This is a genomic window from Bradyrhizobium jicamae, from assembly GCF_001440395.1.
Classification (GTDB): Bacteria; Pseudomonadota; Alphaproteobacteria; order Rhizobiales; family Xanthobacteraceae; genus Bradyrhizobium; species Bradyrhizobium jicamae.
Genome location: NZ_LLXZ01000003.1, coordinates 1 through 57,242, shown reverse-complemented (window position 1 = coordinate 57,242; position 57,242 = coordinate 1). Strand labels below are relative to the sequence as shown.

Below are 57,242 nucleotides of genomic sequence, written 5' to 3'. Positions count from 1 at the left end.
GTTCGCGCAGGCGGCTGCGCACCTCGCCCTCGATCAGGGTCGTGCAGGTCAGCAGGCGAAGCCACAGCCGGAGTTCGTCACCGTGATGCTCGGGGAGTTCGACGGCCTTGGTCTCTGAATCGAGGATCATGATGCAAATCTTGTCCGGCTTGGTCGTTCGGAGGTCCCGAACAGAACGCTGCTCTGCGATCATTGCCCAGATTTCTTTAGGTTTCAAGCAATTGGCGCATGGCTTGCATGGAAGCGTTCTGCTTGCAGGTGCCGTCGCCGTCAGAATAAGCTGCGCTTCAAGCATTTGGGTGTGGCGTGAGTTTCGGCCGCCAAGGCCGGACGGAGGAATAATCATGAAGCAGTCGTTGAAGCTGACCGGACTTGCCGTTGTGCTGGGTGTTGCCGCGGCTCCCGCCGCAGCGCAGGAGAAAATCAAGATCGGCGTGATCACGACCTTGTCCGGCCCGGCGGCCGTGCTCGGCCAGCAATCCCGCGACGGCCTCCAACTCGCCATCAAGGATCTCGGCGGCAAGATGGCCGGCAAGGACGTCGAGGTCGTCGTTGTCGACGACGAGCTCAAGCCCGATGGCGCCGTGACCAAGGTCAAGGGCCTGCTCGAGCGCGAGAAGGTCGATTTCGTGGTGGGGCCGATCTTCTCCAACATCCTGCAGGCGATCCACCGGCCGGTGACCGAAAACAAGACGTTCCTGATCAGCCCGAACGCGGGGCCGTCGAGCTATGCCGGCAAGGAGTGCAACCCGTTCTTCTACGTGACCTCCTACCAGAACGACCAGGTGCATGAGATCCTCGGCAAGGTCGCGCAGGACCGCGGCTACAAGCGCATGTATGTGCTGGTGCCGAACTATCAGGCCGGCAAGGACTCGGCGGCCGGATTCAAACTCGACTACAAGGGCGAGATCGCCGAGGAAAGCTACACGCCGCTCGGCACGCTGGATTTCCAGGTCGAACTGACCAAGATCTCGTCCTCCAAGGTCGATGCGCTCTTCACCTTCATGCCGGGCGGCATGGGCGTCGGCCTCGTCAAGCAATACCGGCAGGCCGGCCTTGCCGACAAGATTCCCGTGCTGTCAGCATTCACCGTCGACGAATCCACCCTGCCCGCGCAGCAGGACGCCGCGGTCGGCATGTTCGGCGGCGCCAACTGGGCGCCCGACATGGACAATCCGCAGAGCAAGAAGTTCGTCGCCGCCTATGAAGCTGCCTACAACAGCGTACCCGGCACCTACGCCATGCAGGGTTACGACACGGCGATGCTGATCGACAGCGCGGTGAAGGCGGTGAAGGGTGACCTCAAGAACAAGGACGCCGTCACAGCGGCGCTGAAAAAGGCCGAATTCACGTCGCTGCGCGGCGACTTCAAGTTCAATGTCAACGGCTATCCGATCCAGAATTTCTATCTGACCAAGGTCGCGAAGCGGCCCGACGGCAAGTTCCAGACCGAGATCGTCGAGAAGGTGTTTTCCAACTACGGCGACCGTTACGCCAAGGACTGCGCGGCCAAATAACAGAAGGGAACGAGACGATGAAAACCGAAATCGCCGGCATCACCCGCGCCAATGAGGGCATTCAGGGAATTTCCTGGAGCATCCTCGGCCAGACCTATGTGCCGAAGAGCGTCACCGAGCATTCCTTCTCATGGCATGCGACGTTCCCGCCCGAGACCTTCGTGCCGCCGCATATCCATCCCGACCAGGACGAATATCTCTACATCCTGGAAGGCCAGCTCGACTTCTTCCTCGACGGTGCCGACACGCAAGGCTCGCCGGGCGATCTGGTGCGGCTGCCGTTGGGCAAGCCGCACGGCATCTTCAACAAGTCCGGCCGCACGGCGAAGACGCTGTTCTGGGTGTCGCCGACGCGGCGGCTCTATGACCTGTTCTGGGCGATCCACAACATGAAGGAGCAGAAGCCGGATGCGGTGGTGGCACTGGCCGCCGAGCACAACATCCACTTCCTGCCGCCGCCTCCGGGGACGTGAGGGAATACTTGTAGCCCGGATGAGCGAAGCGACATCCGGGATGCCCGCGTCGGCAGTGTCCCGGGTATCGCTGCGCTCACCCAGGCTACGGGGCTGCAACGTCGTCAAGACGTGGATGCCCGGGACAAGCCCGGGCATGACGGCGATTTCTGGTCCTACCCTCTCACCGCCGCAAGCCCCAGCGGCGGTGCCGCAAAACCGGCCTTGGAGGCATAGCCGCGCACGATCGCCTCGCGCTGGGCGTGGCTCAACACCTTCTCGATATCGGTGAACCCATCCGGCGCCAGTTGTTCGACCGCGTCGATCACGCCTTCGGGACCGCCGCGGCGGTTGGCGCGCACGATATCCGCCGTCATCGGCAGGCGCTTCTTCTCATAGGCTACCAGCGCCTGACGCGGATGTTCCGATCGCGCCAGCTCGTCGGCCAGCGCGCGGGCATCGAGGATCGCCTGCGAGGCACCGTTCGATCCGACCGGATACATCGGATGCGCGGCATCGCCGAGCAGCGTCACCCGGCCCGACGTCCAGTACGGCAGCGGATCGCGGTCGCAGCACGGATATTCATAAAATTCCGAGGTCGCCGAGATCAGGCTGCGCACATCGACATGCGGCACCTTGAACCGCTCGACATGCGGCATCAGTTCCTCGCGCTTGCCGGGCCGCGACCAGTCCTCGCGGCGCGGCGGCGACACATTACCGTCGCCGATCCTCACCATGACGGCCCAGTTGGTCAGCCGGCTCGACGGGCTCGATCCTTCCGCGATCGGATAGATCACGACCTTGGCGTTGAGCCCGCCGGCAACGATCATCGAGCGTCCCGTCAGGAACGCCGGCCAGTCGCGCGCGCCGCGCCACAGCATGTGTCCGTTCCAGCACGGCGGTCCCTCATCCGGAAACAGCATCTCGCGCACGCGCGAATGAATGCCGTCGGCGCCAACAAGAATATCGCCGCGCGCAGTTTTGACATGGGCGCCGCTGCGGTCGAAGAAGTGCGCGACCACGCCGCCCTCGTGCTGTGCGAAGGAGCCGAGACGGCAGCCGGTGTGGATGGCTTCGTTGCCGAGCCGTTCCTCGACAGCGCGGTGAATCACGCTTTGCAGGCGGCCGCGATGAACCGAGAATTGCGGCACGTCGTGGCCGGCATCGAGGCCACGCGGCTCGCGCCAGACTTCCTGGCCATGACGGTTGAGGTAGTACAATTGATCGGTACGAACGGCGGCGGCATCGAGCCGATCCAGCAGTCCGAGGCCTGTCAATTCCCTGATCGCATGCGGCAGCGTGTTGATACCGACGCCGAGTTCGCGGATGCTGTCGGACTGTTCGAACAATTCGCAGTCGATGCCGCGGGCGCGCAACATCAGCGCGGTGGTGAGGCCTCCGATGCCGCCTCCGACGATGATCGCTTTCATGCGCTACTCCACTCTCTTCCCTCAACCTCGCCCCGCTTGCGGGGAGAGGGAGGTGACGGAGAGAGCCTGCCATTCGGCCTATTCGGCTGCAAGCGGCTTTGTCGCCTCGGCTTTCAACTCGGCGCGGGTTTTCGGCTTACCCTTAATTTTGAGGTCTTCAAAATCCTGCCGGTCGCGCACGCTGTTGCGGAAGATTTGTTCCTTGCCGGGCAGATATTGTGGCGGACAGGCGACATCGGCGCCATACCAGGCCGCGGCCCGCATCGTGAAGGACGGATCGACCAGATGCGGCCGGCCGAGCGCCACCAGGTCGGCGCGGCCGGCAGCCAGAATTGTGTTCACCTGGTCCGCGGTCGTGATGTTCCCGACGCACATGGTCGCGACCCGGGCCTCGTTCCGGACCTGATCGGAGAACGGCGTCTGGAACATGCGGCCATAGATCGGCTGCGCGTCGCGGACGGTCTGGCCGGTGGAGACATCGACCAGATCGACGCCGGCCTCGCCGAAAGCGCGTGCCACCGCGACCGCGTCGTCGCCGGTGGTGCCGCCGGCGGCCCAGTCGGTCGCGGAGATACGAACCGACATCGGCTTGTGCGCCGGCCACGCCGCGCGCATCGCCTCGAACACCTCCAGCGGATAGCGCAACCGGTTGGCGAGCGTGCCGCCATATTCGTCTGTCCGCTGGTTGGTCAGCGGCGAAATGAAACTCGCCAGCAGATAGCCATGGGCGCTGTGCAGTTCCAGCATGTCGAAGCCGCAGGCCACGCCGCGCAAGGTGGCCGCCACGAACTCCTGCTTGACGTGGTCCATCGCCGCGCGATCCATCTCACGCGGCACCTGGCTGTCCGGGAAATAGGGCAATGGCGACGCCGAGATCGTGTCCCAGCCGCCCTGCTCCAGTGGCCGGTCCATACCCTCCCACATCAATTTGGTCGCGCCCTTGCGGCCGGCATGGCCAAGCTGCAGGCAGATTTTTGCGGCCGAGTTGGCGTGGACGAAATCGACGATCCGCGTCCAGGCGGCCTGCTGCTCGTCGTTCCACAAACCCGTACAGCCAGGCGTGATGCGGGCGTCGCGGCCGACGCAGGTCATCTCCGTGAAGATCAGGCCGGCGCCGCCGATCGCGCGCGAGCCGTAGTGCACCAGGTGGAAATCAGTGGGCACGCCCTCTCTTGCCGAGTACATGCACATCGGCGAAACCACCGCGCGGTTCGCCACTTCCATCTCGCGCAGTTTCAGTGGCTGGAACATCGGCGCTCGGGGATTGTCGAGATCGACGTCAAAGCCCTTGCTGCGCACCTGCTTCGCAAACGCCTTGTCGACCTCGCGGACGAACTCCGGCGCGCGCAGCGTGAGGTTATCGTAGGTGATCGCCTTGGCGCGGGTCATGACGCCGAAGGCGAACTGCACGGGGTCGAAATCCCAGAAACGGTCGACATGCTCGAACCAGACCAGCGACACGTCGGCAGCGTGCTGGGTCTTCTCGACTTCCTCGCGCCGGCCATGCTCGTAGGTCTGCAACGCGGCGTCGACATTCGGCGCCTGCGCCATCGCGTCGGCCAGCGCAATCGCATCTTCCATCGCAAGCTTGGTGCCGGAGCCGATCGAGAAATGTGCGGTCGCCTTGGCATCGCCCAGCAGCACCATGTTGCCCTTGACCCAGCGCTGGCTGCGGATCATCGGGAAATTGCGCCACATCGAGCGGTTGATCAGCAGCGGGTGGCCGTCGAGGAACCAGTCGAAAATGTCAGCCATCCGGTCGGCGGATTGCTGTTCATCCAGGCCTTCGAGCCCCGCACGCTTGAACGTTTCCGCATCGGTCTCGAAAATCCAGGTCGAGCGTCCCGCCTCGTACTGATAGGCGTGCGCGATGAACGGGCCCCACTCGGTCTCCTGGAAGATGAAGGTGAAGGCGTCGAGCGGCCGGGTCGAGCCCATCCAGGCGAACTTGTTGGAGCGCAGGTCGATCTGCGGCTGGAAATGCTCGATGTGCTTGTCGCGGAAGCGGCTGTTGATGCCGTCGGCGAGCACGATCAGATCGGTATCGGCAAAGCGGGCTTCGTCATCGATGTCGGTTTCGAACAACAGCGTCACGCCGAGTTCGCGGGCGCGCTCCTGCAGGATCAGCAGCAGCGTGCGGCGCGAGCAGCCGCAAAAGCCGTTGCCGCCGACGCGATGGACGGTACCGCGGAAATGCACCGCGATGTCGTCCCAATAGGCGAACTCCTCGGTGATGCGGCGATAGCTCGGCGGATCGTATTTCTCGAAATTGTCGAGCGTTGCATCGGAGAACACCACGCCGAAGCCGAACGTGTCGTCGGCGCGGTTGCGCTCATAGACCGTGATCTCGGCCTGGGGCCGCTGCTTCTTCAAGAGGATCGCGGCGTAGAGACCGGCCGGTCCGCCGCCGATAATCGCGATCTTCATCTGCCGCCTCCGAAACAGGCTGTCGGGCTCGTCCGGAAATTACTTTAAGCCTAAAATAATTTTTGGCAAGGGGCTGTTCGTGGCCCGGGTGGAGTTCGTAGCCCGCATGAGCGGAGCGATATGCGGGAACAGCGGTCCCCGGGTATCGCTGCGCTCACCCGGGCTACAGTCCTACGGCCTCAATTCCCCTCGAACACGGGGGTCCGCTTGTTCGAAAACGCCTCGAACGCACGATTGAAATCTTCCGTGGTCATGCAGAGCGCCTGGGCCACCGCTTCAGCCTCGATCGCCTCTTCCACCGACATCGCCCATTCCATCGCCAGCATACGCTTGGTCATGGTGTTGGCGAAAGTCGGTCCTTCCGCGATCTGCTTGCCCAGCAACTGCGCCTGCGGCAGCACCTGTTCCGCCGTGACGATCCTGGAGAAGAAGCCCCACTTCTCGCCCTCCTCCGCGGTCATGAAGCGGCCTGTATAGAGCAGTTCCGATGCGCGCGATTGCCCGATGATGCGCGGCAGGATCGCGCAGGCGCCCATGTCGCAGCCGGCGAGCCCGACCTTGTTGAACAGGAACGCGACCTTGGCGCCGGTGGCAGCCAGCCGCAGGTCGGACGCCATCGCGATGATCGCGCCCGCACCGGCGCAGATGCCTTCTACCGCAGCCACGATCGGCTGCGGACAGGCCCGCATTGCCTTCACGAGGTCGCCGGTCATGCGCGTAAAGGCGGTGAGGCCCTTGGTATCCATCTGGATCAAGGGGCCGATGATTTCGAACACATCGCCGCCGGACGAGAAATTGCCACCCGCGCCCGTGACGACCACGGTCTTGACCTCGTCATCCATCGCGCAGGCGCGGAAGAAATCGGTGAGCTCGCGATAGCTTTCGAAGGTCAGCGGATTCTTGCGCTCGGGACGATTGAGCGTCACGGTGGCGACGCGATCGACGACGGCGAGCAGAAAATGTTTTGGCGAATAATCCGCCAGCGGCAGCGTGACGGGGTTTGCGGGCTTGCTCATGGGATCTCCCTGAAGTGCATTGTTGTTGGATCAGACCTCGCCGCCGGCAACGGCGATCGATTGTCCTGTGATGGCGCCGGCGCCCTCGCCGCACAGCCAGAGCACGGCGTCCGCGACTTCCGACGGCGCGACGAGGCGTCCTTGCGGATTGTGCTTTGCCAATTCGGCGACCGCCTGCTCCCGGCTGCGGCCGGTCTTCTTGATGATGTTGTCGATCGAGCCTTCCAGCAGGTCGGTTTCGGTGAAGCCGGGGCAAACCGCGTTGACGGTCACACCGCTCTTCGCCGTCTCCAGAGCCAGCGAACGGACAAGACCGATCACGGCATGTTTCGCCGCGCTGTAGGCCGAGACATAGGCGTAGCCCTTGAGACCGGCGGTAGACGCGACGGCGATGATCCGCCCGTGGCGGCGTTCCACCATCCCGGGCAATACCGCTTGCGTGGCGTGGACCACGCCCATGAAATTAACGTCCATCATCCGCTGGAACAACGCCGCATCGGAACGGCCGAAGGGCGCGGACTCCGCCGTGCCCGCATTGGCAATCAGGATATCGATCGGCTGCCGCGCGGCGGCTTCCGCAACGGCCGATTTGACCGACGCCTGATCAGCGACGTCGGCTACGGCCGCGAACTGCGCCGCGCCGGATGCGACGGCTTCATCGAGCGTCGCGCTGTTGCGGCCGAGCACCGTTACCGTAGCACCGGCCTTCGACAGCGCCGCCGATATCGCAAGGCCAATGCCCCGCCCGCCACCGGTGACGAGCGCATGGGAGGAACGCGACAATTGAGACATCGGTCAGGCCTCCAGGATGATGGTCCAGCATATATTTTAAACTTCAAGCTTTTGCAAGGAAGGCCTCGGGCCGTCATACCCCGTGCAGCCGTAGGGTGGGCAAAGCGAAGCGTGCCCACCGTCAAGCAGCCCGATCGATGATAGATGGTGGGCACGTCGGTTACGCGCCTTTGCCCACCCTACGGAGCTACGGAGCAACCCTCTCGGTCCACCGCGCAGCGACATCGCTACCGATATCCGTATCCTCATCCCTGAACAGATGGACGATCGCGTTCGCATAGTAGTGCAGCAGCACCATCTCCTTCGGGTTGACGCGGTAGGTGTCATCGGTCTCGATCACGAGATGGCGCAGCGTCAGCATCCGCAAGCCGACGGAGATCGCGTAATCGCGGTCGGCGCGCGGGATGTGAACGTAGGTTCCGAGGCGCTCGAGCTCGCCGATCAGCGCCGATACGCGGCCCTTGATTTCGAGCAGCGTCAGCGGCTGATCGCCGGCCGCAAGGATGGCGGTCGAGACCAGCGAGACGGGCAGCGCCGGCACCACGCGGCCAACGGCCTCCATCAACTCGTTGCCGAGCCGTTCGACCTCGATACGGCGCGGCTCGGCCGCGAGAACGCGAAAGTCGATCTTCCTGGCCTCGACATAATTTCGCAGCGACACCGGCTCGCCGAAACTGACGCAGGTATAGCCGAAGCGATACCACTCGCCGCGCATGGCCAGCCAGAGATGGCGGAAGAAATGGCGTGCAAAGACCGCCGCGTTGAAGCCGAACACCGGCTTCTTCCCTGGCTCGGTATTGGCCGCCGAGGTCAGCATGCGGTCTTCCAGCACGCGGTCGTAGTTGACGGCAACCGGGATGAACACCACATCGCGCGGTCCGTGCGGATCGAAGTCCGCTACCATGTAGCTCAGCAGCCCGAATTTCGGCGGACGCAGCTTGCCGTCGCGACTGAGCCCGCCCTCCGGGAAAACCGCCTGCGTGACACCGGCGGCGGTCGCCATGTGTACATAGCGCGACAGCACCTTGCGATAGAGCGCCTCGCCGGAATCGCGCGCGATGAAATAGGCGCCCATCGAGCGGATCAGATTGCTGAGGCCCCACACCTTGGCCCATTCGCCGACGGCGTAGCTCAGCGCCGACGAGGTCGAGGCGACATAGGTCACCAGCACGTAATCCATGTTGGAGCGATGGTTGATGACGAAGATCACGGACGAAGCGGGATCGACGGCCGCCAGCGCCTCGTCGTTACGGACGCCGATCCGCACCCGGTACAGCATATGGGACACGGCGCGCGCGATCCGCGTCCCGACGCGAAAATAGGCATAGGCGCTGAACGCCGGAACGATCTCGCGGGCGTAGCGCCTCACCTTCTCCATCGCGACTTCGTTCGGCACGCCGGTCTGGAGCGAATATTCCTCGGCCGCCCGCAACACTTCCGGGTCGAACACCAGGCGATCGATCAGCACCTGGCGCTCGGTCAGCTTGAACGGCTGAATGCGAAGCTTCAGTTTGGTGTTGAGCTCCTCAATGGCGCGATTGGCGCGGCGGCGCAGCGCCCAACGCACGCTGGGAATCAGGATACGATCCAGCGTCGCCAGGATCGCGAAGACCGCCATCAGCACGACGACCCAGAGCGGCAAGCTTACCTGCGACCCCATGCAAAACCCCGATCCCGCCTCGGCCGTGACGCCGCGCGCCGCCGCTCCGCGATGTCACGATACGGTCTGGAACTCCACCGTGACAAGCGTTCCGAGCGTCGAGACCGGACGATTTCCGTTCGCTACCGCGATAACGACGACGTTCGTTCGAGCCAGGGTGCGTACCCACAAATCGAGCTTGATCGGCTTTGCTTGATCGATGTCCGCCACCGTCCGGACAGCGACCAAATTCCGCATCGCAACCAAATAACGCGACGTGCCACAAACGGACTCATCGAGTTCGCCGGGATGGATCGTTCATCGCTGCAGTGCTCTTCGGCCTTGCGCTTTACGGTCCCGGTCATTTCGACGGCCTCCGCTTGATGTCGATGGTGCTATGGCCGCGCAAATCTCGCTGCCATCGCGGATCAGCCGCAGACCCGCACCCGGCGGACCCGCCAGCTATTGCCGTTCCAGAAACGCTGCGTCACCCATTCGCAACTGCCAAAATCATCGTATGGCCCGGGACCTGCTCCGTAGGGGGCGGGCCAATAGCGGTCCGGAGCTGCGACGCCTGGGGCGACGCCACGCTGTGCGCTTGCGGGCGTTGTGGCGAGCGAACCGGCAATCGTTGTGACGGCGACAAATGCAGAAAATGTCTTCCTCATTCCAGGCCCTCCTGTGCTCGCTTGGCGTGCGGCCACGCGACCGACGCAACACCCAAGACACAAAGAAATTCCCGCCGCTGCACGTCAATCCCTCAGCGACCATCGGATCAGGTCAACTGAGTGCATTTGATAGGGGCTGGCTCCGAGTTGCCTGTTTGCAAAGTCCGTTGTGGGTCATTCGCGACGGATCGAGCCAGCAGCAAGTCCGATCATGTACGCTGTGCGCGGAAAGCGGAAGTAAATTCGTGGCGCTTCAGTCCGAATTTGGCTGCGCGCTAACGAGTGCACGACCTAGCCCGGCATGAACGCATCGAACGCGGCCCATAGCTGGTCGCGATAGCGGTCGTCTTCCTGCAGGATTTCGTGCTTCGCGCCCGCGATCAGGCGATGCGATCCCGCCGACAGACGGCGCGCAAACGCCGCGATGGCAGGGCTGGATACGACGGCGTCGTCGCCTGCCGCGAGCATCAGGACGGGCTGACGAATCCCGCGAGCAAACTCCGGCGAGCGAAACTCGGCCATCGCCGCAAAGGCCGCGTCGAGCCACGCCACGGTCGGCGATGCAATCCCGAGCGTCGGATCGGCCTGCAGGATGGCCGCGTTGCGGGCATAGCGGCGGGGATCCGAGGTCAGGGGATTGCCGGGAAAATGCGACGGCTTGGTCAGCTCGCTGTTCCCGCCCGGAATAAACCGCTCGCCCATTCCGGCCGCGCGCAGCATGCGCATCAGGCCGCGCATCGGCAGCGACGTGCGCGGAGCCGGCAGGTCGACCATCGGCGAGCAGAGCACGAAGCGTTCGAACACTTCGATGCCGGCATGCGCGACGTGCAGCATCACCGCGCCGCCCATCGAATGCGCCAGTGCAAAATAGGGGGGCGGACAATCCGGCAGCACCACCTGCTTGACGAAGGCCGCCACGTCGGTCTGGTACTCCGAAAAACTCTGCACATGGCCCTTGAACGGGTTACTCAACCGGCGCGCGGAATGCCCCTGCCCGCGCCAGTCGATCATCGCTACCGCATAACCGCGGCTGCGCAGATCCTGCACCGTCTCGAAATACTTCTCGATGCACTCGCTGCGCCCGGTGAAGACACAGACGGTTCCCCGGCCGGTGGCCGGCGCCGCCCAGCGCGCAAAGCGCAACGCAGTGCCATCCGACGCCCCGATCGTTCCGGCATGCGCGCCCTCCGGAACGGGATTGGACGGTATGGAGAGGAGTGTCATGGCGCGGACGACCGGGCGCCGGTCAGGCGAAGAACCGCCTGGCGGCAACCAGCAAGGCGCCGGGTCGTCGGCCGCTGCATCTAGATGATCCCGTTGCTGCGAAGCGCGGCGATGGCATCCGCGTCGTAGCCGATATCGGCCAGCACGCGGTCGGTATGCTCACCGAGCGTCGGTGGCCGCGTGACGATTTCGCCCGGCGTTTCCGACAGCCGCACTGCGGCGCGCATCGTCGGCGCGGGGTTCGGCAAACCGGGATAGTCGACGTCCTGCATGAAGCCGGTCGCGCGGATATGCGGATGCTCCAGCGCCTGCTGCGGGCTCAGCACCGGACCGGCCGGAATCATTGATTTGCCGAGCGTGTCGACGGCTTCCTGCGTGGTGCGCTCGGCGCACCAGCGCGCCATCCGTTCGCTGATGACGGGGCCGTTATCGCCGCGCTTGATGTCGTCAGCAAAACGCGGATCGTTCAGCCATTGATCCTCCTCACCCATCAATCGGGCCCAGCGGATAAACAGCGGGTGACCGGTGACCTGGCACAGCACCCAGCCATCCCTGGTGCGGTAGATGTCAGCGGGCGCCGCGGTCTGGCCGAGATTGCCTGATGGCACGCGGTTGGCCGATATCACCGCCTGCTCGATCAGCGTCGCGTTGGTGAAGGACAGCGCGGTCGCGAGCAGCGCGCCCTCGACGATCTGGCCGCGCCCGGATTTGCCGCGCTCGATCAAAGCGGCGAGCGTGCCGAAGGCGCAATGCAGCGCGGTTCCGAAATCGACCCAGTTCACGGCGGCCCGGTACGGCGGATCGCCCTTGCCCGTCATGTACACCGCGCCCGACATCACCTGGCCGACGCCATCGAAGCCGACGCGGTCGGACCACGGCCCGGGGTTACCGAACGCGGTTGCCGTCGTCAGGATGATGTCCGGCTTGATCGCCTTCAGCGATTCATAATCGAGCTTCATCGCCCGCAGCGTCTGCGGCGGCAGGTTGGCGACGACGACATCTGATGTAGCGACCAGCCGGCGCATCACCTCCTGCCCCTCCGGCTTCATCGGATCGAGCGTGATGCATTTCTTGTTGCGGTTGACCTGCAGGAACAGCGCGCCCTCGCCGCCTTCGCCGACCGGCGCGACAAAACGATCCTCGCTGCCGTCGCGCTTTTCGACGCGAATGACCTCCGCGCCGAATTCCGCCAGCAGCGTCGCGCAATACGGCCCCGCGATATAGCGCCCGAAATCGAGGACGCGAACGCCGTCCAGAACTCCCCCCATCGATCTTTCCTTATGTCTGGCCTGCCGGTTGTTCCGGGCCTTCTAGCATGTTGATGAATGAATTGGAGGACCATACAATCACTGATCTTCTCCGAACGGAACATCCCCAGATGACCTCGACTGCAAAACGGCCCTATCGCGGCGTCTTCCCCGTCGCTCCGACCATTTTCGACGAGCGGGGGGAGCTCGATCTTGAGGGGCAACGGCGCTGCATCGATTTCATGATCGACGCCGGCTCCAACGGGCTGTGCATCCTGGCCAATTTCTCCGAGCAGTTCGTGCTGACCGATGCCGAGCGCGAACAGGTGATGGTCGCGGTGCTCAAGCACGTCGCCGGCCGCGTGCCTGTCATCGTGACGACGACGCATTTCGGCTCGCGCATCTGCGCCGAGCGCAGCCGCCAGGCGCAGGAGGCGGGCGCGGCGATGGTGATGATCATGCCGCCCTATCACGGCGCCACTTTCCGCGTGCCGGAAAAGGCGATCTTCGACTTCTATCGCACCGTGTCCGACGCGATCAATATCCCGATCATGATCCAGGATGCGCCGGTTGCCGGGACGCCACTGTCGGTCGATCTGCTCTCGCGGATGGCGCGGGAAATTCCGAACGTCAGCTATTTCAAGATCGAGGTGCCGATGGCGGCGGCAAAGCTGCGCGATCTCATTGCAGCCGGCAGCGACAGCATCGAAGGGCCCTGGGACGGCGAGGAAGCCATCACGCTGATGGCCGATCTCGACGCCGGGGCGACCGGCGCCATGACCGGCGGCGGCTATCCTGACGGTATCAGGCAGATCATCGATCCCTATCTCGCGGGACGCCGCAGTGAGGCGATGGCGGCCTATGCCCGCTGGCTGCCGCTGATCAATTACGAGAACCGCCAGTGCGGCTTGCAGGCCGCAAAAATCCTGATGAAGGAAGGCGGCGTGATCGGCTCGGACGCGGTTCGTCATCCCTTGCAAAGGGTTCATCCGGCTGCGCGCGCGGGTCTCGTTGAAATCGCCCGCCAGCTCGATCCCGTGGTGTTGCGCTGGGGGCGATAGTCGATCGCCGTCATCGCTGCGGCATAGCCGCCTGCCCGTCGTGACGTGACCGGAGGAACGTCACTGCTCCCCGCGCATTAATACGTAGAGACGCGGGATGGTCCGGCATGAGCAATGTGAGCTACCTGCACGACACGAGCTCCGAACCGGCGCGGCGCGAACCGGACGCTTCAGCAGGTTCAGGCGATCAGGGCCGCGGCCGCCGCTCGGTGTCGCCATGGCAAATTCCCTGGAGGGGATGGAAGGATATCCTGATCCGAACCTACCAGCAGGTCGGCGAAGACCGCCTTCTCGCTGTCGCCGCCGGCGTCGTCTTCTATGGGCTGCTCGCACTGTTCCCGGCGATAACCGCCCTCGTCTCCTCCTATGCACTTTTCGCCGATGCAAGCACGATCAACGAACACATGACGATGCTTGCGGGCATCTTGCCGGAAGGCGCTCTCGGCATCGTCAGGGATCAGGTCGGCCGGGTCCTGGCTCAGGGTGAGGTCAGGCTGGGACTGGCCTTTCTGTTCTCCTTCCTGCTTGCCGTGTGGAGCGCCAATGGCGGGCTGAAGGCCATCATGGATGCGCTCAATGTCGTCTATGACGAGGACGAGAAGCGTGGTTTCTTCAAGCTCAACGCGATTTCCCTCGCCTTCACCTTCGGCGGGCTGGTCGCTGCACTCCTCGCCATCGGCTCCGTGGTCGCACTCCCGATCGTTCTATCCACCATCGGGCTCGGGGTCGTCACCGATGCGCTGTTCCGGTTCGGACGGTGGCCCGTTCTGGTCCTGACCATGCTTGTGGGCCTCGCCGTGCTCTATCGGTTCGGACCCAGCCGCCGCGCGGCGCAATGGCGCTGGCTGAGCGTCGGCAGCGTGCTTGCAACGCTCGCGTGGCTCGCCGGATCGGCTTTGCTGTCATTCTATCTGGCCAATTATGCTAATTACGACGCAACCTACGGCTCGCTCGGCGCCGCGATCGGGCTCATGATGTGGATGTGGATGTCAACGATCGTCGTGTTGTTCGGCGCTGAACTCAATTCGGAGATCGAGCATCAGACCGCGGTCGACAGCACCGAGGGCGGAAACAAGCCGCTGGGTCGCCGCGGCGCGGCGATGGCGGACACGATCGGGGAAGCGAAATCATAAACAGGCAACCAAATGTTCCTGTTTTTCTCGAACCGGCTGGGATGTCTCGGTTCGCTGCTGCTTTCGGCAGCCGTGACCTTCGCTCTGCTTGTCGCCCTGGGCTTCCTGCATTTTTGACCCCGCCTTTGCCACCCTTGCAGGGCTGAACTGGAAATCAGGATTGGAACGCCTACATCAAGAGCCTGCAATCCGCTCCAACTGATCCCCGCCGTGAAGAGATACCTGGTCATTTTTCTTCTGCTCATGCTCGTTCCCGTGGCTGTTTCCGCCGTGAAATATCTGCTCGGCGAGCGGCGCGAGAACTGGCAGACGGCCGACCGTTCGAGCGCCGGGCTGCTTCCCAAGGCCTCCGAGCATGCGGACGCCGTCATCAGGGTTTTCGCGGCAAGGACCGTGCGCTGGCGCGGGATATTCGCGGTTCACACCTGGATCGTCGTGAAGGAACGCGGCGCCAGCCGTTACAGCCGCTATGATTACACGGCCTGGGGCGAGCCGATCCGGATCGACGGATTCCAGGCCGATGGACGCTGGTTCGGCGCGATCCCCGAAACGGTCGTCAGCGTCGATGGTCCGAAGGCGGAAGAACTCATTCCCAAAATCCGCTCGGTGATCGAGACCTACCGGTTTCGCGCCTATGGGGATTACAGCGCCTGGCCCGGTCCGAACTCCAACACCTTCGTCCAGGCGATCCTGAATGCCGTTCCGGAACTCGAAGCGGTGTTGCCGCCGACGGCGATCGGAAAGGATTACCCTTATCATGGCGATTGGGTCGGCCTCACGCCGTCGCGCACCGGCGTGTTTGCTTCGCTCGGAGGCTATCTCGGGCTGACGATCGGATGGATCGAAGGGGTCGAGCTCAATTTCTTCGGCGGCGTGCTCGGCTTCGACATCCGCCGCCCCGCGTTGAAACTGCCTGGCGTCGGCCGGCTCGGACTGGCGGTCGGTCCGTGAGTCACTGGACCAAACGGGATTGATGGCAACCGATGGGAACCTTCGTTCCGGTCAAACGTCGAAAGTCGGGAGGATCGACATGACCAGCGAACAGACCTTTGCATCTTTGCTCGGCGAGGCCGCGATGGCGGTCTGGGGTGACATGCCGCGCGACATCCAGGAAGCGCTGTTCGAGACCGCCATGCGCGACCGGTCCGAGCTGCGTCACGATCTGGCGAGGCTGTTGCATGAGCGCCATCCGAGAACGCAGCATCCGGCCAAGCCCGCCTGATGTCACTTAAAGCGGGATGACTTTTCTTCGAATCGTCATCCCGCTCCATCTTTTTGTTTGAGCATGATCTCCGCGCAAACGCGTTCGCATTTGTCGCAAGGGAAAACCGCTACACACTTTTCCGGATCATGCTCTAGTCCGGAAACATGACGTCGGCGATCACGGGCAGATGGTCCGAATAGGCGCGGGCCTTGCGATCGGTCCAGGCCGAGCGGATGATCAGATCGCGCGAGGCATAGATCCGGTCCAGCCGCATCATCGGCAATCTTGCGGGAAACGTCCGCAGCCGGGTCCGGACCGGGCAGATCCGCGCCAGCACGCCCCGCACCGACTTCACCCAGAACCAGTCGTTGAAATCGCCGAGCACGATTGTTCGCGTCGGCTGCACCAGGTCGATCAAAGCATGCGCCTGGGCGTGCCGTTCATGGATGCTCAGGCCGAGATGGGTGGCAATGACCTTCAGCTCGCCGAAGTCCGACAATATGCGCGCGGCAATGGCCCGGCGGGGCTCGCGTTCCCGATATGACACGTCGATCACCGTCGGTGGTTCGACGAAGGGCCAGCGGCTCAACAGCGCCTGGCCGTAATCGCCGTCCTTGGTGATGATCGAGCGGGCATCGATGCGGTGGTCTCCGACGGCCTTCGCCAATTGAACGAAGGGATCGTCGGTGCGCCCGCGCGAATCGACCTCCTGCAGCGCCACCACGTCAGGCGACCAGTGCCGGATCACCGAACAAACGCCGTCCACATCGAACTTCGGATTGAGGTTGAAGGTGCCGTGGACGTTCCACGTCATGATGCGCAGCGTAGCCGTCACGTTCGTCGTCCCGCCATCCACGTTACCAGGAACTGCACGCCAAGGCACAGCGCGATCCAGGCCAGAATCGCCAGTGCCAGCAGCAGCGCATTCGCCCACGAGGCATTCCGGGCGAGATCTGCGATCTGCGCACCGAGCGCGGCCATCACCGCGATCCCCGGCGCCATGCCCAGCGCGGTGCCGAGCAGAAAATCGCGCAGGCTGAGCTTGCTGGCGCCCGCCACGACGTTCACGATCGAGAACGGGGCGATCGGCACCATCCGGATCATGGCGACAGCGACGACCCCCTTGCCGATGATGCGGCCCTGCACCCTTGCAGCCCGGCGGCCGAGCAGCCGCTGCAGCCGCGCCTGGCCCAGCACACGGCCGATCGAAAACAGCGTGAGCGCGCTAAGCAGCACGCCGACGCCGGCGCTGAAGAACCCCAGCCACGGCCCGAGCGCCGCCGATGTTGCTGCGATCAAGACCAGCACCGGAAACACCACCAGCCCGCCGACGACGAAGGCGGCAATCGCAAACAGCGGCGCGAATTGCGAGCGCGCGGGCTGCGAAATGACCGAGGAGACGAAGCCGACATCGGTGAAATCGCGCAACGGCGTGTACTGCCAGATCAACGCCAGGCCGGCGAGCGCCGCGGCCAGTCCGGTTACGGCCAAGATCGTTCTCGGCGTCCACATGCGCGTCGCGGCACGGTCGAGATGAAGCGGCTCCCTGGGATCGGCGACCGGCTGCACCATGGTCGCCATGCTGCCGGCGGTCGCGGCCGGATCGATCGGCTGAAGCGATTTCGCGCCGCCGCCTTCGCCCAGGCGATCGAGATATCCAAGGAGATCGGCCTCGTTGCTTGCGATCTCCTCCTCATCGACGCCGCAGAAATGACCGATCAGTTGACGGCGGATCCTTTCGATACATTTGCGATGCGCCTCGGACGTCGCCTCGAACGCAAGGTCGCATTCGGTGTCGGCCCCCATCGAGCGATTGTTGAGATTGGCCGAACCGACGCGCAGGATGCGGTCGTCGACGATCATCACCTTGCTGTGCACCATGACGGCGGCGGCTTCGCCCCCATCCTGCGTCGATGGATAGAGAAAGCGGATCCGGTCCATGACGCCGGCCGCCACAAACGGCGCGATGAATCCGCCGCGGCCGCTCTGCATCGCCTGCGATTCGAACCAGGACGAATGCATCTTCGGCGTCACGATCAGGACGCGAAGCTGCGGCACGTCGAGCATCCGCTGCGCCAACAGGCGCGCGATGTCGGCGGCGCTGGTAAACTGATTCTCGATATAGATGAAACGATCAGCCACATTGATCGAGGCCTCGAACAACCGCGCGACCTCGTTGACGCCGGCATCGCTTGCGGTTGCGATCTCGGTCCGCGCGATGCCGACCGTCATGCCCCGGCACTGCACCGGCACCGAGGCCGGCCAGCGGTCATCAGCGACACCCTCCGAGGTTTCGACCGTGCAGCCGGCGGCCCGCCATCTGTTCTCCACCACTTCCGTCAGGCTGGCCGCGGCTTCGCCATCCACCATGCATTGCACGTCGTGAAACGGCGGATACGGCTTGCCGTCGGGATCGGCCCGTAGCGGGTGATGGATTTTGTGCTCGCTGGTGTCCCAGCGCCGGATCGTCAGGTCGAGACCGCCGGAAAACGCCAGCGCGCCGTCGATGACGACGATTTTCTGATGCTGCGCCGAGCCCAGGGGAAGACTGGAATCGAAGCAGAAACGGAGCCGGTCCGATGCGTCCAGGGTGAATTTGGCGGCGGAATTCCACTCCCGCTCCGCCGCGTACAGCGCCGGAAAATTCCAGCTCAGGATGTTGATGCGCAGGTCGGGCCGCTCTCTCAGCAGCGCCTTGAGAAACGCCCCGAGTTGTTCGGGATAGCCGTCCTCCGCATGGCCGGAAGGCCCGACAAAGCGGGTCTGGCTGTGGATGTCCCAACCGATGATGTAGACCTGCCGCGTCGCGCGCAGCAGCGCTTCCCGCAGAGTGGCGAAATACGCGGCCGCGTCGTTGAGAATTGCCAGCCGCCTTGCCTTGCACCTTCTCCAGACGGTCTTACCCGGGACGAGGATGGATGAGCTTCGCAGCAGGCGACACCTCGACAGAACATGGAAGCAGATGCGGGATCGAAAGACGCAAATTCGCCCGCCGGCAAATCAACGGTTTGCGGCCAGGAGAGTTCCAGCCGGACGGAACCTGGTGCCTCAACGAAATCGCCGACCCCGTACGTGGACGCCGGCTTCTCCCGGTCGGGTAGAGCCGGCGTCCGGGCGTACCGCGCTGGCCTGGGTGGAAGAACCTTCTTCCTCCACCACGGGTTCGATGTAGCTGCCATGCAGCGATGTCGGCGACTTGAAGCCGTCGAACATGACGCGGACGGTGCTGCGATAACGACCCGAGCCGACGACAACCGCTTCCCGGCCGGCAAGATTTGGGCATCGCATCGCTCCGAGCGCACTCGTCCTGACACGGGTCCCTGCAGGCAGCGCAGGCTGTTGATCCGATGCCCCTTTACGGGGTCCGGTTCTGGGGCCACGCGCTTTTGCGGCATTCATTATCCCGCCCTACGCTGAGATCGAATCGTCCGAGGCCTGCCGGTCCGGTATGGCCCGCCAATGCGCCACTTCCTCACCGACGGTCCGCTCGCCGGTTCGATTGCGGCCAACAGCGCGGTATTGATTTTCCGCAACTCGCCCAAGCTTCGCCATGCAATCCGCACAGCTCGGCAAACGCTATTCTGACCGGGGAAGCTTTCGCGCCAAAAGAGGCCCCGGCCACAGGGGGACTGTTCCGGGGTCGCCATCGGACGGGGGGCTGGCATTCACCGAGGCTCAGTTTCGAGTGGCTTCTTCTTGCAGGGCAAAGCATAGCATCGATCAAGTTCCCGGACTGAACGCCATCGGCGCAGGTGCGGGGATCATTGGTGTTAACCCTTTCGACGCCGCGAGGCTCAACATCCGATCGGAGGGAGCCAACACGCCTGCGTTCACCGGCGCTACCGTGTGTCGCGGAGACCGGCAACCTCTCAGGATCGGAAAGCGGCCGCTCCCGGCCGTATCCCGCAAAGAACTTTCGAGGAACTTTTCAGATGGATCGCGCCCCCCGCGACGGGCGGCACCTCTTTGCAATGACGTAATATATGATTATCATCATACAATAACCCGTAACCGAACAGGAGAACCCGTCATGTCCGCAGCCACCGATCCCGTCATTATCCTTTCCGCCGCCCGCACGCCGCTTGGCCGCTTCATGGGCGAACTGTCTCCCTTCAGCGCGCACAAACTCGGGGCTCACGTGATCGGCGCGGCGCTGGAGCGGGCGCAACTCGCGCCGGAACGCATCGATGAGGTCTTCATGGGCAATGTGCTGCCGGCCGGACAGGGCCAGGCCCCGGCGCGACAGGCCGCGCGCGGCGCGGGCCTGCCCGACGCCACCGGCGCCACCACCGTCAACAAGGTCTGCGGCTCCGGCATGAAGGCGACCATGCTGGCCCACGACATCATCAACGCCGGCTCCGCCAACATCGTACTGTCCGGCGGCATGGAGAGCATGAGCAATGCGCCCTACCTGCTCGCGAAAGCGCGTGGCGGCTACCGCGCCGGCCATGACCGGATCATCGATCACATGATGATGGACGGATTGGAAGACGCCTACGAGACCGGACGCTCGATGGGCGATTTCGGCGAGGCGACCGCGGAAGCCTATCAATTCACGCGCAAGGACCAGGACGCTTACGCGATCGAGACGCTGACCCGCGCACGCAGGGCGGTGGAGAGCGGCGTGTTCAAAGCCGAGATCGCGCCGATTACGCTGGCCGAGAAAGCCGGTCCGCGCATCATCGCCAGCGACGAGCATCCGCTCAAGGTGGACCCTGCCAAGATTCCCGGATTGAAGCCGGCGTTCCGCGCGGGCGGCACCATCACGCCGGCCGCCTCCTCCGCCAACGCCGACGGCGCCACCGCGCTCGTTCTGGCCAAGCTCTCGCTCGCCGATCGCGAGGGATTGCCGGTGCTGGCGGAGATCAAGGGCCACGCCACCCACAGCCAGGAGCCGCAATGGTTCACGACCGCGCCGATCCCGGCCATCCGCAAGCTGCTCGACAAGGTCGGCTGGTCGGTCTCCGACGTGGATTTGTTCGAGATCAACGAAGCGTTTGCCGTGGTCGCCATGGCGGCGCAGAAGGATCTCGGCATCCCCGCAGAGAAACTCAACGTCAATGGCGGTGCCTGCGCACTCGGCCATCCGATCGGCGCCACCGGTGCGCGCTTGATCGTGACGCTGCTGCATGCGCTGGAAGCGCGCAATCTGAAACGCGGCGTCGCCGCGCTGTGCATCGGCGGCGGTGAAGCCACCGCCATCGCCGTCGAGCGCATGGTGCGCTGATCGGGCGATCTGAAGGAAGCGAGCGGCGCGAACGCTGTCGCTCGCTTCTTTCCTTTCAAGCCGCCATCTTACTCGCCGGGAGGGAGGCGGCTCTCAAATGCCTGGTCGCCGCACGCCTGACCTTTTCGAACGCCAGCGTTTCGATCTGCCGCACGCGCTCGCCGGAGATCGACAGCTCGCGCCCGAGGTCCTCCAGGCTCGGTGGATTCTCGCTCATCCGGCGGGCCTCGAACACGCGCCGCTCCCGCCCGTTCAGCACATCTAGCGCTGAATGGAGCGCCCTGGTCCGTTGCGTACTTTCGTCCTGACCGGTGACGATCGCCTCGGCATCCGGCGACTGATCGACCAGCATTGCCTCCCATTCGGCCGGTCCATCGTCGCCGATCGGCACATTCAGCGAGAGGTCTCCGGTCAGACGGCTGTGCATCTCCATCACCTCGCGAACGGGGACGGCGAGTTCGCGCGCGACGGCCTCGGCCACTTCCTGCGTGAGCCCTTCCCTATCGCCTCCGAACTTGCGCATGGCGCGCTTCAGGCCGAAGAACAGCTTTCGCTGGGCCGTCGTCGTCCCGATCTTGACCAGCGACCGCGACCGCAGAATGTAATCGTGGATCGCTGCCTTGATCCACCATAGCGCATAGCTCGAAAACCGGGCGCCACGGCCAGGCTCGAAATGCGAGGCCGCGATGACGAGGCCGAGATTGGCCTCGCCGATCAGATCGGCGAGCGGAAGGTCGTATCTCTGGTAGCGGCGCGCGACCTTCGCGGCGAGCCGGAGATGGCTGGTGACGAGCACGTCGGTAGCCGCGCGGTCGCGATGATCCTGCCAGCGTCGGGCAAGCTGCTGCTCGCGTGCCGGTTCGAGCAGAGCGTATCGCTTGATGAGAGATGCGTATTCACCGACGAGGTCTTGCGATCTGTCCGCGGTCAACATCTCCCGCTTGTCCGACATCAAACTTGTGCTGTGGGCGTTCATGGGTGGCTCCAAATCCATCAGGTCCGGCACGGGAGAACCTAGGAGAAGCACCGCAACGCGGCCATTAAATTGGAATTGAGGAATCTAAATTCGCTGTTAGCGTCCGCGAACGCTTCGATCCCGGCCTCAAGATCGCGCGATCGTGTTGTGGGCGAGATCGCAAAACATCGATCAGTGAGCTTTCTGCGAGCTCGCGCGAGCTCGAAGCAGCCGCCTCCCCGCACAAGATCAGTTGAGCTTTGTAAAACGCAATTTAGTGGGACGACGTCGCGCCCGCCCTACATCTCCACATGCATCCGCCAAGCGATGCAGCTTCAAGCGAGCAGTTCACGTTCGAGGGACGGAGCCCGTCGCGGCACACGGCCGCGCTTGCGCGTCCCGCGAATCCTCGCATCGACATATGGAGAAGAACAATGACCTCAATCAAGACAATCGCCGTCGCGGGATTGCTGTCGATGCTGGCGGCGGCACCAGCCCTCGCGCAGGAAGCCATCCAGGAGCCGGGTGCCTTCGCGTTCTATTACCCGAATCTGGATGTGCTGAATGGCGGGGCGCCCACGCCGGCCTACAGGTTGGAAGGGCAGCCGCCCTCGGTGCTGCAGGCCTATAACGAACGAGACAGCGGCATGACCGGTCCCACCGTCTGGCATCATCGGCGCGTCCACCACGCATCCCGCGCCGAGCACGACGGCCGCCGGCATGGGTAACGGTGACGGGCAGCGATCCTATGTCCGACCGCCTTGCTCATCGGGGCAAACGATCTCCACCCGGCCTCCCGGGCCGGGGTGGATGATCAGGCGAAATCCATGCAGCTTTACGATCGCCGAAACCAGGTTGAGTCCGAGGCCGACACCGGGCGTATTGCGGATCTTGTCCGAGCGATAGAACCGCCGCAGCACGGCTTCGTGTTCTTCCGCGCTGATCCCCGGACCCGTATCCCTCACCCGCAGGATGGTCTCCCCTTCGCCGCGCATAAGCTCGAGCTCCACGCTTCCGTTCCGAGGCGTGAACTTGATCGCGTTATCGACGAGGTTGGCGACTGCTTCCAGCAGCAAATCCCGGTCGCCGCGCACGGATAGCGCGGCTGGTATGTTGACGCTGAGGGCAACCTGCTTGTCTTCGGCAATCGGCTCATACATGTCGCAGACTTCGCGCAACATCTCGCCGAGTGCAACGTCGCCGAATGCGGATGACCGGCGGCTGTTCTCGATCTCGGCGAGCCGCAACAGCGCCGTGACGATCGACAGCGACTGGTCGATGCCGGCGATGGCCTTGTCGGCGGCCTGCTGGAGTTGCTCCAGGGTAGTCGCGTTGGTGCGGCCGCGCTCGAGCGTCAAACGTGCGCGCGTCAGCGGCGTTCGCAGGTCGTGGGCGATGTCGTTGCCGACACCGGCCAGCGCGTTGATCGTGGTCTCCAGCTCGTCGAGCATGCCGTTGACGATGGCGGCGAGCCGCGAGAACGGCTCATCGACATTCCGGTGCGGCAGCCGCTCGCGCAGATCTCCGGCGATGATGCGCTGGACCCGCAGATTGACCTCCTCGACCCGCCTCCGGGACCGCGCGCTCAGCCAGGCACCGGCCAGCAACCACAGACAGAATGCAGGCAACAGGCCGAGCGCGAGCGCAGCGCCGACGACCCGGAAAACCTCCGCGGTTTCATCGACGTTTCGCCCGATCACCAATATGTCGCCGTTATCAAGACGCCGCGCGACGGTCCTGACCGATGTCGCACCGGCCTCCTTGCTGTCGAGACGCACCAGCGGCACGCTGCGTGCCGGTGCGCCGATATCGAGTCCGTCCGGCAGCGCCGCGACATTGCCGGCAAGCCGATTCCTCCCGGCATCGAATACGCCGGAGAACTGAACGCCGCGCGAATCCTGCTCGAGATGATCGTCGAGCGCGCTGATCATGCGCGCGCGCGGCAGTCCGGCAAAGAAGCCGGCCTGTGTGGTGATCATGCGATCGGAGCGCGCGATCAGATAATCGTCGATCCTGAAGTAGATGAACCCGAACAGTATGATGACGAAGATTGCGAACAGACCCGCCAGCACCGAGGTCCAGTGAAATGTCTTCGAGCGGATGAACTGCAACTGAAACTTCCCGGGCTTGCCGTCCGATTACCTTGCCGGCCCGACGGCGTGGGCGTCCGGCAAGGTCGCCAGAAAACAGTCAGGGCACGGCGCGCAGAATGAATCCTGCACCGCGGACATTGTGGATCATCGGGGTGTCGCCCGCACCGTCGACCTTGTGCCGCACGCGGCCCATGTGGACGTCGACCAGGTTGGTGGCCGGAACGAATTTGTAGTTCCAGACCTCCTCGAGCAGCATCGCCCGCGTCAGGAGCTGGTCGCTCCGCCGCATCATGTACTCAAGCAGGCGAAACTCGCGCGGCAACAGGTCGATCTTGCGCTCGCCGCGCCTTGCCGTGCGCTCGATCAGGTCGAGCTCGAGCTGGCCGACGCGCAGTTTGGTCTCGCGCGTTTCCGGCGGGCGGCGCAGCAACGCCTCTATTCGCGCGACCAGTTCGACGATCGCAAACGGCTTGGTGAGGTAGTCGTCGCCCCCCATCCGCAATCCGCGCACGCGGTCATCGACCGCGCCAAGCGCGCTCAGCACCAGGACCGGCGTGCGCACCTGATCCTTCCGCAGGGATTCGATGACGGTAAGGCCATCCATTCCCGGCAGCAGGCGGTCGACGATCATGGCATCCGGCCGCAAGTCGCGCGCCTTGGCGAGACCGTCCAGTCCGTCGGACGACCATTCCACCTCAAAACCGCGATCGGCGAGCTCGGCGGTGATTTCCCCCGCCGTCTCGTCGTCATCCTCTATGAGAAGAACCTTCGTCATCTGATCGGTCCGATTTGCCATCAAGATACCCTCTCGCCGTCAGGTGGCAATGGCGACGTCCGCCGCACAATTCAGGGAGCCGGACAGCGCAGCCATCCCTTCCGGGATCGGGCAGGCGCCATCCGCCCGGCGGCCATTCCGCCGCCTCGGTACGAGCACAGCGGGCCCGCCCGAGACAGTTAGCCTTCGCCGGGGCATCGCGCCAATAAATAGCAATTTAATGAAGCGGCGGGCCTGCATTGCCCGGTCCGGCCGACGCGCTTTTGGGCAGGACCGGGGCCCGCTTCGCCGTCACGCCGAGTTGAAGGTGCGTGAAGCGATATTCCTTTGGATGACGACGCGCGGGCCGCACGTCACAGGCAGAAGCCAGCCTGGCTTCCCTCACCCTATGGAGACCACCCATGCGCAACGTAAAACTCCTGTCGGCTGCGTTACTCGCCGCAGCCGCCCTCGCCACTCCGGCGCTCGCCGCCACACACACCTCGCGGCATGTCGTAACCAACGACAACGCGAATATGACGTCCGTCATGCGTTCGGGCGATAGCTGCGTCCGCGCACCTGATGTCGGCGCCTATGCCACTCAACCGTGGACCGTGCCGCCTTGTGAGCCCAATACGGATTACTGATCCGCGCGCTGCGATGTGACTGATATGACGGGCTGGCGAGGTTTCCCTCGCCAGCCCGTCTTCTTTGCTGCGCGCCAAAAGCATTCGCCTTTGAAGCCCGTGCTCCGGTTCGTGAACGCACCTAACGCCGAATTTAATGGATGCCTTGTGCATCGCACCTACCTGTCACTCATCCGACGTTTCGTCCGCGCGACCGACCCAAACTCGCGCGTCGCGGCGCCGAACAATCTGACTGAAAAGGAGTGTCACGATGAAACGGATGATCACGATACTGGCAACAGCTCTTCTTGCTTCGAGCCTGGTGACCGGCGCGGCTGAAGCCCGCGGCGGCGGTGGTGGCGGCGGTCATGGCGGAGGTTTCGGTGGTGGCGGCTTCGGCGGCGGCCATATGGGCGGCGGCTTTGGCGGTGGCGGTCACATGGGAGGCTTTGGCGACGGCCATTTTGGCGGCATCGGCGGCGAACATCTGGGCGGCCTCGGTGAAGGCCATATCGGCAGCGTCGGTCACATCGGCGCGCATGGCTTCGGACTCCACCAGCACGCCTTCCATCGCTTCGACCGATACGGGCCGGGCTACGGCTACTATTACGGCTATCCCGATTGCTACGACTGGTACGTCCTGCATCCCAACAGCCCGTTGCCGCTGAGCTGCAGCTGAACCCGCCGCGCTGGCCCCCGCGCGCGGGCGTCGGTTCGGAGGACGTTTTTCCGGTCTTCCTGGCGTCCTCCGGACCGGCTTCCCAATAGCCCGACAACTTTGCCTACGCGTTTGTCGTGCCGATCGAACGGCACCGGAGAGCGACATGAAACGTTTCCTGATGATCACGGCAGCCACGGCCTTGCTGTGCGGCGAGGCCTTTGCCCAACAGGCCGCGGTGATGCCGACGCCTTCGCTCGCGTCGACTTCTCCGCTCGGCATGGTGCCGAGCGCGCCGGTCGGCGGCACCGGCATCCCGTTTGGCGCAACGGAAATCGCCTCGCCCGGCGTAAGTCCCATGCCGATCGCGGCGACCGGCACAATCGGCAGCACCGCCTGCTCGACCATCGGCACAGCCCCGTCGACGATGTTCGGATCGGCAGCGACCTTCGATGGTGGCGGCGTAGCGGTCGGAACGGTTACGCCGCAGAGCACGATGTCCACCATGCCGTCGTCATCGGGCATCCCGCCGACGTCGGCCCTGATCGACACGTCGGGCACCTCAGCCATGTGCGGCGCCGGCTCGAGCAATCTGGCCGCGTCATCGACGCCGACGTCTCCGACAACGCCGGGCGGCATACCGCGAACCGGCATTCCGATGGGTTCGACAGAAATTGCCAATCTCGGCGTCAGCTCCGCCGCTGTCGTGCCGACCATCACCGTCGCGCCCACGATCAGCACCATCGCTACAATCCCGACGGTGCCCGCCATCACACTGCCGGCTCCGAACACGACAGCCGTCGCCGCGCCCACCGATGTCTCGGGAATCCCGAACATCACGGGAGTGCCGAATACGGTACCGGGCCTGGCAGCCGGCAACACGATGCTCCGTTGAGTCAAAACCCCTCGCGCGAGAAGCAGCCATGAAAAAGAATGTCGCAATATCTGCCATCCTGTTCGGCGCCGTCGCCGCGGGCGGCCTTCTCTACTTCACGCACGCCCATGCGTTCAGAGCCGCTGTCGCGGCCGCACCGCCGCCGCCGGTTCCGGTCGTGGCCGGCGTGGTCGCACAGCATGACGTGCCGATCTACCAGAACGGCGTCGGCACCGTGATTGCCTACAACACCGACGTCGTGCGGGCCCAGATCCAGGGTCAGCTCATCAGCATCAACTTCACCGAAGGACAGACGGTTCATGCCGGCGACCTGCTCGCGCAAATCGATCCGCGTCCCTATCAGGCCCAGATCGACCAGTTCGAAGGCAATCTGGAACGCGACCAGGCCCAGCTCACCAATGCCCGCGCCAATCTCGCGCGTTACAGCCAGCTCGGCGACAAGGGCTGGGCCACGCCACAGTTGATCGAGACCCAGAAGGCGCAAGTCGGCCAGCTGGAGGCCGCGATCAAGACCGATCAGGCGCTGATCGAAGCCGCGAAAGTGCAGCTCAGCTACACGCGGCTGACCTCGCCGATCGACGGCGTGGTCGGCATTCGCCAGATCGACGTCGGCAACATCATCAGCCCGACGACGACCAACGGCCTCGTCGTGGTGACGCAACTCGATCCCATCTCGCTGATCTTCACCCTGCCCGAAGGCGTCCTGCCGCAGATCCAGCGGCAGCAGCAGGCCAGCAAGACGCCGCTGCCTGTCCTGGCCTATGACCAGAACAATTCGCTGCAGCTCGGCGAAGGCAAACTCGCGCTGGTCAACAACGAGATCCTGCAGACTACCGGCTCGATCCAGCTCAAGGCCAACTTCCCCAACAAGTCGCGCGCGCTGTGGCCCGGCGAACTCGTGAACGCGCGGCTGCTCGTCGCCATCAGGCACAACGGCCTCACCGTTCCCGACAACGTCGTGCAGCAGGGGCCGAACGGCGCCTATGCCTATGTCATCCAGCCGGACGACACCGTGGCGATGCGGCCGCTCAAGGTCGCGCAGATCACCGACGGTGAAGCGCTGATCGATTCCGGCCTGAAGGCCGGTGAGCAGGTCGTGGTCGATGGACAATACCGGCTGCAGCCGGGCACGCATGTCACGAGCCTGCACGGCGATGCGGCCGAGGAAGCGGCAACGCAGCAGGCACAACAGGCGGTGATCCCATGAACATTTCCGCACCGTTCATTCAGCGGCCGATCGCGACCGCGCTCCTGATGGTCGGCCTGTTGGTCGGCGGCCTCGTCGCCTACCCGCTGCTGCCGGTCGCGGCCTTGCCGAACGTCAACTATCCGACGCTTCAGGTCACGGCGCAGCTGCCGGGCGCCGATCCGCAGACCATGGCGGCGTCGGTGGCGACGCCGCTCGAACTTCAGTTCGGGCAGATTCCGGGCCTCACCCAGATGACGTCGGCAAGCGCACTCGGCTACACCCAGATCACGCTGCAGTTCGATCTGAACCGCCAGATCGACGGGACGGTCAGCGATACGCTGTCGGCGATCAACGCCGCGTCTCCGTTTCTGCCGCCCGGCATTCCCTATCCGCCGACGATCCGCAAGGTCAATCCGGCCGATACGCCGATCCTGGTGCTCGGCCTGACCTCGGACAGCCTGCCGCTGACCACGGTGGATGCCTATGCGGAAAACATCCTGCTGCAGAAGATCTCGCAGATACCGGGCGTCGGCCTGGTCGGCATCGGCGGCCAGCAGAAGCCTGCCGTGCGCGTGCAGCTCGACCCGCAGGCGCTTGCCGCGCGCGGCATCAATCTCGAGGACGTCCGCACCGCGCTCGGCCAGGCCAATGTCGACATGCCGAAGGGCACGCTGAACAGCCCGAGCCAGACCTTTACGCTCAACACCAACGACCAGCTCCTGAAGGCGGAGGATTACGCCAATCTCGTCATCGCCTACCGCAACGGCTCGCCGGTCCGCATCCGCGACGTCGGCCGCGCGGTCAGCGCGCCGGAGAACGACCTGATCGCCGGCTGGTACAACAACCGGCGCGCCGTCATCCTGGCGATCCAGCGCCAGCCCGGCGCCAACGTCGTCGACACCGTCGAGCGGATCAAGGCAGAGATGCCGGTGCTGCAGGCATCGATCCCGCCCGCGATAAAGGTCAATGTCATCTCCGACCGCACCGATACGGTTCGCGCCTCCATCCACGACGTTCAGTTCACGCTGATGCTGACGATTGCGCTTGTCGTGATGGTGATCTTCGTCTTCCTGAGAAATTTCTGGGCGACGGTCATTCCGGCGGTCACGGTCCCGCTGTCGCTGGTCGGTACCCTCGCCGTCCTCTACGAGCTCGGCTACAGCCTCGACAATCTGTCGCTGATGGCGCTGTCGATCGCCGTGGGCTTCGTGGTCGACGACGCCGTGGTCGTGATCGAAAACATCGTGCGCCACATGGAGGGCGGCGCCACGCCGTTCGAGGCCGCGCTGAAGGGCGCCGGCGAGATCGGCTTCACCATCATGTCGATCACGCTGTCGCTGATCGCCGTGTTCATTCCGCTGTTCCTGATGGGCGGATATGTCGGACTGCTGTTCCGCGAATTCGCCGTCACCGTCAGCGTGGCGCTGGTGCTGTCGCTTCTGATCTCGCTGACCTTGACGCCCATGATGTGCGCGCGGCTGCTCAAGCCGGAGAACAGGACGCATGGCCGACTGTTCCGTATCCTTGAAGGCGGCTTCAATCGCCTGCTTGGAATCTACGAAGCCGGGCTCAAGATCGTGCTTCGTCACCGCTTCATCACGCTGTTGACGATGTTTGCGACCATCGCCCTGACCGGCTATCTCTACGTCGTCATTCCCAAGGGCTTCTTTCCGCAGCAGGACACCGGGCTGATCATCGGCCTGTCCGAGGCCGCGCAGGATATTTCCTATTCTGCGATGGCCGAGCGCCAGCAGGCGCTGCTCAACGCCATTACCCGGGATCCGGCCGTGGCATCCGTCGGCTCGGCGATCGGCGCCGGCGGCGGCAACACCACTATCAACGACGGCCGCGTCTATATCGCGCTGAAGCCCTACAACCAGCGCGACAATATGGAAACGGTGCTTGCCCGGCTGCGGAAAAACCTGGCGAATATCCAGGGCATCACGCTCTATATGCAGGCCGCGCAGGACATCACCATCGGTGGCCGCGTCTCGAAAACCCAGTACCAGTACACGCTGGGCGACGCCGATCCCGGCGAGCTGAACCACTGGGCGGCGCTGTTCCTCGACAGGATCAAGAAGATCCCTGGGATCACCGATGTCGCGACCGATCAGCTCAATTCCGGTCCCCTGCTCGACATCGCCATCAAGCGCGAGGTGGCCTCGAGCTACGGCATCCTGCCCTTCACCATCGACAACACGCTCGACGACGCCTTTGGCCAGCGCATCGTCTCGACCATGTACACGGCCCTGAACCAGTATCATGTGATCATGGAGGTCAATCCCAAATTCCAGTACTCGCCGGAGGCGCTGACCGGAATCTACGTGAAATCCTCCACCGGACAGGAAGTCCCGCTATCGACGCTGGTCGACAGCGTGGTCAAGGTCGCCCCGCTCGTGATCAACCACCAGGGCCAGTTCCCGTCAGTGACGATCTCCTTCAACCTGTTGCCGGGCACAGCAATCGGCGAAGCGACCAGCGCCATCCAGAATATCGAGCACCAACTCGGCAAACCGCTGTCGCTGCAGACGAGCTTCCAGGGCAATGCGCAGGCGTTCGGGGATTCGCTGTCGACCACGCCGATCCTGATCGTGGCCGCGCTGTTCGTGATCTATCTGATCCTGGGCATCCTGTATGAGAGCCTGATCCACCCCATCACCATCATCTCGACACTGCCGTCGGCGGGGCTCGGCGCGCTGCTGCTATTGATGGCGGTCCATCTCGATCTCAGCGTGATCGCGATCGTCGGCATCATTCTCCTGATCGGCATCGTCAAGAAGAACGGCATCATGCTGGTCGATTTTGCCCTGCATGTCGGCCAGCAGGAGGGATTGTCGGCGGAAGACGCGATCTATCGCGCCTGCATCATGCGCTTCCGGCCCATTCTCATGACCACGATGGCGGCAATGCTCGGTGGCGTTCCGATGATGCTCGGCACCGGCGCGGGCTCCGAGATACGCCAGCCGCTGGGCTACGCCATCGTCGGAGGGCTCGCCGTGTCGCAGATGCTCACGCTTTATACGACGCCCGTGGTCTATATTTATCTCGACCGGCTGCAGACCTGGCTGTTCGGCAAGCGGAAGCCGGCGACCGAAGGCGGCACCGAGCTGATGCCGGCCGAATGACCAGCGTCAGGCGCGCTTCGGGCGCAGGGGCAAAACCGAGCGCGCATCTGCCCGTGCGCGCATCACTTCCTCCATGACGGCCACCAGCCCCGCCTGGTCGAACGGCTTCGAAATGCGTGGCAAAAGCGGCTGCGCGGAGCCCGGCAGCTCGGCATATCCGGTGCAGAGCACCACGGGCGTACCGGGATGCTCGGCGGCCACCGTCTCGGCAAGCTGCAGCCCGTTCATCCCCGGCATGGCGTAATCGGTCACCACGATGTCAATCTTCGGCGTTCGGCGCAAAAGCTGGACCGCCTCTTCGCCGGAGCGTGCCTCGATCACGGCGTGGCCGAGATCGTCGAGCATCGCAGCGATACTGTCGAGGACCAGAAGGTCATCGTCGACGACCAGCACGGAGACGGGTCGATGGCTGCGGGGCGCGGAGCGTGACGGCTCCGCCGCATGGGGCTCCGGCAGCTTTTCGTCCTGCGAGGCGGGCAGCCAGATCTCGGCCGTGGTCCCTTCGCCGACGCGGCTCTTCAGCATCAGCGCGCCCCCGGACTGTTCGGCCAGCCCCTTCACCATCGAGAGGCCGAGGCCGGTTCCCTTGCCCACCCCCTTGGTCGTAAAGAACGGCTCCTGCGCGTGCTTCAGCGTCTCCTCGTCCATGCCCGCTCCGGTGTCGCTCACCGAGAGCGCCACGTATCGTCCCTCGGCCAGGCCATTTGTGGCCTGCTCTTCGCGCGCAGCGATGCTGATGGTCCCGCCACTTGCCGTCATCGCATCGCGCGCATTGACGGCGAGGTTGAGGATCGCGAGTTCGAGCTGGTTGGCATCGACCTTCACCTTGGCGAGCTCGATCGGAAAGCGGGTCTCGACCCGGATCGCTGGATTGAACTTCAGCAGCGCGGACATTCCGCGGACCAGTTCCGGCACATCCACGACGACGGGCTTGAGGTCCTGCTTGCGCGCGAAGGCAAGCATGCGCTGGGTCAGCGAGGCGCCCCGGAGCGCACCATGGATCGCGTTGTCGAGCAGCCGGTGAATCCTCGGATCTTCGGTCTGGAGGCGCTTCTTCGCGAGTTCGAGGCTGCCCGTGATCACCGCGAGTATGTTGTTGAAATCGTGGGCGACGCCGCCGGTCAGCTGCCCGACAGTCTCCATCTTCTGCGAGACCGCCAGCGCGTCGCGGGTGCGCTCCAGCGCTTCCTGGGCCCGGCGGCGTTCCGTCACGTCCCGCACGATGTTGGCAAAGCCGATGGCCTCGCCCCGCTCGTTGCGCACCACGCGGATCGTCGCCTCGGCCCAGAAGCGGCTGCCGTCCTTGCGCACGCGCCAGCCTTCGCCTGCCGACTTGCCTTCCCGCCTGGCATCCAGAAGCACCGCCTCCGGAATGCCGGCGTCGCGGTCCTCGTCGGTGTGGAGGATGGCGTAGTGCGTCCCGACGATCTCCTCGCCGTAGCCGATCAGCCTGATAGCGCCGAGATTCCAGTTCGCCACCCTCCCCTCGGGGTCGAGCATGAAGATGGCGTGGTCGGCCACCCCTTCCACGAGCAGGCGGAACTTCTCCTCGCTTCGCCTGAGCGCCTCGGCTTCGCGACCGGCGCGTTCTGCCGAGGAGCGATCGTGCACGGCCACGGCTAGCCCGATCACGAGAACCACAATGGTGGTCCCGGCGATCAGGAACGCGAGCGGCGCCTGTCCAACCGTGCCGGATGCCGCACGGCCAAGGACGCCATCCATCGGAATGAAGGAGGAGCCCTGCATGGCGGCGTAGTGCATCCCGGAGATCGCCAGACCCATGACCACGCCCGCCGCGATGCGCTCGAGCACACTCGTCGTGCGAAAGGCAAGCCACAGCGCGACGATGGACGCCCCGATCCCGATAGCGATGGAAAGCACCACCCACAGCGGATCGTAGTGGATGGAAGCCGCCATCCGCATCGCGGTCATGCCGGTGTAGTGCATGCCGGAGATGGCGAGCCCCATTCCGATACCGGACACGACGAGCGCGTTCGACCGCTGGCTTACGACGACGAAAGCGGCGGCCGCGACCAGAATGGGAAGGGCAAGCGAGAGCAGCGTGAGGAGCGGATCGTAGGAAATATTCACGCCCGGCAGGCTGAACGCCAGCATGGCGACGAAATGCATGGACCAGATGCCGCCGCCCATGGCGACTGCCGCAGCCCCGAGCCAAGCCAGGCTGGCAAAGCCGGAAGCAGCCCGCATGCGAGTCGCGAGATCCAGCGCCGTGTAGGAGGAAAGCGCGGCGATCAGGACCGACAGCGCGACAAGAACGGGATCGTGGGAGCCTGGATGGTGGTGCATTCCGTGGACGACGCAGAGGGACGCGAATCAATAGCACCGAATTTGTGGCAGCGCATTGTTCCCGTGTAACTGCCGTCCGTTGAAAGTAGCAAAATCGGCGGCAGAGCCCTGGCTGACGCCGGGTTGGCTCGCGAAGCGCGCTGCACTATTCCGACGTTCGATTCAATTGCATCAAAAACCCTAGGTTGCCAATGCCGGCTTGGAGCGGTAACCTTTCCATGAAGCAGGTACCATCGGAAGCTTGGCGCTCGGCCGTCGGCATTGAGCCTGTATCTCGGACGGCCAAAACCTTTTCTCCGCCGTCCCCGTGCCCGCTACTGAAGTGCCGGCCCGAGTACCAGATGCCCGATCGTGCGGCACAGCATGGGAGCATGACATGTCATTTGCACGCGGCGCCACACCGGGATGAGTCTCACGCGAGCTTCGACAGATTCAATGGAGAAGCAGAATGTCAGTCCCATGCAAGCTCGAACGCAGCCTCCTCAATCACGAGGAATACGAGGCGATCCGCCTCACGCATCATCCCGCCATCTACGATGTCGAGCCGACTGACCTTGCGGATCTGCGATCCCGCCTGCGCAAGATGCACGACAAGGAGCGCACCCTCGGCCGGCAAAAGCGGCGAGAGATGCGCGGCAAAGGCGCGGCTCGCGGAACGAACTTCCCCGGAACCGCCGAGCGTCCGTCACAGCGCAAGCAGGTCTTTGCCGCAGCCCTGAAGCGGCTCAACAGGGAGCTCAGGCGCCTTCACAACCTGACAGCGCGGACCGCCCATGTCGAAGCGGCTCGAAAGGCGCTGGCGCTGCATCGAGCCGCGAACTTCATTTCCTATCCCTCTGCCGGATTGACTTCCCATGAAGGCATGGCACCGCGCTCGAGCACGCGTCGACGCAAGATCGTCACGGGCGCGAGGATCGGTCGCGTGTCGCAGGCAACGAAAGTCGCTCAGGCCATACGCGATACACGAGGCGCATGAGCCTGCGTACGCATGCCATGGCCGGTTCCGCGACCAACCGAAATGGAGGCGAGCATGAATATCCGACTCGTTTTCGGCGCTTTGATCGTCGGCGTGGCTACCGCCATTGCGGCGCCGTCAAGCCTGTCCCTGGCCCAATCGACTGACCAAGGTGCCGCGGCGCCAAAGAGCGCAAAGGTGAATAAAAATGTGACCCCGCAGAAGCATCGGTATTGGCGTCACCGCGGCGGACAGCATCCACATTTCGGCAGCAGGCGGGTTCGCACCCAGGCGCCTACAGCACGGCCGTCGGCTAATTGAGCCGCTTGCCGATTGCTCGGTGCGACGAGCCCAACCCGTTCAAGTGACTTGAGCGATCGATGATTGATCCGAAAGCAGCGCTGGAACGAAGCCGACGGGTGGATGGCCTATGAGCGAGACTGACACGCAGCAGAGCGAGAGCGCGCCTCCCGCCGACTCTGGAAGAGTCAATTTCCCCTGGCAGCGGGTACCCTTCGTCATCGCACTCGTGCTCGCCATCGCGGGCGTCGCCTATACCAATATCTCGCATCAGCCGCTTGTCGGCTATTGGGAGTTCCTGGCACTTGCCATCGCCGTGGTCTGCGTCGTCACCAAATGGCCCGAGCTCGACAGCAAGCAGGCTCAGTTTCGGCTGATGTGGACGCAGGCGCTTCATTGGGTAGCCGTCCTGGTCACGATGAACATGATGCTTGTTTCCGGCGTTCAACAACTGCTTCCCACGCCGGCCACCAGCCTGGTGCTCCTTACCCTGCTGGCGCTCGGCACCTTCCTCGCCGGCCTCAGCCTGTTGTCGCCGCAGATCTGCTTCCTCGGCATTGCCATGGGTGCTGCTGTCCCGGCGCTCTCCTGGCTGAAGCAGTCGATGGTCTTCTTCCTTCTTGCGGCCGTGTTCGTGGTCGGGATCGGCATGACCTTCTGGCTTGGCTATGGCCGCGTGGCCGCATCTGACAACAGCAAACATCAAGTCGAGGCCTGAGATGCAGACGATACGGTTGCTTTGCGCGCTGTGCGTATCCGCCTTGATTTCCGTCGTCGCTACGCCTGCGCAAGGCGAGATGTTCAGGGCCGGCCGGCTGCTGTGTTCCAGCAGCCCGCGGATCGGATTCCTCGTTGGATCGACGCAATCGCTGCGTTGCGTATTCTACCGGCGAGGTTCGTCGGACCGCTACATCTACGCCGGACGGATAAGGCGTGTCGGCCTTGATCTCGGCGTCACCGGAAGTGGCGTTCTATCCTGGGCCGTCTTTGCCAAGAACTCGCGGATCGGTCCCGGCACCATGCGCGGGAGCTATGTGGGAGCCAGCGGCAATGTTGCGCTGGGTCCAGGCTTCGGCGCCAACGTCCTGATCGGCGGATCCCGTCGAAGCGTCGTCCTGCAGCCGCTTTCCACCGAGCGCGCAATCGGGGTCAATCTCGCGGCGACGGTGACCCATCTGACCCTCGGCGAAAGAGGACGGCAATAACGCCTCGCTCTGCTTTAAGGTGAGCGCCCCAAATTTTTGCTGGCGGAGGAAAAGCAACCGGGATCGAACCTTGTCCGCTGCCTGTGGGCCGTAGCATGGAGTTGGAGTCGGACCTCCGCCCCCCGACCGGCTGATCCATCAGCTCGTGCGCTTTGCTCCGATGGTCTCGAATTGAACTTTCTGCTCGTCACTCAGCGTTGCAAGGAAATCATCCAGGGCCGGCCGCAGCAGCTTGATCGCGTCCAGCATGGCGTCGAGCCTTGCATCAGCCGTTGCAAGCCGGTCGGGCGGATCGAGGTTCTCGTCCGGCTGGCAATTGAAATTCAGCGTGTTCCTGGCGAGCGCGCTCATCCGCTGAAGCGCGTCCAGCCCCTGACGCTGCGAGTCGTTCAGGCGCAGCCTCGCCTCGATCTCGCCGGCGGGCCATGGCAGCACCTCGGGCGGCGTACAGCTCTGCGTGGCCGGAACCTTGGGCGCAAATGGTGCGCGCTGACCGGACAACTCGGCGAGCTTCCCCTTCTGGTCGCCGTCCAACAACTCGTAGAATGTCTCGAATGGCGCCGCAACATAGGCGATCGCGGATTTCATCGCCCCCAGGCGCTGTTGCATCGCGGCTATTCTGCCAGACGACGTTAACGCGGCCTTGGCCGGGCAGGCCTCGCGGATGATCTGGGCGGACTTGACTGACGCGTCGGCGAGATTGTCGAGCGCCGTGCGCTGCTCCTCGCTCAGCAGGATCGCCTGGCTGATCTGTTTGATCGGGAGGCCAGCAAATTCGCTTGCATCATCGCCACAGATTTGTGCGAGCGAAGGAAGCCTGCCATGCCGCCGACCTCGGGGAGGCTCCGTGTAGCGGGTGAGATCCTCGTAGCCATAAGGCGTGAATATCGCGGCGTAGATGTCGCGATAGCCATAGCCCCAGAAGCCCATGCCGTCACCCCAGAGCGTGTAGTCATAGATGTCGTAGTAGGCGAACGGCCAGAACAACGGTCCCACCCACCCATATCCGCCATCAGCATGCTGCCACCATCCGCTCGCGCCGCGGCGACCGTGCCAGCCCGCTAGCGCGGCAGCGGCTCCGACCTGCATCCGTGCCACCGGCTTCGTGACCCAATCGGCGCCGCGGGTGACATTGGCGCGCGACGACGCGCCGGCCGCCTCGTCACGGAGGTTTGCCGTTCTGACGCGCTCGCCGCGCCGGCCATGCAGGCCTCGGAAAGGCAGCATCGCAATGGATCTCACAATGCCGATGGGACCGCCGCCAACCCGAAGCTGCAGGCCTCTCGCCTCGGCGGTACTCGACGGCCCAGTGGCCATAAGCAGGCAGGACACTCCGAAAATGACAAATACAACAGGGAGTTTCGACATCGCACCCTCGCGCCGCCGATTTCTGCGAAACGAGAACGCCCGATGGAACCAAAGGTTCCGGAGAGATCGGCCGATCGCCGTTACGCCGAGTTGATCAAGAAGCGTAACGGTTTAAGGCTCGCCGGGAATGAAGCCACGGACAACCCATTCCGCCAATGGGACGACCGGTCACGCGCCCGAGGCCAATCGCTGATGCAACGTCGGGTTGCCCGGAGGCGGCAAGTTGCACAACCGGTCCCTTTGATGTCTTGACGAATTCCTGCCTGCTCCGCTCTAAATTAGGCCCAGCGAAGTGTCTGAGTGGCCTTGCGAACCAAGTGCCGCGAAAGACGCTCACAGGACCGTTCATCGAAGGGATCAGGCATGTCTATCGACACTCAAGCCGCCACCGACCGCCTCATGCGCTTCCTCGCTGTCGAGGGCGTTACCGGAAAGGAGGCAGCGATCGGGCGCGAGCTGGCCGCAGCACTGCAGGAAAGCGGCGTGCCGGCGGACGCGATCCGTCTCGACGACGCCAACACACGCATTCCCGTGCCGACGGAGACCGGCAACCTCATCGTCGACCTGCCCGGCCGCGGCGCGATGCACAACCAGCCGCGGATCATGTTCATGACCCACATGGACACCGTGCCGCTCTGCGCCGGGGCGAAGCCGAAGCTGAAGGGGCGCAAGATCGTCAACGAGGCGAAGACCGCGCTTGGCGGCGACAACCGCTGCGGCTGCGGCGTTCTCGTTACGCTGGCAGCCGAACTGGCGAAGCAGAAGCTCGATCATCCGCCGATCACGCTGCTGTTCTGCGTGCGCGAGGAGAGCGGGCTATGGGGTGCGCGCCACGTCAAGACGCAAGACCTCGGCTCGCCGATCATGGCCTTCAACTATGACGGCGGCTCTGCCTCCAATGTCACCATCGGCGCCGTCGGCGCGGATCGCTGGCACGTCGAGATTTTCGGCCGCGCCTCGCATGCCGGCGTCGCGCCCGAGCGCGGGATCAGTTCGACCATGGTCCTTGCGCTTGCCCTCGCCGATTTGAAGGCCGGCGGCTGGTTCGGCAAGGTGGTGAAGGGCAAACGGCAGGGCACGAGCAATGTCGGTCCCGTCACCGGGGGCGACGGGCGGCCAGCCGGAGACGCCACCAATGTCGTCACCGACTATGTGCACGTACGCGGGGAAAGCCGCAGCCACGATGCGAAGTTTTTCAAGGAGATCACCAAAGCCTACAAAGCGGCGTTCGAGAAGGCCGCGAAGCGCGTCAAGAACAGCCAGGGCAAATCAGGCCGCGTGAAGTTCAAGGCCGAGACCGACTATTATCCGTTCCGCATGAAGGAAAGCCTGCCGGTCGTCAAACGCGCGGTCGCGGCCGTCTCCGCCATGGGCAATACGCCGAGCATCCGCGCCGCGAGTGGCGGGCTGGACGCGAACTGGATGGTCCGCCACGGTGTTCCGACCGTGACCTTCGGCGCGGGGCAGAACGAGCCGCACACGATCGACGAATGGATCAATCGCGACGAGTACGACCGGGCGTGCGCGCTCGCAGTACAGCTTGCGACCATGCGATGAGCTGTTGGCACTGACATTTCAGGGGCGCCGGCGAACTTCAACCGCTATCGCCCCCTCCCTTACCCAAACGTCATTTTCGCGGCCGGTGTCCGATCAATTTCGGCCGCGACATCGGATATGATCTCGCGCATCCACACCAGTGCGGGATCCGAATGAAAGGAAGCCGGCCACTGAAGGATCTCTCGAAATCCTGAAATGCGGACCGGTGCACGCAACAGCTTCAAGGGAAAGTTTCGAGCAAAGAGGACAGCAAGGCGCTCATGCATGGTTGCGACGCGGTCTGTTCCGATTACCATCGTTGCCATGGTGGTAAAGTTCGGTGCAACGACCTCGATGCGGCGTTTGTAACCCAACTTGACCAGCGCCCGCTCCTCAAAGGCAGCCCTGCGAGTGGGGCCGAACTGCGCGGTTACGTGTCCGAGTTGAAGGTAGCGGCTGAGCGACACCGAACGTCCGACCTTGCGGCTCCCGGTCCAGGCAACGCAGCAGAATTCGTCGGCGAACAGATACTGCTTGGGATGACCGTCGAGAACATCGACATCGGGCACGATGACAAAATCCACATCGCCGCGCTGAAGCTGGTCATGCACCCGATCATTGAACGGGAACAGCTCGAAGGATATTCCCGGCGCACTCTGGTACACGCGCTTCATCACGGGATGCATCAATACCATGCTCGCATAGTCGGAAACGACTATCCGAAAGCGTCGCTGCGAATTCGCGGCCTCGAACCTCGGCACAGAGATCAAGTTGGCTCGAATTCGCAACAGTATGTCGCGCGTCGGCCGTTCGAGCGATTGCGCCAGGGGCGTCGGCACCAGCTTACGCTGTGAAATCGTGAAAATGTCGTCGTTGAAATAGTGACGCAATCTGCCGATCGCGGCGCTCATTGCCGGCTGGCTGAGATGAAGGCGTCGGCTGGCCGCCATCACACTACGCTCCTCGAGAATCGCGTCGAGCGCGATCAGGAGATTGAGGTCCAGGCCTTCGAACCGCATTTTCTCACATCCGTTTTGTGGATATTACAGATCAATATAATCGATTTTTCAAATTTAAAAACCCGGTGTAGGCAAGAGATACGCAGCCAACCAAGAAATAGCCGTTCACCGGGAGGGATATGTTGATCAAGCCGTGGATTTTTGAATTCATGCAGGCCCCGAATCTGAGCGATCGGGAGACGCCGCCGAGCACTGCGACTGCCGTGTTTGACGAGGGTTACGCGCTTTGGCTCGAAGCCGAAAAGCTGGGATTCGAAGGCATATTCTTCAGCGAACATCACTTCGGTCTTTCATATAGCCCCTCTCCCAACCTGTTGATCGCCGCCATTTCCCGTCACACGACCCGGCTGCGCCTGGGAACGATGGGAATGGTCGTGCCGTTCTACGAGCCATGGCGCATCGTCGAAGAACTGATGATGCTTGACCATCTGACGAACGGTCGCCTTGAAATCGGCTTTGCAGCCGGCGTGCCGCAAGAACTCGCGCGAATTGGCTTGGGAATGCAGGAGTCCCGCGAGCGCTTCAACGAGGCTTTGGAAATCCTCGATGCTGCCCTCGTGAACCCCGTCATCAATCACAGCGGAAAGTATTGGAAGCTCGAGAACCTGACCCTGATGCCGAACGTCTTCCGGCAGCCTTCTCCGCCGAAATGGACCACTGTTGTGAGTACGGCGTCCGCGCAGAAATCCGCGCAACGCCGGTCCAAGATCTGCACCGGATTCGAGTCCGTCGGCCGCATATCGGAAATCTTCGACGTGTATCGCAAGGAGGCTGCCCAACTGGGATTTGCGGCAGGGCCCGATCAGCTCGCAATCCGGCGCAACATTTCCATTTCACGGGATGCTGCCGAGGCGCGCGAGGAATCGCAGGCTGCGAAGGCGGCGACGCTGAAGGTTGTGGCTGGCGATCCGCGCGTCGTGGATCGCGCATCCTCGTTGCTTGATGCACCGAGGGCCGGGGCCGGATTTTCACTGCATGACGACGACTACATCGCCGGCACGCCGGCGCAGGTCGCCGAGCAGGTGATCGATCAATGCCGCAAATGCGGCGCGGGTCATTTTCTCGCAATGCTGGGCAGAAGCGTCACGGGGCGTCGCCGCGAAACACTCGCTCTTTTTGGCGAGGAGGTCCTCCCCCAATTGCGACGTGCGCAGATCGATTGATGAACCCAACCGGATCGCGTGAGCATCAGCTGGAGCAATGGATGATTCAGGACAGGCCTCTCATTCTCGGGATTGGAGGAACTCCGCGGCGCGGGTCATCCTCCGAACGCGCGCTCGCGATCAGCCTCAAGGCAGCCGAGGATAAGGGCGCAAGGACGATCCTTCTCTCCGGCGCAGAGCTGCTGCTGCCGATGTATATCCCCGGACAGTCGCCGTCCGACCAGGCTTCGCGTCTGCTGGTTGCGCTTCGCGAATGCCAGGGCATCATCATCTCCTCACCCGCGTACCACGGGTCGATATCCGGATTGATCAAGAACGCCCTCGACTACGCGGAAGAACTCAGGACGGATGCGCGCGCCTACCTGGACGGAATGCCAGTCGGCTGCATCGCTTGCGCCGGCGGATGGCAGGCTGTCGGGCAAACGCTCGCCGCCCTCCGGACGATTGCTCACTCCCTAAGAGGCTGGCCAACGCCATTCGGTGCCGTGCTGAACACTTCCACGGCTCTGTTCGACGTCGAGGGCAATTGCACCGATGTGGCAACCAGGCGTCAGCTCGAGACGGTGGGACACCAGGTAATCGATTTCGTGCGCATGCAATCCCGCGACAGACAGCGCGCACACTCGATTCCGATCGATGCAATGGCCGCACCATAGTCCCCGCAAAGCCCAGAGGCGTTCGGCGTTCTCCGAGAGTAACCCGCGGTCAGAAAGGTGTTTGACGTGACATTCGAAACGATAAGGCTCGACATTGATGCCGTCGACACCGTCATAAAGGTCATCGGAAACGGCCCGGCCGTCCTGGCGCTGCACGGAGCGGCAACAATCGAGGGACAGGAATGGGCGCGCGGATTGGCCGACAGGTTTCGAGTCTATCTGCCGTTCCACCCCGGCTTCGGCGAAAGTGGGCCTGCGCCACATATCTGCGGGATGCAGGATCTGGTCGTCCATAATCTGCGGCTCATCGCAGCGTTGGGCCTGGATCGGCCGCACCTGGTCGGTCATTCCATGGGCGGATGGATGGCGGCTGAAATGGCGGCGGTCGCCGGCGAACGTTTTGCCCGTCTGGTGCTGAACGCGCCTGCCGGACTCAACCACCCCGATCATCCCAGCACCGACCTCCGTAAAGTCGCGCCACAGGATATGCCGCACTACCTGGCTCATCGCGCCGAAGTTGCTGCCCGATACTTTCCTGGCGGCTCACTCGCCCCTCCACCCGAGCAGTTCATTGCAGCAAGGGAAAAGGAGGGCAACGCGCTGACGAATATTCAGAAGGCACACGGCATGGGGCACCCAAATCTCGGTCGGTGGCTAAGCCGGATACCCAACGAGACCCTGATCGTGTGGGGAGACAGAGACAGGATCGCACTTGCCGGTCAGGCAGAGATCTGGGGCGGGGCGATTCCGAACGCGCGCACCTTATCGTGTCCGGCGCCGGGCACTTAGCCATGCAGGAAGACCCCGCCTGTGTCACGGCGATTGGCAACTTCCTTGCGACCTGAAAGCAGGTCATTCGATCCGCTGTCTTTCGGATATCGGATCTGGGATCCACCGACTTTCCTTTTGAAAAAATATAACTTGGGGAGACAAACATGAGAGCCATCGTGGTCGCGATCGCCTTCACCGCGAGCCTGATATCCACTTCGCTGGCACAGACCTGGCCCACCCAGTCCATTCGTCTCATCGTCAACTTTCCCGCCGGAGGAGCAGCAGATCAGCTTGCGCGGCTGATAGGTCAGCCTCTCAGCGAAGTTTTCGGCCAACCCGTCGTGATCGAAAACAAGGGAGGCGCCGGCGGAAATCTGGGCGGGGAAGCCGTAGCGAGGTCCGCGCCGGATGGCTACACCCTGCTGATGTCTTCAGGCGGGATGGTGGCGATCAATCCTCATCTCTATGCCAGGATGACCTTCGACCCAACGAAGGATATCATCCCCGTCGCTTCCGTTGCGCGCGTCCCGTTCTATCTCGTCATCCGGGCCAACAATCCAGCGCGTGATTTCAAGGAGTTCATTGCCGACCTGAAGGCCAACCCGGGAAAGCGGAATTTCGGATCGCCCGGCATTGGCAGCTCTCCGCATCTGGCGGCAGAAATGCTGAAAAACATGACCGAAACCAATGCGGTGCATGTGCCCTATCGTGGCGCGGCGCCGGCACTCAATGACCTCCTCGGAGGGCAAGTCGACTTCCTGTTCGACCCGGGCATTGCCATCGAGCACGTGAAAGCCGGCACGCTGCGCGCGCTTGCGATCGGGAGCCCGCAACGGTCGCCCCAACTTCCTGACGTACCCACGCTCGACGAGCTTGGACTGACCGGCTTTGACGCAGACGCGCTATTCGGTATCTACGCGCCGGCTGGAACCTCACCCGAGATCGTCGCGCGCTTGAACAAGGAAATCAATCGATCGCTTGCAAATGCTGCACTGAACGAGCGCATCGCGACCCTCGGCAACATCGCCGCTCCGATGTCTCCCGAACAGTTCAAGGAAAAGTCCCGGAAAGACTCCGAGCGGTTCGGCGCGATCATCCGCGAACGGGGCATTAGCGCCAACTAGCTGCACGATCCCTTACCGAAAGACGTTCGCAAATGAAGGCCGTCCGCATATCGGAGGCATCACTTCCGTCCATCGTCAGTTTGGCTCGATCCCGATGGTCTTGATGATGGAGCCCCATTTCTTGGTCTCCGCACGAACGAACTCTTCAGCTTCGCTCCGTCGATCACCGACAGGCAGGAAGCCAATCTTGTCCAGCTGCTCGATCGTCGTCGGATCCTTAAGGATTGCATTCACGTCGGTATTGATCTTGTCGATAATCGTTTCCGGCGTTCTGCCAGGAACAAAAAGGGCAACCCAGGTTGAATCGTCAGCGTCGCCGAGACCAAGCTCGCGCGCGGTCGGTACATCCGGGAGCGCTGGCACGCGCTTTCCACTGGTGATCGCGAGTCCCTTGACTTGACCAGCCTGGACGCTGCCGACCCCCGCCGACATCGCAACGCTGGCGAGGGTAATATGCCCGCCGATAACGGCCTGTATGGCGGGACCGGCACCGGTAAAGGGCACGTGCGCAATGTCGCCTCTCGCCGCCGCGCGAAAGATCCGTTCCGCCGACAGATGCGGCGTAGTGCCGACACCGGCGGTACCGAACGTCATCTTCTCCGACCTCTCTGCATCCAGTACATCCCTCAAGGTCTTTGCACGCAACGTCGGCGCCCCGATGATGAGGTTGGGCGTGGTAGCGACGATCACCACCGCGCGCAGATCGTCCGGCGCGTATCCGGGCGCCTTGTAAAGTGTTTGATTGACTGCGAAGGCAGATGTGCTGACCAGTATCGCGAGGCCGTTGGGCTCGGCTTTTGCGATCGCGGAAGCCGCGATGTTGCCGCCGGCACCGCCGCGATTTTCGATCACCACCGGCTGTTTCCAGCGTTCGTTCAGCTTCTGGCCGATGATGCGGGCGACGATGTCGGCAGGTCCGCCGGGCGCGAAGCCGACGTGGAGATGCACCGCTCGCGTCGGAAAATCCTGGGCGGCAACGGGGCTGCAAGCGAGCAATGCAGCCGCGGCAAAACAGGCACCAAACGCACCCTTCAACATGATCATCGGATTCCTCCTGCGGTCCCAGGGGACCGGTTTGTTTTTCTCAAGGGGTTCCTGTCCCGCCCGGTGCCTTCACAACCGGCTGGTCGCAACGGCCTCGATCCCCTGCTCGAGAACAAGGCCAGTCCGCCGGTAGTGTGCTTCCAGCAGGCGAACAGCGTCATCGGCGCGGCGCTGAATAGCGGCCTCAGCCAACGCCGCGTGCTCGCTCGCTACATCGCGTTCGCCCCAGCCGACAGAATTCGAGAGATTGCGGAACCGCGTTGCTCGCTGATGCAGCGTCTTGCAGATGTCGAGCAGCATGGTGGCACCACAGGCTGAAATCAGCGCGAGGTGGAAAACCTGGTGTGCTTCGTCCCAAGCTGGATTCGGGTCGAATCGCTCCGACGAAAGGGAGCGCGGAATGCGACCGATGCGATGCAGCGTTGCAACAACGCCCTCCTCCCACGCGAGATCGCCCTGGGCGATGGATGCGCGCAAGGCGGCACCTTCGATCATGCAGCGCGTCTTTATCAGGTCAGCCAATTCCGACCGATCAGCTCGCGCCACCCGAAAGCCGCGCTGATCAATCCTTTGAACGAGCCCCTCGGCAACCAACAGATTCAGCGCTTCGCGCAGCGGTGAAGCACCAACGCCCAGTCGCTGCTTCAGATCGTCGATCCCCAAACGCGCACCCGGCACCTCCAATCCGCTGAGGATCTTGGCCCGGAGCACCTCGGCCGCCTGGGTTGCCAGGCTTTTTGTCGATGACTCGGAAAGCTGCATTTGCCCAAACCATTTTATCGATATTTATTGATCTATTAAAGAAATATCGATATTAGTTCAAAAATCAACAGTTTTGACGGTGAAATGTGATGCAATTGGTATCTTTCCTGGACGACGGAAGGTGGCGCCCGGGCGCGTTGCGCGGGAACTTTGTTGCCGAGATAGAGACCGGCGGCGGAGAGACGGTCGAGGCCATCCAGGCCTTCATGCACGATGGCCGGGTCCGCGAGGGCCGCACGCGCCCGATCAGCGATGTCACGCTCGGCCTGCCAGTGCCCAACCCCGGCAAGATCATCTGTATCGGCCTGAACTATCGCGAACACGCCAGGGAAGGCGGCAACCCGATTCCTGATTATCCCGCGATCTTCCTGCGCGCGCTGACGTCACTCATTCCGCACGGAATGCCGTTGCTTGTGCCGGAGGTTTCCACCCAACTCGATTTTGAGGCGGAGCTTGCCGTCGTCATTGGCGCGCGGGCGCGCAGAGTGGCGGAGCGCGATGCTCTAGGCTGTGTGTTCGGCTATTCGTGCTTCAATGATGGCTCGGTCCGCGATTTTCAGCGCAAGTCGTCGCAATGGACGATCGGCAAGAATTTTGACGCGACCGGCGCTTTCGGACCCCACGTGACGACGGCGGACGAATTGCCGCGAGGAGCCGCCGGACTGGGCATTCGGACCCGGCTCAACGACGTCGTGATGCAGAGCGGCGACACCTCCGACATGATCTTTTCGATAGAACGGCTCATCGCAATCGTGTCCGACGCCATGACGCTCGAACCGGGCGATTTGATCGTGACCGGCACGCCGTCGGGCGTCGGGTATGCCCGCAAACCGCCGGTATTCCTGAAGCCCGGCGACGTATGCGCCATCGAGATCGATGGGATCGGCGTGCTGCGCAATCCGATTGCGCAGTCCTGACGTCAACCAGCCTGGATTGAGATCATGCAACTTACGCCTACATCCGTCACACGACTTGATCGCGCCTTCCGCTGGCCGGGCGGTGCCCGGGTTGGGATCATCTTCAACGTCGCCTACGAAGGCTGGTCCGAAGGGCAGACGCCGGGACTCGGTCCAATGGGCAATCCGTTGCGGTCGGGATTCGTTGATGTCAACGCTGCATCATGGGGATTATACGGCCCCACCCGCGGCATCTGGCGCGCGCTTGAGGTTGCCGAGCGTAACGGAATCCCCATGAGCATCATGGTCAATGGCGTGCTCGCGGAAAAATGGCCGGATACGGTGAAGGCGATCCACGCTGGCGGGCACGAGATCATCGCCCATTCCTACGGAATGGATGTCATACCCGTCTATCTCGACGAGGCAGGCCAGCGCGAAAACATCAAGCGCACGACAGGCTTGATCGCGGACCTGACAGGCGAAATGCCGTCGGGGTGGATAAGTCCGCGCGGCACGGGCAGTCCCATTCATGCGGCGCTGCTCTGCGAACAAGGCTACCTTCATCATGGCGACTGCAATGACGATGATCTGCCTTATCACATAGCCTTTGGCGAGCGTGCGATCGTCGGCATGCCGCTGACGATGGATGTCAACGACCTGCCAAGCGCGATCCGCTATGGCAACGCGGCACGCACCTTGATCGAACAGTTCGACGATCTGCTCGCAGCAAGCCTCGAGCACGAATCTGCGCCGCTCTTTTTTGACGTCACCATACACACCCATGTCTACGGCCGTCCGGCCGGCGCCTGGACTTTCGATGCGATGATGAAAAAGGCGCGGACCGCGCGCAACGTCTGGATCGGTACGCGGCGTACCGCAGCGCTGCATGCCCGGACCTATTGGACATAGTTGAACCGCGCCGGTTTCGAACCGTAATGTGCCGAAACGAAACCGGCACAAAATTTCCAAATGCCGAGTGAACTGAATTTCCTCATGCACTGGAAAGGCGGCGCAAAGTTCATTCTTGATGCATTTCAGGAGAGGGTCAACTACTGTCGATTTTTGACAGCAGATCCCGTCTAGTGTTGTTCGCAATGTGTTGCGAAGAAGGATTCTCGATGAGCGTCTGCGCGCATCGAGCGCGCTTGCGTATGAGCTCATCGGCCCCAGAATGTCGGCGTCGCCTTGAACCGCCGCCATCTCTTGCGCAGGGTCTTCGTCACTGCCATCCGATCGTGGGCTTGCCAGCCGACCACCGCGCCGATGGCGAGATGCAGCGCGGGCTGGCCGTCCTGTCGGATAGTATCGAGCAGCATGCCCGCGCTACCGATGTCGCGCGCGCTTCCCAGACTGGACTGGAGCCTGACGAGCCGCTTCATATAGCGCTTCGCGGGCGTATGGGCGGCATAGAGCGGCAGGAAGAACTCCGCCGCATAGCGCAATTTCTTGAGGTCGATTCGGAGATCGTGTTGCGCATCGAGACTGAGTCGCCGGAAATGCGCGCCACGCTTGAGCACCTTGCGATGCAGTCGCACCAGAATCTTGTCGGCAAGCGTCGGCATCGGTTGCGACAGGACGGCCAGCGCGTCGTTGCCGATCTCGTTTCGCCAGCCGCGGCGCTCCACCAGCTGCCCCAACGAGAGCAGGAAACGGCTGCAACGCGGATCGGCGAGAGCGGCCTGCAAGGCGCCGTGGCTCGACTTGCGCTGCCGGTCGACCGCCTCGCGCAGGCCACCAAGGTCGATATCCGGAGCTGCCGCAACCAGGCGAGCAACGGTCTCGGCGAAAACATCCCATTCCCGCGCCGGGCCGAGCTGCTGCATCAGCCATCTCGCTTCGCTGTTGACCGCCTGGAATGCGGGCGACGGAATATCGCGCCGGAACAGCGCGCAGATCGTCCGCAAACGGCGCAAGGCGACGCGCATCTGGTGCACGCCTTCGGGGTTCGATCCCTCCTCCGCCACCGGGTAATTTTTCAGAAGATGATGCCAGCAGGACCCTACCAGGAGTGCGATAACATCGTCGACCACGTGCTCCGCGGTGATGCCGACCAGCTCGGCTTTCGCTGCCGGCTGGACGATGTCAAAAGCGAGAGCATAGCCGCGTTCCGCCTTGCTGCGCGTGCCGAGCTGTAGCGGCGCAGCGCCGAGCAACTGCGTTCCGAGATCGAACAGGACGCCAGCATTGCCGCTCTTCAATTCGAGTTCGATTTCGGACAGGACTTGCTGGCGCGCACCGGCCTCGATCGTCCCTTCGTCGAATACGATTTCTACCGACGCATCGGGGAGGTCGAGCTGCCGCGCGTGCCGGCGCACCTTCGTGGCAAAAACGGGCACCAGCGCGTCGTCGGTCAGCGTCGTGATTGGATCGCCGACCTCGTCGGCGGGAAGCCGCGTGAGATCAGGGCTGACGCCGTCAACCGGCGCTTCCCATTGCCGCCGCATCAGAGGTTGCCCGTCATTGGGCAAGAGCTTCAGTGTTTGAATGAAGTGCTTGCCATTGCGCCGCACGCGCAGCGACATGCCATGCTGGAAGAGCAGCCGCTCCGGCGTGTCGTAATACACCGTTTCCAGACGGTGAAACGCACCCCGGTTGCGCGCATACTGCAGGATGACAGGCAGCTCGCGCAGTTTCTTGAGTGATCCTTGCGGCGCAAGCAGTTTGAGTTCGATTTCCGCATGCTCACCCGGTTGCACGGCAATGGCGGCGCCCGAATCGCTCAAGACTGGCTCCCGCGCGTCCAACGATTTCTCCATCGGAGATGGGGTATGAAGGTTTTATGACGCTGGCAAGGCATTACTCGTAATCCAAGGGGATGACGAAGGCAAAGCCGATCTCACGGTCATGAGTGCCGATCTCTGAGAGCAACGCCCCGGCGGACAACCGAAGGGATCCCCAGGAATTTGCTGATGCGCTGCAGCGCCGCCCGCGCGGTCCGATTCAGCAGGTAACGTGAAAAAGACCGATCTTCCTGGCATGCGAGTCGTTGAAGCAACTGGCTTGCCGTCGTCGGCCGGTTTACCGACCCCTGATCGGTCAGCAGATTGTTCATCGTCTTGCGATCGCGTTCGGAACGAGCGCCATCGACGCCTTCTACGGCGATCGCGATCGTGCGTTTTCGATTCTTGCGACCCGATTTTTCTTTCGGACGACCCGGTATTCGTGACCCGCATCACGGTGAAACCGAACAGCGGGCTTACTCTGCTGACCAAGGATTGAAAGGAGATCCCTCCCGCTCAACGCTATGCACAACTCGCATTTTGAAATTATCGGTACCGGCACTGCCGGCGGCCATTTTTTTCGCCCGGGTCAAAGGCGAGATCGAATGGAAGCCAATATGCCTGTCGTCCTGTCGATGATGTTTACGGCCTGCTGAGTCTTGCCTTGCGCCAACGGATATTTTGCACACTGATCAGATAACTGAACCAGCCGTTTTCTTTCGCTCATCAAGATCGAGCTGCTGTTGTCGATGGCAAACTTGACGATACCCCGCATCGGATTGTTGTCGCCAAAGTCGGTCAGATCTTTCTCCATCGTGATCAGATAATCATAGCTCGCTAGTTCGTCGGAGATCTGGAGAAGTTCCCGGATGATCTCGTTAATGCAGCCGGCGTCGCCGCTGGAAACATCGGGGCGCTTTGCGGTTTCGACAAGGTCGTTCATGAGGTTGGCAAAGAGTGGCTTAAGGCTCTCCGCCTGCCTGAAATCGCTCTCGGAGAGGATACCCGCGCAACACACACTGGGTAGGAACAGCCCAAGCGCCAAGCTTGCCGCCAGCATCTTTCGCTGCGCTCGCGCTGGGCACGAAAGTCTCGCGGTGCCGATCAGCCCGTGCGTCACAATTGGTCCCTTCCCGCCGCCCCTTATTGTTAGACGGTCGATTCTGTGCAAATATCCGACATCGTCGACTTCATTTCATCAATTGCATTGCGTGCAGATATGTCGACGTCTGAACCGCTCCGAACACGGAGCATAAGAGCATGACCGACGGACCGCAACGGGCATTTCGCGCCGCGGCCCTTGACCGGGCTGCGTCTCCCGAACAGCTCGATCATGTCGTTGTTATCACCAAGCCCGCTGATTGGATTTTTACCCTTGTGCTGTGCATCGCGCTTATGGCGGCCGTGCTGTGGGGCATCTTTGGGCGCGTGCCTACCCGCGTCTCGGGCGAGGGAATCCTGATCAGCAGGGGCGGTAAGGTCGTCGATGCCGTATCCGCCGCTGCCGGACGGCTGCAGGTGGTCGCAGTCGCGGTGGGCGATCGCGTCAGTAAGGACCAGCCCATCGCCGAGATCGTTCAAACCGACATCAAGCAAAAGCACAACGCAGCCACCGAGGTCTTTGATGAACGCGAGCGGGAGCTCGCCGACCGGGTGTCGAAAGTTGCAAGCGAGCTCGCCGCCAAGAGCCAGAACTTTGCAAAACTTGAAGCCGCCCTGCAACAGGCGATCAAAGCAACGATCCAACGCATCGAATATCTCACCGTCGACGTCAAAAACCTGGAGGATTTGCTAGCCAAGGGATACACGACGCGGCGCAATCTGGAAGAGCGACGCCGCGAACTGGCCGATGCGCAACAACGCCGTACTGACGCCCAAAACGAGATTTTGAAGTTGCGGGCGCAGAAGACGGATCTGGAGACGGAGCGCGGGCGCGAAATTCAGCGGTCCCAGTTTGCCGTCAACGAGGCCCGGCGGCAAATGAATGCCGCCGCCGAGCAGCTGAGCCAGAACACCAAAGTGATCAGCCCGATGGACGGGCGGGTTTTGGAAGTGAAGATTTCGCCCGGTTCGGTGCTGGCCGTCGGCACAGCGGTGATTGCGATCGAAAGCGAAGGCGCCAAGCTCGAAGCCGTCGTCTATATTCCCGCCGAACGGGGCAAATCTATCAAGCCGGGCATGCAGGTGCACCTCGAGCCGAGCACGGTCAAGCGCGAGGAATTTGGCATGATGCTGGGCAGCGTGGTCAGCATCTCCGATTTCCCGATGACGCCGCAAGGCATGGCTGCACTGCTGCATAACGACAGCCTGGTTTCACGCTTCTCGCGCGAAGGTGCACCTTACGCCGCGACGGTTGAGCTCGATGAAGACGCCTCCACCATGACCGGATATCGATGGGCCGTTGGCGAGGGGCCGAGCATTCATCTCACGAGCGGAACGTTGGCGCGGGCCGAGATCACAACACGCCGGCGGCGCCCCCTCGATCTGGTAGTACCACTGCTCAAGCAAATCACGGGAATTGATGGATAAGCCTACTCCAAACGAGCTAACCAGCAAGCGCGGGCGGCCCAAATCTTACGTCAACCGCATGGCGAGCTGGTTGCCGCGCCGAAGCATCCGACGGACACCCATCATCCTGCAGATGGAAGCCGTCGAATGCGGCGCGGCAGCGCTTGGCATCATTCTCGCCTATTACGGGGCGTGGATTCCGTTGGAGCAGCTTCGTATCGCATGCGGCGTATCGCGCGACGGCAGCAAGGCGAGCAATATCATCAGAGCGGCGCGCCGACACGGGCTGACGGCGAAGGGCTACAGCGTCGAACCTCCGGCACTCGCCGAAATGGCAATGCCTTGCATCATCCACTGGAACTTCAACCATTTTGTGGTCCTGGAAGGAATTGACAAAAAGCGCGCCTACATAAACGACCCCGCGAGCGGGCGGCGGCGGATCGATCTGGTCGAGCTCGACCTCGCCTTCACCGGCGTTGTCCTGGTGTTTGAACGCGGCGAAAAGTTCGAGAAGGTTGGCAGCAAACCGAAGGGCATACGCCTGCTCATGCGTGAGCTGCGCCAATCAAAGAAAGCGGTGGCCCTGCTGGTTGTTGTCAGCATCGCCGCGGTCGTGCCCAATATTGTTGCCGCGGGATTCTCAAAGATCTTTGTTGATGACATTTTGATCCAGCACACGCGCGGCTGGCTTGCGCCGCTCCTGATCGGCATGGCGCTGACGGCGGCCTTCCGGGCCTCTCTGACCATCCTACGCCAATCGCTGCTATTGCGGCTGCAGACCAAGCTCGCCGTCGTGATGACCAGCCGCTTTCTGTGGCGCGTCATGACGCTGCCGCTGGAATTCTTCACCCAACGTCACGCCGGCGATATTGCGAACCGTATTGCAGGCAACGAACAGATCGCCCAGCTGCTTTCAAGCGGCATTGCCGCCAATGCGCTCAGCCTGATGTCGGTAGTCATGTTCGCCGCGGCTATGGCTGTCTACGACGTCGCCCTGACCGCGCTTTGCGTCGCAATCTCTTTGATCAATGTTCTTATCCTGCGGCTTGTCGCTCCACGCCGCCAGGAACTGAGCTATCGGCTGGGGCTCGAACAGGGAAAGCTGCTCGCGGCGACCGTGGGCATGGTACGAACCATCGAAACAGTCAAGGCAAGTGGGTTGGAAGACGACGCCTTCGGCAGGTGGGCCGGCCTTCAGGCCAAAAACCTCAACGCAGAACAGAGAATCGGCGCCTCCGCCATCATATTGGACATGGTCCCGACCCTGCTCACCGGCCTCATGATCGCCGCGATTCTTGGTTTCGGAGGCTGGCGGGTCATTCAGGGCTCGCTGACATTGGGAGGGCTCGTGGCCTTCCAAACCCTGGCAATGAGTTTCTCCGAACCTTTTGTCGGTCTCGTGAACTATTTCGGCGGCCTGCAAACCATGAAGGGAGCGCTCGAAAGGCTCGAGGATGTCTACCGGTACCCGCTAGCGCCGCCAATGCCGACACATGTGGATGCGTTCCCGCCCAAGCTTGCCGGCCGACTCGAACTTCACAACGTCAGCTTCGGCTATTCGGTGCTCGAGCCGCCGCTTCTGGCGGATCTTTCGCTAGTGATCCCTGCCGGTTCACGGGTCGCGCTCGTCGGTGTGTCGGGCAGCGGAAAGTCAACCCTCGGCAAACTGATCTGCGGACTGTACAGACCCTGGTCGGGCGAGATTCGTTTTGATGGATGGAAGCTGACAGATGTTCCTGCGGACGTTTTCGCGAACTCCGTCGCCTATGTCGACCAGGACATCTTTATGTTCGAGGGAACCGCGCGAGACAATTTGACGCTCTGGGATTCAACAACCGATGAGCGCCACCTGCTGACGGCGGCCAAGGACGCGCTGATTCATCAAGACCTCGCGACCAGACCGGGCAATTATGACTGCTACGTCAATGAAGGCGGTACGAACTTCAGCGGTGGTCAGCGTCAGCGCATCGAAATCGCCCGAGCTCTGGTTTGCAATCCCTCGATCCTTGTCTTGGATGAAGCGACGGCTGCACTTGATCCGATCACCGAAAAATCCATCGACGACAACTTGCGGCGCCGAGGCTGCAGCTGCATCATCATCGCCCACCGCCTGAGCACGATACGCGATTGCGACGAAATCATCGTGCTCGAACGCGGTCGCATCGTTGAACGCGGCACGCATGAAGAGCTTCTTGCGCTTCAGGCCTCCTATGCCAAACTGGTGGCGCGCGGATGACGGATCGATTTGCCAGCGAAAATTTCGTTGGGCATCAACGCGAGGTGCCGATCGGCCTGTTGCAGCGGACTGCGCTCGATGCGCGTCGCCCGATGCTTCTCAGCGACCACGAACACATTCTTCAGGTGGCCGCCGGTCACGTCGATTTGTTTGCAGTTCAGCCGACAGGCACGCGCCAGCATTTGTTTCGTGTCGAAACCGGCGACGGCATTCTGGACCTGCACAATGCCTGCGAAACCTCAGGCAGCCGGTTGCAAATCATCGCGGTCGGAGCCCCTGGGACAGAGGTTTTGGAGGTGCCGCGCAGTGCCGCGTCCTTTGAACGTGTGTCTGGCTGGATTGCCCACTTGGCGACGTTCATGGCCCGCTCGGCGGCAAGCGAGACCATTTCCGAGCAGGTGATCGGTGAAGCGATTGAACTGCAGCCGGGCGAGCGCCGTCGCAGTCCGATGCGGGACCTCGTATGGGCACACCTCGAAACCGGGACGGCAAAGCTCATGAGCCTTGGCCCGAGCTTCGCTCCCGGGCAGCCTCCTCTCCCTTTGACCGGTGGAGTGTGGGTGGAAGCCGGCGAGCACGGGTGCAAATTGCGTCTCGACGCGAATCCGCCGGATGCCCTGCTCCTCTGGCCCGCGATTGATCGATTCCAGCTGGCAGTTATTGGCCATCTTGAGTGCAGCCTGGCAGAGGGCGCCATTCGAGAGCGGGAACAGCTGGCCCGGCGTGGCGAACTCATTGCGTCGCAAACGCTCGATTCGTTTGAGCGCCTCTCTGATATCGTGGTCAGAAAACGCGATCGCGCGCAATCCGAGTGGGACCCGGCGGACCCGCTGCTTTGCAGTTGCCGCATCGTCGGAGAAGAACTGGGAATACCGATTCCGCTCTCTCAGCGAGCTCAGCCCGCAGGACAGGCCTTCAGCGAGATTTTGGACATCGCTCGCACGGCCCAACTGCGGGTCCGCCGTGTGGTCCTGCGCGATGTCTGGTGGAAGACCGATGTTGGACCGCTCCTCGGTTGGCTTGGAGACCAACGCAGTCCAGTGGCGCTGGTGCGCAATCGGGCGAACACCTACACGATGTTCGATCCGAAAGGCGGAAGGCATCGCTTGGTCGATCGCTCCGTTGCCGGCGAGCTCAATCCGGAGGCCATCGCTTTCTATCCAGCGTTGCCACCCCACCCTCTTCGATACCGCGATCTGCTTACCTTCGCGTGGCGAGGCGTCTCAGGTAGCATCGCGCGCATCGCGTTGGCTGTTCTGGTAATCGGGCTACTGTCGCTGGTGCCGCCATTGCTGACGAATGTCCTGGTCAGTTCGGTTATCCCGCGCACCGAGATCGATCAGCTCGTTGTTTGTGCGCTTGCGCTGACGGTCACCGCTATGGCGATGGCCAGTCTGCAGATGATGCAAGGACGGGTCACGTTAAGGCTCGAAGGTCTGCTCGACTATAAACTGCAGGCCGCGCTGATCGACCGACTGCTCCGCCTACCCACTTCTCTGTTTCGCGAACATACAAGCGGCGACTTGGTCGATCGCGCCATGGGCATCAACGCCGCTCGCCGGATCTTCACCGGACGCGTGCTGCGCGGCTTTACGGCCTCGTTCTTTTGTCTCTTCAGCATTGGGCTGATGCTCTACTATGACCTCCGTCTGGGCACCATTGCACTGCTGCTCACGATGATTAGAGCGGCTGTGATTCTTGCCACGAGCGCCCTGCGACTCTACTATGAAACCAGGCATTTCAACCTGCAAGGCACGGCCAACGGCTTTGTGCTGCAGTTGATTACGGGAGTCAGCAAGTTGCGCGTGGCAGGCGCAACGGCGCGCGCGTTAGCGCGATGGTCGCAACAATTTGCCGTACAGAGGCGCTATTTCATCGTCTCGCAGCAAGCGGCCAACGCGCTGAGCACCTTTGACTCCGCCTTTCCGATGCTGGCGACATTGACCATCTTTGCGCTTGCCTCCTACACAAACAGTCGCGTCCTGCTCGATCTCGGCGCTTTTCTCGGCTTTCTGGCGGCGTTCGGACAGACCATGGCCGCGATCGGCACTTGGGCCTCGAGCGTCAGCGAATCGCTGGTGGCGATTCCACACCTCACCCGCCTGAAGCCCGTGATTTCCACCTCGGCCGAGATCTCCGGGGAACGGCGATCGCCTGGAGAACTATCCGGAGAGATCGAACTTTCCGGCGTGGTCTTCCGCTATGCGCGAGGCGGGCCGAAGGTCCTCGATGACGTCAGCCTAAGCATTGCGACCGGTGACTACGTCGCGATCGTCGGCCCCTCCGGCAGCGGGAAATCGTCGCTCTTTCGTTTGCTGCTCGGTTTTGAGCGGGCGGAAGCCGGCACGGTGTTTTACGACGGCAAGGCGCTCAACACGCTCGACATCAGCGCGGTACGCCGTCAGCTTGGGGTGGTGCTGCAAGATACCAAGCTCGCAACCGGAAGCCTTTACGAAAACATCTGCGGCGGCGTTGATTTGCCGCTGGAGAAGGCGTGGGAGGCCGCCCGACTGGCGGCGCTGGATGCCGACATCGTGCAGATGCCGATGGGCATGCATACGCTGGTTGCGGAAGGCGTGAGTACGCTGTCAGGCGGTCAGCGGCAGCGACTATTGATCGCCCGGGCTCTTGCGCGTTCGCCACGGATTCTTCTGTTTGATGAGGCAACCAGCGCGCTCGACAACCAAACCCAAAGCATCGTCGGCGCCTCGCTGGAACGACTGAGCATCACGCGGATTGTGATTGCGCACCGCCTCAGCACCGTCCGCAATGCAGATCGTATTGTCATGCTCTCGCGCGGCAAAATCGTGCAAACGGGAAGCTTCGCAGAGCTCATGAGCGAGCCGGGGCCGTTTTCGGATTTTGCCGAGCGGCAATTGGTCGAACCGGCTCATCGCTAGCCTAACGGCGGGGACAACGATCCTGAAACATCATGTGCACTTCACAGTCCTACGAACCGAAATAGGGACTAGCAAGAGCCCACATGAGCGAGGTCGTCTGGGAGGCCACACGGCGACCTCCAGAAGAGCACAGCGGTTGTGTGGAGCGGACCTGGGGCGGAAGATCTCTCACCTTCCAGGACTTACAGGGTTTCCTGATCGCGTTTGATGGATCCGGCCGGGCCATCCCCTGTGTGATGAGCATCTCTCGGCAGGCAGGCGCGGGTACGCGCGTAGCGCATCGACACCGTGTCGAGACCCTCTTCCAGTAATTCCCTGAGCGAGGGTGCTCGCGTCCAAAAATTGTCGATTGAAATGAATACCCACACACCCCGGGAGCAGCCAGGGGTGTGCGGGCTTCCGTAAGTTAGCCGATCGAGCTGGTGTTCGACTGCCCGAGC

General features: G+C 62.8%; 49 protein-coding genes (1 of these 49 running past the window's edge). 27 read left to right on the top strand and 22 right to left on the bottom strand.

Translation table 11 applies throughout. The annotated features are described in order from the left end of the window. Positions 1-130: the start of a MarR family winged helix-turn-helix transcriptional regulator gene (locus CQ12_RS00665; RefSeq protein ID WP_057833485.1), read on the bottom strand. 365 nt of this gene lie to the left of the window's left edge; the window shows 130 of its 495 coding nt (coding positions 1-130); the start codon lies at positions 128-130; its stop codon lies beyond the left edge, outside the window. Between the two features lie 214 nt (positions 131-344). On the opposite strand from CQ12_RS00665, the gene CQ12_RS00660 reads away from it, so the two are divergent. Continuing rightward, a complete protein-coding gene (locus tag CQ12_RS00660; protein WP_057833437.1) occupies positions 345-1,517 on the top strand; it encodes an ABC transporter substrate-binding protein in 1,173 nt (390 codons plus the stop codon). Positions 1,518-1,534: 17 nt separating this feature from the next. Beyond that, positions 1,535-1,990: a cupin domain-containing protein gene (locus tag CQ12_RS00655; RefSeq protein ID WP_057833436.1), complete on the top strand. Its 456-nt coding sequence runs from the start codon at positions 1,535-1,537 to the stop codon at positions 1,988-1,990. Positions 1,991-2,145: 155 nt separating this feature from the next. Here the strand turns inward: CQ12_RS00655 and CQ12_RS00650 are convergent, their stop codons facing one another. The 8 genes from CQ12_RS00650 to CQ12_RS00615 form a co-directional block, all read right to left on the bottom strand. Continuing rightward, entirely contained in the window at positions 2,146-3,399 is a 1,254-nt protein-coding gene (locus CQ12_RS00650) for a flavin-dependent oxidoreductase (RefSeq protein WP_057833435.1), read from the bottom strand. A gap of 78 nt (positions 3,400-3,477) precedes the next feature. After that, the gene (locus CQ12_RS00645) at positions 3,478-5,826 is read right to left on the bottom strand and encodes a bifunctional salicylyl-CoA 5-hydroxylase/oxidoreductase (protein ID WP_057833434.1); all 2,349 of its coding nucleotides are present in this window, start codon (positions 5,824-5,826) and stop codon (positions 3,478-3,480) included. A 179-nt stretch (positions 5,827-6,005) separates the two neighbouring features. Then, positions 6,006-6,842, bottom strand: coding sequence for an enoyl-CoA hydratase family protein (locus tag CQ12_RS00640; protein ID WP_057833433.1), 837 nt, complete (start codon positions 6,840-6,842; stop codon positions 6,006-6,008). Between the two features lie 30 nt (positions 6,843-6,872). Then, on the bottom strand, positions 6,873-7,634 hold the full coding sequence (locus tag CQ12_RS00635; RefSeq protein WP_057833432.1) for an SDR family NAD(P)-dependent oxidoreductase: 762 nt from the start codon (positions 7,632-7,634) through the stop codon (positions 6,873-6,875). A gap of 187 nt (positions 7,635-7,821) precedes the next feature. Further along, positions 7,822-9,294: a 1-acyl-sn-glycerol-3-phosphate acyltransferase gene (locus CQ12_RS00630; protein ID WP_057833431.1), complete on the bottom strand. Its 1,473-nt coding sequence runs from the start codon at positions 9,292-9,294 to the stop codon at positions 7,822-7,824. Positions 9,295-9,701: 407 nt separating this feature from the next. Then, positions 9,702-9,941, bottom strand: coding sequence for a hypothetical protein (locus CQ12_RS41575; RefSeq protein WP_083519052.1), 240 nt, complete (start codon positions 9,939-9,941; stop codon positions 9,702-9,704). A gap of 291 nt (positions 9,942-10,232) precedes the next feature. Further along, positions 10,233-11,165 (bottom strand): alpha/beta fold hydrolase, encoded by a 933-nt coding sequence (locus CQ12_RS00620; RefSeq protein WP_057833429.1) that lies wholly within the window; start codon positions 11,163-11,165, stop codon positions 10,233-10,235. An 80-nt stretch (positions 11,166-11,245) separates the two neighbouring features. Then, complete coding sequence (locus CQ12_RS00615; protein ID WP_057833428.1) at positions 11,246-12,433, bottom strand: CaiB/BaiF CoA transferase family protein; 1,188 nt, start codon at positions 12,431-12,433, stop codon at positions 11,246-11,248. 110 nt (positions 12,434-12,543) lie between these two features. Here CQ12_RS00615 and CQ12_RS00610 point away from each other — a divergent pair, with 110 nt between their 5' ends. The 4 genes from CQ12_RS00610 to CQ12_RS00595 all read left to right on the top strand — a co-directional run bounded on the left by CQ12_RS00610 (position 12,544) and on the right by CQ12_RS00595 (position 15,828). Beyond that, positions 12,544-13,473 carry a dihydrodipicolinate synthase family protein gene (locus CQ12_RS00610; protein ID WP_057833484.1) on the top strand — a complete coding sequence of 310 codons (930 nt, stop codon included), beginning with the start codon at positions 12,544-12,546 and terminating at the stop codon, positions 13,471-13,473. Positions 13,474-13,580: 107 nt separating this feature from the next. Continuing rightward, a complete protein-coding gene (locus CQ12_RS00605; protein WP_083519051.1) occupies positions 13,581-14,606 on the top strand; it encodes a YihY/virulence factor BrkB family protein in 1,026 nt (341 codons plus the stop codon). 222 nt (positions 14,607-14,828) lie between these two features. Next, positions 14,829-15,557, top strand: coding sequence for a DUF3750 domain-containing protein (locus CQ12_RS00600; protein WP_057833483.1), 729 nt, complete (start codon positions 14,829-14,831; stop codon positions 15,555-15,557). Positions 15,558-15,636: 79 nt separating this feature from the next. Then, on the top strand, positions 15,637-15,828 hold the full coding sequence (locus CQ12_RS00595; RefSeq protein ID WP_057833427.1) for a hypothetical protein: 192 nt from the start codon (positions 15,637-15,639) through the stop codon (positions 15,826-15,828). A 133-nt stretch (positions 15,829-15,961) separates the two neighbouring features. On the opposite strand, the gene CQ12_RS00590 is transcribed toward CQ12_RS00595, so the two are convergent. After that, positions 15,962-16,645, bottom strand: coding sequence for an endonuclease/exonuclease/phosphatase family protein (locus CQ12_RS00590; RefSeq protein WP_245309662.1), 684 nt, complete (start codon positions 16,643-16,645; stop codon positions 15,962-15,964). Continuing rightward, positions 16,642-18,306, bottom strand: coding sequence for a VTT domain-containing protein (locus CQ12_RS00585; RefSeq protein WP_488225997.1), 1,665 nt, complete (start codon positions 18,304-18,306; stop codon positions 16,642-16,644). Before CQ12_RS00585 ends, CQ12_RS00590 begins: the two co-directional genes overlap by 4 nt. Here CQ12_RS00585 and CQ12_RS45820 point away from each other — a divergent pair. Beyond that, a complete protein-coding gene (locus tag CQ12_RS45820; RefSeq protein ID WP_245309661.1) occupies positions 18,241-18,732 on the top strand; it encodes a hypothetical protein in 492 nt (163 codons plus the stop codon). The two genes, CQ12_RS00585 and CQ12_RS45820, sit on opposite strands and share 66 nt — an antisense overlap. A 1,108-nt stretch (positions 18,733-19,840) precedes the next feature. Further along, positions 19,841-21,037, top strand: coding sequence for an acetyl-CoA C-acyltransferase (locus CQ12_RS00580; RefSeq protein ID WP_057833425.1), 1,197 nt, complete (start codon positions 19,841-19,843; stop codon positions 21,035-21,037). Between the two features lie 55 nt (positions 21,038-21,092). Here the strand turns inward: CQ12_RS00580 and CQ12_RS00575 are convergent, their stop codons facing one another. Further along, positions 21,093-22,013, bottom strand: coding sequence for an RNA polymerase factor sigma-32 (locus CQ12_RS00575; RefSeq protein ID WP_083519050.1), 921 nt, complete (start codon positions 22,011-22,013; stop codon positions 21,093-21,095). 413 nt (positions 22,014-22,426) lie between these two features. On the opposite strand from CQ12_RS00575, the gene CQ12_RS00570 reads away from it, so the two are divergent. Beyond that, a complete protein-coding gene (locus CQ12_RS00570) occupies positions 22,427-22,720 on the top strand; it encodes a hypothetical protein (protein ID WP_057833423.1) in 294 nt (97 codons plus the stop codon). 18 nt (positions 22,721-22,738) lie between these two features. On the opposite strand, the gene CQ12_RS00565 is transcribed toward CQ12_RS00570, so the two are convergent. Both CQ12_RS00565 and CQ12_RS00560 read right to left on the bottom strand, forming a co-directional pair. Continuing rightward, complete coding sequence (locus CQ12_RS00565) at positions 22,739-24,103, bottom strand: sensor histidine kinase (RefSeq protein ID WP_057833422.1); 1,365 nt, start codon at positions 24,101-24,103, stop codon at positions 22,739-22,741. Positions 24,104-24,182: 79 nt separating this feature from the next. Further along, positions 24,183-24,860 (bottom strand): response regulator transcription factor, encoded by a 678-nt coding sequence (locus CQ12_RS00560; protein ID WP_057833481.1) that lies wholly within the window; start codon positions 24,858-24,860, stop codon positions 24,183-24,185. 401 nt (positions 24,861-25,261) lie between these two features. On the opposite strand from CQ12_RS00560, the gene CQ12_RS41570 reads away from it, so the two are divergent. From CQ12_RS41570 to CQ12_RS00540, 5 genes are all read left to right on the top strand, one after another. Further along, a complete protein-coding gene (locus CQ12_RS41570; protein WP_083519049.1) occupies positions 25,262-25,486 on the top strand; it encodes a hypothetical protein in 225 nt (74 codons plus the stop codon). Between the two features lie 250 nt (positions 25,487-25,736). Then, positions 25,737-26,144: a hypothetical protein gene (locus tag CQ12_RS00555; protein ID WP_057833421.1), complete on the top strand. Its 408-nt coding sequence runs from the start codon at positions 25,737-25,739 to the stop codon at positions 26,142-26,144. Positions 26,145-26,289: 145 nt separating this feature from the next. Continuing rightward, positions 26,290-27,018, top strand: coding sequence for a hypothetical protein (locus CQ12_RS00550; RefSeq protein WP_057833420.1), 729 nt, complete (start codon positions 26,290-26,292; stop codon positions 27,016-27,018). A gap of 28 nt (positions 27,019-27,046) precedes the next feature. After that, on the top strand, positions 27,047-28,225 hold the full coding sequence (locus CQ12_RS00545; RefSeq protein WP_057833419.1) for an efflux RND transporter periplasmic adaptor subunit: 1,179 nt from the start codon (positions 27,047-27,049) through the stop codon (positions 28,223-28,225). Continuing rightward, positions 28,222-31,332 carry an efflux RND transporter permease subunit gene (locus CQ12_RS00540; RefSeq protein ID WP_057833418.1) on the top strand — a complete coding sequence of 1,037 codons (3,111 nt, stop codon included), beginning with the start codon at positions 28,222-28,224 and terminating at the stop codon, positions 31,330-31,332. Before CQ12_RS00545 ends, CQ12_RS00540 begins: the two co-directional genes overlap by 4 nt. A gap of 6 nt (positions 31,333-31,338) precedes the next feature. On the opposite strand, the gene CQ12_RS00535 is transcribed toward CQ12_RS00540, so the two are convergent. Further along, a complete protein-coding gene (locus CQ12_RS00535; protein WP_057833417.1) occupies positions 31,339-33,639 on the bottom strand; it encodes an MHYT domain-containing protein in 2,301 nt (766 codons plus the stop codon). 448 nt (positions 33,640-34,087) lie between these two features. Here CQ12_RS00535 and CQ12_RS00530 point away from each other — a divergent pair, with 448 nt between their 5' ends. The 3 genes from CQ12_RS00530 (at position 34,088) to CQ12_RS00520 (ending at position 36,099) form a co-directional block, all read left to right on the top strand. Beyond that, entirely contained in the window at positions 34,088-34,615 is a 528-nt protein-coding gene (locus tag CQ12_RS00530; protein ID WP_057833416.1) for a hypothetical protein, read from the top strand. Between the two features lie 409 nt (positions 34,616-35,024). After that, entirely contained in the window at positions 35,025-35,612 is a 588-nt protein-coding gene (locus tag CQ12_RS00525) for a hypothetical protein (protein WP_057833415.1), read from the top strand. Position 35,613: 1 nt separating this feature from the next. Then, entirely contained in the window at positions 35,614-36,099 is a 486-nt protein-coding gene (locus CQ12_RS00520) for a DUF992 domain-containing protein (RefSeq protein ID WP_057833414.1), read from the top strand. A 138-nt stretch (positions 36,100-36,237) separates the two neighbouring features. On the opposite strand, the gene CQ12_RS00515 is transcribed toward CQ12_RS00520, so the two are convergent. Then, positions 36,238-37,326, bottom strand: coding sequence for a Spy/CpxP family protein refolding chaperone (locus CQ12_RS00515; RefSeq protein ID WP_057833413.1), 1,089 nt, complete (start codon positions 37,324-37,326; stop codon positions 36,238-36,240). 504 nt (positions 37,327-37,830) lie between these two features. Between CQ12_RS00515 and CQ12_RS00510 the strand changes: the two genes are divergently transcribed. Further along, positions 37,831-39,024: a M20/M25/M40 family metallo-hydrolase gene (locus CQ12_RS00510; protein ID WP_057833412.1), complete on the top strand. Its 1,194-nt coding sequence runs from the start codon at positions 37,831-37,833 to the stop codon at positions 39,022-39,024. 59 nt (positions 39,025-39,083) lie between these two features. On the opposite strand, the gene CQ12_RS00505 is transcribed toward CQ12_RS00510, so the two are convergent. Further along, positions 39,084-40,022 (bottom strand): LysR family transcriptional regulator, encoded by a 939-nt coding sequence (locus CQ12_RS00505; protein WP_057833411.1) that lies wholly within the window; start codon positions 40,020-40,022, stop codon positions 39,084-39,086. Positions 40,023-40,144: 122 nt separating this feature from the next. On the opposite strand from CQ12_RS00505, the gene CQ12_RS00500 reads away from it, so the two are divergent. The 4 genes from CQ12_RS00500 (at position 40,145) to CQ12_RS00485 (ending at position 43,736) form a co-directional block, all read left to right on the top strand. Continuing rightward, complete coding sequence (locus tag CQ12_RS00500) at positions 40,145-41,185, top strand: LLM class flavin-dependent oxidoreductase (RefSeq protein WP_198164030.1); 1,041 nt, start codon at positions 40,145-40,147, stop codon at positions 41,183-41,185. Further along, positions 41,185-41,841, top strand: coding sequence for an NADPH-dependent FMN reductase (locus CQ12_RS00495; RefSeq protein WP_245309658.1), 657 nt, complete (start codon positions 41,185-41,187; stop codon positions 41,839-41,841). The genes CQ12_RS00500 and CQ12_RS00495 overlap by 1 nt, the downstream gene beginning before the upstream one ends. A 66-nt stretch (positions 41,842-41,907) precedes the next feature. Continuing rightward, complete coding sequence (locus CQ12_RS00490; protein WP_245309657.1) at positions 41,908-42,630, top strand: alpha/beta fold hydrolase; 723 nt, start codon at positions 41,908-41,910, stop codon at positions 42,628-42,630. A gap of 158 nt (positions 42,631-42,788) precedes the next feature. Beyond that, complete coding sequence (locus CQ12_RS00485; RefSeq protein ID WP_198164029.1) at positions 42,789-43,736, top strand: Bug family tripartite tricarboxylate transporter substrate binding protein; 948 nt, start codon at positions 42,789-42,791, stop codon at positions 43,734-43,736. A 75-nt stretch (positions 43,737-43,811) separates the two neighbouring features. Here CQ12_RS00485 and CQ12_RS00480 read toward each other — a convergent pair whose 3' ends face one another. Both CQ12_RS00480 and CQ12_RS00475 read right to left on the bottom strand, forming a co-directional pair. After that, positions 43,812-44,780 (bottom strand): Bug family tripartite tricarboxylate transporter substrate binding protein, encoded by a 969-nt coding sequence (locus tag CQ12_RS00480; RefSeq protein WP_057833408.1) that lies wholly within the window; start codon positions 44,778-44,780, stop codon positions 43,812-43,814. Positions 44,781-44,849: 69 nt separating this feature from the next. Beyond that, positions 44,850-45,542 carry a GntR family transcriptional regulator gene (locus CQ12_RS00475; RefSeq protein ID WP_057833407.1) on the bottom strand — a complete coding sequence of 231 codons (693 nt, stop codon included), beginning with the start codon at positions 45,540-45,542 and terminating at the stop codon, positions 44,850-44,852. An 89-nt stretch (positions 45,543-45,631) separates the two neighbouring features. On the opposite strand from CQ12_RS00475, the gene CQ12_RS00470 reads away from it, so the two are divergent. Both CQ12_RS00470 and CQ12_RS00465 read left to right on the top strand, forming a co-directional pair. After that, entirely contained in the window at positions 45,632-46,459 is an 828-nt protein-coding gene (locus tag CQ12_RS00470; RefSeq protein WP_057833406.1) for a fumarylacetoacetate hydrolase family protein, read from the top strand. 24 nt (positions 46,460-46,483) lie between these two features. Continuing rightward, positions 46,484-47,347, top strand: a complete 864-nt coding sequence (locus CQ12_RS00465; RefSeq protein ID WP_057833405.1) for a polysaccharide deacetylase family protein — start codon at positions 46,484-46,486, stop codon at positions 47,345-47,347. 248 nt (positions 47,348-47,595) lie between these two features. On the opposite strand, the gene CQ12_RS00460 is transcribed toward CQ12_RS00465, so the two are convergent. Continuing rightward, positions 47,596-49,161 (bottom strand): CYTH and CHAD domain-containing protein, encoded by a 1,566-nt coding sequence (locus CQ12_RS00460; RefSeq protein WP_198164028.1) that lies wholly within the window; start codon positions 49,159-49,161, stop codon positions 47,596-47,598. Between the two features lie 586 nt (positions 49,162-49,747). Further along, complete coding sequence (locus CQ12_RS00450; RefSeq protein WP_063799647.1) at positions 49,748-50,218, bottom strand: hypothetical protein; 471 nt, start codon at positions 50,216-50,218, stop codon at positions 49,748-49,750. Between the two features lie 200 nt (positions 50,219-50,418). On the opposite strand from CQ12_RS00450, the gene CQ12_RS00445 reads away from it, so the two are divergent. Genes CQ12_RS00445 through CQ12_RS41560 form a run of 3 tightly spaced genes read left to right on the top strand, consistent with a single transcriptional unit; the run spans position 50,419 to position 56,802 of the window. Then, the gene (locus CQ12_RS00445; RefSeq protein WP_057833402.1) at positions 50,419-51,687 is read left to right on the top strand and encodes an NHLP bacteriocin system secretion protein; all 1,269 of its coding nucleotides are present in this window, start codon (positions 50,419-50,421) and stop codon (positions 51,685-51,687) included. After that, a complete protein-coding gene (locus tag CQ12_RS00440) occupies positions 51,680-53,902 on the top strand; it encodes an NHLP family bacteriocin export ABC transporter peptidase/permease/ATPase subunit (RefSeq protein WP_347337400.1) in 2,223 nt (740 codons plus the stop codon). Before CQ12_RS00445 ends, CQ12_RS00440 begins: the two co-directional genes overlap by 8 nt. Then, a complete protein-coding gene (locus tag CQ12_RS41560) occupies positions 53,899-56,802 on the top strand; it encodes an NHLP bacteriocin export ABC transporter permease/ATPase subunit (protein ID WP_083519048.1) in 2,904 nt (967 codons plus the stop codon). Before CQ12_RS00440 ends, CQ12_RS41560 begins: the two co-directional genes overlap by 4 nt. A 182-nt stretch (positions 56,803-56,984) precedes the next feature. Here CQ12_RS41560 and CQ12_RS45595 read toward each other — a convergent pair. Then, positions 56,985-57,242: hypothetical protein (locus tag CQ12_RS45595; protein WP_210180578.1), on the bottom strand; the 258-nt coding region annotated here is incomplete at its 5' end.

What these genes read in the sequence shown, in the direction of transcription:
- CQ12_RS00660 (WP_057833437.1), top strand. Translation starts at nt 345, where the DNA reads ATGAAGCAGTCGTTGAAGCTGACCGGACTTGCCGTTGTGCTGGGTGTT.
- CQ12_RS00655 (WP_057833436.1), top strand. Translation starts at nt 1,535, where the DNA reads ATGAAAACCGAAATCGCCGGCATCACCCGCGCCAATGAGGGCATTCAG.
- CQ12_RS00650 (WP_057833435.1), bottom strand. Translation starts at nt 3,399, where the DNA reads ATGAAAGCGATCATCGTCGGAGGCGGCATCGGAGGCCTCACCACCGCG.
- CQ12_RS00645 (WP_057833434.1), bottom strand. Translation starts at nt 5,826, where the DNA reads ATGAAGATCGCGATTATCGGCGGCGGACCGGCCGGTCTCTACGCCGCG.
- CQ12_RS00640 (WP_057833433.1), bottom strand. Translation starts at nt 6,842, where the DNA reads ATGAGCAAGCCCGCAAACCCCGTCACGCTGCCGCTGGCGGATTATTCG.
- CQ12_RS00635 (WP_057833432.1), bottom strand. Translation starts at nt 7,634, where the DNA reads ATGTCTCAATTGTCGCGTTCCTCCCATGCGCTCGTCACCGGTGGCGGG.
- CQ12_RS00630 (WP_057833431.1), bottom strand. Translation starts at nt 9,294, where the DNA reads ATGGGGTCGCAGGTAAGCTTGCCGCTCTGGGTCGTCGTGCTGATGGCG.
- CQ12_RS41575 (WP_083519052.1), bottom strand. Translation starts at nt 9,941, where the DNA reads ATGAGGAAGACATTTTCTGCATTTGTCGCCGTCACAACGATTGCCGGT.
- CQ12_RS00620 (WP_057833429.1), bottom strand. Translation starts at nt 11,165, where the DNA reads ATGACACTCCTCTCCATACCGTCCAATCCCGTTCCGGAGGGCGCGCAT.
- CQ12_RS00615 (WP_057833428.1), bottom strand. Translation starts at nt 12,433, where the DNA reads ATGGGGGGAGTTCTGGACGGCGTTCGCGTCCTCGATTTCGGGCGCTAT.
- CQ12_RS00610 (WP_057833484.1), top strand. Translation starts at nt 12,544, where the DNA reads ATGACCTCGACTGCAAAACGGCCCTATCGCGGCGTCTTCCCCGTCGCT.
- CQ12_RS00605 (WP_083519051.1), top strand. Translation starts at nt 13,581, where the DNA reads ATGAGCAATGTGAGCTACCTGCACGACACGAGCTCCGAACCGGCGCGG.
- CQ12_RS00595 (WP_057833427.1), top strand. Translation starts at nt 15,637, where the DNA reads ATGACCAGCGAACAGACCTTTGCATCTTTGCTCGGCGAGGCCGCGATG.
- CQ12_RS45820 (WP_245309661.1), top strand. Translation starts at nt 18,241, where the DNA reads ATGGATTTTGTGCTCGCTGGTGTCCCAGCGCCGGATCGTCAGGTCGAG.
- CQ12_RS00580 (WP_057833425.1), top strand. Translation starts at nt 19,841, where the DNA reads ATGTCCGCAGCCACCGATCCCGTCATTATCCTTTCCGCCGCCCGCACG.
- CQ12_RS00575 (WP_083519050.1), bottom strand. Translation starts at nt 22,013, where the DNA reads ATGAACGCCCACAGCACAAGTTTGATGTCGGACAAGCGGGAGATGTTG.
- CQ12_RS00570 (WP_057833423.1), top strand. Translation starts at nt 22,427, where the DNA reads ATGACCTCAATCAAGACAATCGCCGTCGCGGGATTGCTGTCGATGCTG.
- CQ12_RS00560 (WP_057833481.1), bottom strand. Translation starts at nt 24,860, where the DNA reads ATGACGAAGGTTCTTCTCATAGAGGATGACGACGAGACGGCGGGGGAA.
- CQ12_RS41570 (WP_083519049.1), top strand. Translation starts at nt 25,262, where the DNA reads ATGCGCAACGTAAAACTCCTGTCGGCTGCGTTACTCGCCGCAGCCGCC.
- CQ12_RS00555 (WP_057833421.1), top strand. Translation starts at nt 25,737, where the DNA reads ATGAAACGGATGATCACGATACTGGCAACAGCTCTTCTTGCTTCGAGC.
- CQ12_RS00550 (WP_057833420.1), top strand. Translation starts at nt 26,290, where the DNA reads ATGAAACGTTTCCTGATGATCACGGCAGCCACGGCCTTGCTGTGCGGC.
- CQ12_RS00545 (WP_057833419.1), top strand. Translation starts at nt 27,047, where the DNA reads ATGAAAAAGAATGTCGCAATATCTGCCATCCTGTTCGGCGCCGTCGCC.
- CQ12_RS00540 (WP_057833418.1), top strand. Translation starts at nt 28,222, where the DNA reads ATGAACATTTCCGCACCGTTCATTCAGCGGCCGATCGCGACCGCGCTC.
- CQ12_RS00535 (WP_057833417.1), bottom strand. Translation starts at nt 33,639, where the DNA reads ATGCACCACCATCCAGGCTCCCACGATCCCGTTCTTGTCGCGCTGTCG.
- CQ12_RS00530 (WP_057833416.1), top strand. Translation starts at nt 34,088, where the DNA reads ATGTCAGTCCCATGCAAGCTCGAACGCAGCCTCCTCAATCACGAGGAA.
- CQ12_RS00525 (WP_057833415.1), top strand. Translation starts at nt 35,025, where the DNA reads ATGAGCGAGACTGACACGCAGCAGAGCGAGAGCGCGCCTCCCGCCGAC.
- CQ12_RS00520 (WP_057833414.1), top strand. Translation starts at nt 35,614, where the DNA reads ATGCAGACGATACGGTTGCTTTGCGCGCTGTGCGTATCCGCCTTGATT.
- CQ12_RS00515 (WP_057833413.1), bottom strand. Translation starts at nt 37,326, where the DNA reads ATGCTGCCTTTCCGAGGCCTGCATGGCCGGCGCGGCGAGCGCGTCAGA.
- CQ12_RS00510 (WP_057833412.1), top strand. Translation starts at nt 37,831, where the DNA reads ATGTCTATCGACACTCAAGCCGCCACCGACCGCCTCATGCGCTTCCTC.
- CQ12_RS00505 (WP_057833411.1), bottom strand. Translation starts at nt 40,022, where the DNA reads ATGCGGTTCGAAGGCCTGGACCTCAATCTCCTGATCGCGCTCGACGCG.
- CQ12_RS00495 (WP_245309658.1), top strand. Translation starts at nt 41,185, where the DNA reads ATGAACCCAACCGGATCGCGTGAGCATCAGCTGGAGCAATGGATGATT.
- CQ12_RS00480 (WP_057833408.1), bottom strand. Translation starts at nt 44,780, where the DNA reads ATGATCATGTTGAAGGGTGCGTTTGGTGCCTGTTTTGCCGCGGCTGCA.
- CQ12_RS00475 (WP_057833407.1), bottom strand. Translation starts at nt 45,542, where the DNA reads ATGCAGCTTTCCGAGTCATCGACAAAAAGCCTGGCAACCCAGGCGGCC.
- CQ12_RS00470 (WP_057833406.1), top strand. Translation starts at nt 45,632, where the DNA reads ATGCAATTGGTATCTTTCCTGGACGACGGAAGGTGGCGCCCGGGCGCG.
- CQ12_RS00465 (WP_057833405.1), top strand. Translation starts at nt 46,484, where the DNA reads ATGCAACTTACGCCTACATCCGTCACACGACTTGATCGCGCCTTCCGC.
- CQ12_RS00450 (WP_063799647.1), bottom strand. Translation starts at nt 50,218, where the DNA reads ATGCTGGCGGCAAGCTTGGCGCTTGGGCTGTTCCTACCCAGTGTGTGT.
- CQ12_RS00445 (WP_057833402.1), top strand. Translation starts at nt 50,419, where the DNA reads ATGACCGACGGACCGCAACGGGCATTTCGCGCCGCGGCCCTTGACCGG.
- CQ12_RS00440 (WP_347337400.1), top strand. Translation starts at nt 51,680, where the DNA reads ATGGATAAGCCTACTCCAAACGAGCTAACCAGCAAGCGCGGGCGGCCC.
- CQ12_RS41560 (WP_083519048.1), top strand. Translation starts at nt 53,899, where the DNA reads ATGACGGATCGATTTGCCAGCGAAAATTTCGTTGGGCATCAACGCGAG.